This window comes from Vibrio harveyi NBRC 15634 = ATCC 14126 = KCTC 12724 (assembly GCF_001591145.1).
Lineage (GTDB): Bacteria > Pseudomonadota > Gammaproteobacteria > Enterobacterales > Vibrionaceae > Vibrio > Vibrio harveyi.
The window spans coordinates 1-54,284 of the sequence record NZ_BCUF01000040.1 but is presented as its reverse complement, the minus strand read 5'-3'; the positions used below and the strand labels follow the sequence as shown (position 1 = coordinate 54,284).

The window sequence follows — 54,284 nt, the reverse complement described above, 5'->3', positions numbered from 1 at the left end:
TAAGATGGTACCGGACAAGCTTAAAGAAGCGATGGGCGAGTTTGATGATCTTTTTGCTCGCATCTTAGGTAAGGGCGAGAAAACTTATCCAGCAAAAGTGAAACATAATACGGGTGAGTCTGCTCAGTCAGGAAAGAACTCTGCAAAGGCGAATGAGGACAAAAACAAAGCAGACTATGTATGTAATTTGTGCGGAAAAAATAAGAAAAGCAAACTTAACCCTTGCAAGGCAAGGCTCTAGGAAAAAATAATGACAGCGCTAATGGCAAAGCTTTTATCTGTAAAGCTATACGAAAAAGAAAACAAAAGTCAGATAATTAAGAACATTAAAATTGGTAGTCAAGGTGTCTTGGGACGAAAAGACTATTGGCCTATTGCTAATAAGGTTTTGAAGCCAAGTATCAAGTACCCAGATAAACATCCGTGGCACTCCAAAGCTTTATCAAGTCATATCACAGGGCATCACATCATATCAGTGGCAAGTCTAAAAACACTAAAAACACTAAAAACACTAAAAAGTGACTATAGAACATTATTGCTTCTTAGTAAGTACAATGTAAATCATCCGAGGAATATCGTTGGTTTGCCGACGTCTCCTCAAGTCGCTTGTCAATTGAATGTACCTCTTCATTATAGTAGTCATACTAGTGACGCAATACCGACTATTGAAGACTCGCCTTCTTATCATGTAATATCATCAATGCTGATAAAAAAATGATCTCATTTTTGTTAAGTAAGGGGCATGCCCAGGTGATTCCTTAGAAGAACAAAAGAAAGTATTACTTAATATCGATTACATATCAGCTATAAAATTGAAATATATAACCAATTTTAAGATCGTTTTACATAAAACAGGAGCTGATTATTTGAAAGGAAATATTGGCTGTGGTGGTGTGGAAAAAGAAAGTCTTAAGGAAGAGGGGAGTCAATGTGAAGCAAGATCGCACAGTTACCCATTTAATAAAAATGACTTAATGACAAGTGACCATTCTAGGTTGTTAACTATCTATGAAATAGAAAATTCAAAGGTTGTATATAATGCCAATTAGTGAAGAATATTATGTGTTATCAAATGACTACTCAAAGGTGAATTTTGTAGTAAACATGGAAAATGAACGTGGATTTAGTTTGTTAATGGATAAAGCGATATCTACAACCATGCATGTTAACTTTGAATCTATTAGCTTAAAGAGTTTTAGCGCTATCGATGCTCCGTTTGATGTTTCTGTCAACACTGAGATATTATTTGACCTGGATTTTCTTGCAGTATTATCAGAATTAATGCTATACAAAAACTCACTTGTTCCTGCTAAGATCAAAGAGAAAGAGTTTGTTTATCTTCATTGTTATAACATTATCGATATAGAGGATGAAGTTAAGGGGTTTAACTTTGATCTATTATCAGAAATACCCATCGAGGAAAGGTTGGTATTCAAGCCCTCTTATGGATCTATCATTGTTTTTTTTCATAAATCAATTATAGAGAAAATCAATTCTGTTAAGAGCTTTTCATATGCAAAGTATCAAAAGGCTTCCGATTGGTCAGTTGAATGGGAAATGTCATGAATTATGCGGAGCTTAAAATTGATTACCTAGTTAGCTTGGATAATTATAAAATCCGACTTGTTAAAGTTGAGCCGGATATATATATACCCCAAACATACGGATTAAGTATTTTTATAAATGATTATGTTAAAAGGAAAATATGTCATATTGATGCTCTTAATTTAACTGAGGGTGTTATATCAATTCGTTATTTTAAGCCAGATGGTTTTTTGTCTGGTTATTATAAGTCAGAACCAATATCACGATATGAAATTTCATTTTTTACAAATGAAGAAGGGAATGTTTTTTTCTAAAGACTTATATGAAGATCTATTTACAAATAAATTTGATGTTTTGATCGATTTTTAGTTTCTAACATAACTGATCGTATTTGTACTGGTTGTCAACCTAGTTTACGTTGCTCTATAAAGCCAGTGTCTTAGTGTCACATTTATTACTAAACTTCGTTTAGTTAACCACGTGATTGCTTCATACATCCTTTTTGCTGTTCGCTTTTTATACTGCCTGTAAATCAATCACAACGACTTACAGGTAGTTTTAGATTATGAGTACGAATGCAAAAGCACGGGTAGAAGAGATTGTTTTACCGACTTACCCGACGGGCAAAGTTGACTCGAATCCGTTATTTTTGGAAAACCGTGTTTATCAAGGCTCTTCTGGCTCCGTATACCCTTACGGCGTGATCGACAGTATATCTGATCATCAAATAGAACAGACATATCAAGCGGTATATATCGAAAATGATTATATAAAAATCATGCTATTGCCTGAGCTTGGTGGGCGCATTCATCGTGCGTACGACAAGATGAAAAAGCGTGATTTTATTTACTACAACGAAGTCGTTAAGCCGGCTTTAGTTGGACTACTTGGTCCTTGGATTTCTGGAGGTATCGAGTTTAACTGGCCTCAACATCATCGTCCGACAACGTTCATGCCTACAGATTTTAAGATTGAAGAGCATGAAGATGGAGCCGTTACCGTTTGGATTGGTGAAGTTGAACATATGTACGGTTTGCAAGTAACCGCTGGCTTCAAACTTTATCCGAACAAGGCGCTTGTCGAGATAACAGGCAAGGTATATAACGGCAACGATACTCCTCGACAGTTCCTATGGTGGTCTAACCCCGCGGTAAAAGGTGGTGATGATCATCAAAGTATCTTCCCACCAGACGTCACTGCGGTATATGACCATGGCAAACGAGATGTTTCGGATTTCCCAATAGCGACTGGGGAATATTACAAAGTCGACTATTCGCCGGGTACGGACATCTCTCGCTACAAGAATTTGCCGGTTCCTACTTCTTATATGGCAGATAAGTCCGCTTATGACTTTGTTGGCGCTTACAGTCATGATGAGAAAGGAGGGTTGTTGCATGTGGCTAATCACCATGTCTCTCCTGGCAAAAAGCAATGGACATGGGGAAACTGTGATTTTGGATTAGCCTGGGATCGCCAGTTGACCGACAGCAATGGACCTTACATCGAATTGATGACTGGGGTTTACACCGATAACCAACCGGATTTTACTTGGATTGATAGTCATGAAGAGAAAAAATTCACTCAACACTTCCTTCCATATAGCAATTTAGACAACGTTCATAATGCGAACACGGAAGTCGCGATTAAGTTGGATCGAAGCGGGAGTTTCGTTAAATGGGCAGTTTACGCTATTTCTGAGATTGCCAACTACGAGGTGGTTATTTCGGACAAAGCGAGTGTACTTGCTAAACACCAACTGACAATGACTCCAGGTGATGTGGTTGAAGAAAGCATAGAGCTTGCTGAGAGCACGCGCTTAACCATCACAATCTTGAATGAGGAGGGGAGAGTATGCCTGTCCTATCTAGAGCATATTGACGCTAAAGATGAACCAACGCCCGATCCTGCCTCCGCACCAGAAAAACCTGAAGATGTATCGAGCGTAGAAGAACTGTATTTCATTGGACAGCATTTACAGCAATATCACCATGCAACGAGTAATCCAGCGGACTACTACCAAGAAGCCCTCAAACGCGACCCAAATCATTATGCAACCAACGTCGCGATGGCTTCGCTTGCTTATGATCGCGCGGATTATCAAGGCACACTTAAATATTCTGATGCCGCTTTGGAGCGTGCTCACAAGCTCAACAAAAACCCTTTATGCGGCAGAGCAAGCTACCTTCGTGGCTGTGCAAATGAAAAACTGGGGCGCCTTGATTCTGCCTTTAGCGATGTATTTAAAGCAACGTGGAGTAGTAATTGTCGTGATACTGGCTTTTTCGCCGCTGCTCGCATTGCCACAAAGCAAGACCGTTTAAATGAAGCATTAGAATACGCGGAAAGAGCACTGGAACTAAATGGTACTCACTACCAAGCTGCAACATTGAAGGTGTTTTTGCTTAGTGCATTGAACCGACACGCTGAGGCTCTTCGTTTTATTGATGAACAAAGTGAGATGCAGCCTCTTGGTTATGGTATTTCATTCGAAAAGTATCAGTTAACTCGCTCTGATATTGACTTATCGGCGTTTAAGCAACTCATGAATCAAAGAGAAGCTAACACGATTCATCTTGTTAACTTTTATCTTTCGATTGATGCAAAAGAACGCGCTAAAGCGGTCTTAGCTCTGAACGAGAGCACAGGTTCAATGAGTTTGATTTATAAAGCGTATTTAGTCGATGAACCCGAACAGGCGGAAGCCTTATTAGATGTCGCTGCCGATCGATTTAACGACAATGTTTTATTTCCGAATACCTTAGCCGAAGTTGAAGTTTTAAGTGCTTTTTCAGGGCATTACTTTACCCAATATCTACTGGGTTGCTTCTTCTATGCGAAACGAAGCTATTCAAGAGCGGTATATCATTGGGAAACAGTACTAAGGCTCAACTCACACTATGCGCCCGTACTTCGAAATCTATCTGTCCATGCCTATAACAAGCGTCGAGAGCTGGATAAAGCGATTTCTTTGATGGGGTTAGCATTCGAATTGTCTCCGAGCGATGCCCGAGTTCTCTATGAACTGGATTACTTGAAAAAAGCGGCGGGTGATACGCCATTAGAACGACTTGCTTTCTTGAGGGCAAATCTAGAAGTGGTCAATCAGCGAGATGACTTAACTGCAGAGTTGCTTAATTTGTATAACATCTGTGGTGAGCTCGAACTTGCACAGACATGCTTATCTACAAGGCAGTTCCACCCTTGGGAGGGGGGAGAAGGTAAGGTGACAGGGCAGTTCATTGTCAATAAGCTGAGATACGCATTGCAGTTTATGCAACAACGAAGCTTCAATAACGCGCTTGAGTTATTGAATGACGCTCTGACTTATCCAACAAATTTGGGTGAAGGTCGCCTCGTTGGTCAAACTGACAATGATATCCACTATTTCTTAGGCCGTTGCTACCAAGAGTTAGGCGAAAGAGAGTGTGCCAATCAGCACTTTGCTCTTGCAACTCAAGGTAAACAAGAGATTAACCAAAGCCGTTACTATAACGATCAACCCGCTGATTACTTGTTCTATCAAGCGGCTGCAATGCACCAATTGGGAGATACCGCACAAGCAGTATCACTGTTTGAGGATATGGTGTCTTGGGCGGACTCAGAATGGAATGCGCCCGTAGAGGTCGACTTTTTTGCTGTATCACTCCCAGCGTTAATTGTCTTTGATAGCAATTTAACAACAGAACATCAGCAACACTGTTTATTTGTAAAAGCAATGGGTCAATTTGGCTTAGCTTTGATAGATGAACGTCATGGATTTGAAGATTTTGAACTTACATTGCAGGCACTGTTAGGACAAGCGCCTGCTCATACAAAAGCGAATCTATTAAAAGAAATCGCACAACATCGCTATGCGTTTGGCTGTAACAGTCAAAATTAATGGATAGGTCACTCCGGGTGACCTATCACCTGGGGTGACTCTAAAACAATAACTTTAATAGATATGTACCTCTACAAGGATTTACTATGCGTAAAACAAGCGATCAACTCAATATGAGAAACATATGGCTCATCAGTCTGGTGGCCGCCTGTGGTGGATTATTATTTGGTTATGATTGGGTCGTAATCGGTGGTGCCAAACCATTCTATGAGGCTTATTTCAACATTACGAATGCGTCATTGTCTGGATGGGCAATGAGCTCAGCGTTAATCGGCTGTATGGTTGGGGCATTTATTGCCGGCACCGTGTCTGACAAATATGGGCGTAAACGTCCGTTAATTTTAGCGGCACTGTTATTTGTTATTTCTGCATGGGGAACGGCCGCTGCCGATAGTTTTAATGCGTTTGTGGTGTTCCGAATTATAGGTGGTGTTGGTATTGGCTTAGCGTCAGCATTGTCACCGATGTACATTGCTGAAATTGCACCTGCTGATAAACGAGGAAAGTTTGTCGCGATAAACCAACTGACCATCGTTATTGGTGTGCTTGCTGCTCAAATCATTAACTTATTGATTGCGGAGCCTGTTGCTTCCAATGCAGCGCAAGCGGATATTTTGCAATCATGGAATGGTCAAATGGGTTGGCGTTACATGTTTGGCGCCGAACTTGTGCCTGCATTTGCGTTTTTACTGCTCATGTTTGTTGTGCCTGAATCTCCACGTTGGTTAGTAAAAATGGGCATGGTAGACAAAGCGAAAGCTACATTACTGCGTATTGGTAGCGAAAGTTATGCGTCTCGCACTGTGCAAGAGATCGAAAGTACCTTGTCTGCAGAAACTCGTTCACTTCCGTTTAGTGCGTTGTTTAAGCCAGATGTGAAGCCAATTTTGGTGATCGGTGTTGTTCTTGCTGCTTTCCAGCAGTGGTGTGGTATCAACGTCATCTTTAACTATGCACAGGAAATCTTTGCCTCTGCAGGCTTTGATATCAACGATACCTTGAAGTCGATCGTTGCAACAGGATTGATCAATCTCGTGTTCACCATTTTGGCGATTCCTTTTGTTGATAAAATTGGTCGACGTAAGTTGATGATTATCGGGTCGGCTGGCTTGACGGTGATTTATGGTTTGATGTCAGCCGCATATGCCTATGGAATGCTTGGTTTGCCGGTATTGATGCTCGTCCTTATCGCGATTTCTATCTATGCTTTGACGTTGGCACCAGTGACTTGGGTTCTTCTTTCTGAAATGTTCCCGAATAAGGTTCGTGGCACCGCGATGTCGGTCAGCACGTTGGCACTTTGGGTCGCGTGTTTCGCACTCACTTATACGTTCCCACTGCTTAATGCGGGGTTAGGTGCTTCAGGTTCCTTCCTACTTTACGGTGTTATTTGTGCCTGTGGTTTTGTGTTCATTTACAAACGCGTTCCAGAAACGAAAGGGCGCTCTTTGGAAGAACTGGAAAAAATCCTTGTTACTCGTGAAGCTGCGGTAGGTAAAGAGGTGAACGCATAACTCACTCAGTGCTTTCTATTGAGTGAAAATAACAGAGTAAGCTTCAAGAAGGTCGCTATTAAGGTGACCTTCTTTGCGCTTAAATTGGGAGTTACGTATAGAGGTTATCTAACTCTTGCTCAACCCATAGGTAGCTCATCCCGACTATTCGCTCAATTTGCGTTAAATGCCCGAACGAGACTACGGTGAGATCTTGTTTACGAGCATTCTCGTCTTCGAATGGATTAATGAGTGTTTGTTGCGTGATTGTCTTTAACCAACATTCACCTAGAGCACAAGTGTTTCCATACAAGATGATTTTGTTGATGTTGAGTGTGATAAGAAAGTTATAGAGAGATTGTCCAAGAATTGTGGCTGCGTGCATTGCAACTTCCTGTGCAATTGGGTCGTCGTTTTGATACAGCTTAACAAAATCATCGAATACAAAGTCATCGATATGCACAAGCTTGGATGCGTTTTCCTGACGGGAAAGGTATTGCTTACAAAGCGCTGTGGAACTGGCTTCCGTCTCTAAGCAACCTTCTCGACCACAGCCACAAATGATGCCGTTATTCGCGACTTTAATGTGACCAATCTGCCCACTGCCAAACATCTTTCCTCGGTATATGTCATTGTGGATCAAGAAAGAAGAACCGATACCGTAATCAACGTTGAGTACGCAAAAATCTTCACCGTGATGCCCGTCTAACCACTTTTCAGCTAAGGCTAGCATGACGCAATCATTGTCGACTAGGACCTCAACGAGCAAGCGTTGCTCAAGAAGATATTTTAGCTCGATAGGTTGTGTCCAAGGAGCTTGCGGCATTCGCATGGAAGATCCTACATGAGTATCCACTTGCCCGTGTACGGCAATAGAGAGTCGATAACTAGTATTTGGCTTGGACTGACGGCAAGCAACAATAGCCGTCACGATATCCTCAATTAGTTCATCAGGTGTTTGTGGGGTAATGGCTTGATCAATAAAGTCCGAAGAGGGCGTCATTTCATTATCGACCATTACCGCTTGGATACGGGTAGGGGAAACACTCATGCACACGGTGTAAGGGCGATCACTTGATACTTTGTACAAGCCGCCAAAGTTACCCTTTGTTGCTTTGGATACACTGAAGTTTTCTACTCGACCTTGCTCAACTAAAGCATCAACAATCTTACTAATAGCAGGAATGCTAAGTTGCGTTTCACGAGCTAACTCTGATTTGGTCATGCCTTTGCTTTTATACAGCAATGCCATCACAAGGCGACAGTTGTAGTGTCGAACTTTTTGATTATTCAACCCCTTATGGGCGCCAGATTGAAATGGTTTGTTAGGCATTGTTCGAACATGGCTCTTGGATGGTTTAACGTAGAAGGCGCTAACTAAATTCTGTTTAGTTATCTCTGTGACTTTGTTATCAGTTGTTGAATATCTAACTGCATAAAGTAGCTATAAACAAACATATCATAATGAAGTGAAGGTTTATCGATGGCTACTCACACTCTGAATAATGGCAAGTTGAAGTTGGTCGTGAATGAGGCTGGAGGGTGCGTTGATTCATTTCAGTATATTAACGGATTCACCTTTGATGTGTTGAGAGCCAGAGTCAATACTTCCAACGGCTTTGCCGGAGATTCAAGTATGTTTCCCATGCTGCCAATGGCGAATCGTATTCGCGGAAATCAATTTGTTTGGCGTGGGCATAAAGTCGTGCTGCCGGTTAGTCGTGCCATCGATGATATGTTTTTCTTGCATGGAAATGGATGGATTTCTGATTGGGGATTACTGACCAAAAACGCAGGTGATGACTTTTTGGAATTAGAGTTAACGTCAAGTATCGACGGCGTATGTGAATACCATGCCAAACAGTCTTATCAACTGTGTGATGACACCCTTATTGTTACCATGGTTCTGACCAACCTTGGGGATGATGCTTTTCCTTTCGGGGCTGGCTTCCATCCATTTTTCTCAGTTCAGCAAGATACACTTGTAGAGTTCCCGGCGATAGGTTTTTGGTTTGAAGATAAGCAGAATCTTCCTGATCGTTTCGTTAGGCAAATACCTTCAGATTACAACTTCAATAGCGAAAAAACAGTGCCCGATTTATGGATCAATAATGGATATCAGATGAGTGATAGCGGAGTTAGGGCGATGCTAAGGCACAAAAATGGCGTGTCGGTATTAGTGTCGAGCCCTTGTCGTTACCTGCAAGTTTATAAGCCCTCGGGTGAAAGCAACTTTCTTTGCCTTGAGCCTCAAAGTCATTATGTTGATGCGCATAACTTTGGTTGTGAAAGCCTGAGCGTTTTATCGCCGCAAGAAAGTATGCAAATCAGTATGTGTATACGAGTTGTGACATGAACTTGATGAGAAATGTGCCATAAAAAATCGGTATGAAAGCCCCTAGCGATAGGGGCTTATTCTGTGGAACCATTTATTCTACGGAACTATTTGATAGCGAGTGTTAGAAATAGTGGAATAGTGGAGGTTCGTGCATTAAGAAGTTTTGATGAGAGATGTTCCAAGCATAGGCGCCAGCAAGCGTGAACACGACATAATCTCCAATATCGAGGTGAGTAATGTTTTGATTTCTAGCAAGAACGTCTTTTGGCGTACAAAGTTGACCGACGAATGTCGCGTGTGAGTGCGTAATCGGCTGTGATATGACTTTGGGTTTATTACTCGCTAAAATCGCAAATGGATGATCGTGACTTTGTGCCGCAGGGGTGCGGAAGTGATGTGTACCACCACGCGCAATGACAAAGTTCTCGCCTAAGTTTTGCTTGATGTCTAACACTTCCATAACGTAATAGCCGCATGGTGCAGAGATGTAACGTCCGCATTCAAATCGCAGTTTCCAATCTTGAACTTGTTCTTTCGCGATCAAAAACTCTAACTTGTCGCAAAATTCAATCCAAGGGAAGTGCTGCTCATCATTTTGGTAGTTAATGCCCATACCTCCGCCAAGGTTGATCATTACTTCATCCAGCTCAAATTGTGTTTGCCAAGCTTTAACGACTTGGAAGTAACGTTGCATTAATGCTAGGTGACGATCTACCTCGAGTTGATGAGACATTAAATGGAAGTGGAAACCTTTTAGGTGCACGTTTGGAAAATCACGCAGCAGAGTGAGTGCGTTACTTAACTCGCTTTCATCCAATCCAAAAGGCGTGGGTTTCCCACCCATGGCGAGTTTGCTTAAGGTGATATCGCCAATATCGATGTTCATTCGTAGAAAAATCGAGGCAGAACGGTTCAGCTTTTCTGTTAATGCACCAATGCGATGCAATTCAGTGAGGCTTTCGACATGAATTGCATCTACGTTGAGCTCAATCGCTTGCTTAAGTTCGCTTGGCATTTTGCCCGGACCACCGAAGATCAAGGGCATATTGAGTTGCTGTTCGTGCAGATGAGCAAGCTCTCCGCCGGACGCAGCTTCGAAACCGTCGACATAAGGCGCGAGTGTTTTCAAGATTGGCTCTGATGGGTTGGCTTTCGCGGCATAAAACAGCTCAACATTTTTGGGTAGAACGTGTTTCATCTGTTTAATGTGTTGCTCCAGCGCCTTTAGGTCATAAAGGTAGGCACATAGTGGCTGCATGTGTTGCTCTGCCAATTGCAAAACTTCTTGTTGGACGTGCAACGGAAGCTGTGAAGAATTAAGCATGATTGGCTCCTTGGTGATTCGCCCATGGCACTGGAACTTGGGTGTAGTTGGATTCTTTATCCGCTCTTTGCATTAAGCGCGTAGTAAAGTTGTTTTTGCTCGGGAAACTGCCGCCGTTTATCAAGGATTCAAGCTCAGGTTGTTTGCCATTGACGGATTGCCAGCGAACAATTGCGCTTTTAACCGAGTTCCAAAGCGTTTTCTCAAGCGTTTGGTCTCCTTCCGCAATAAAGAAAATGGCTTCACTGATGTTGTTGATGAAGGTACAGTAACCAATACGATTCCAACCTTGCTCCCGGCTGTAATAAACCGATTGGCGAGCAAGTTCAGAAAGCTGGTTCAATGACTCCGGTGACCAGAATTCTGGAAGCAATTTGGTGCCTTCTAGATCGCGTATCCACACGCAGCAAGGCATGCCTTTTTCAAACCCAATGAGTGTGTTTTGCAAATGAGGCTCAAATGCGACGCCATGTTTAAAGTAGTAGTTGAATACGCCGGGAATTAAGCAGTGTAAGTAGCGCTCAAACCATAAAATCGCGATGTCGTGGTACGTTGTTTCTGATGCTTGTGCTTTGGTTTCTAATTGAGCAGCGATACAGCTGTCGCCATTGCGATCATAGGCAAATAGTGCTCCCGCTAACGTTGGTTCTAGTACATCAATTTCACACAAGGATAGGTTTTCTCGATATAGGATACCAAACGACTCTCGGGCTTTCGTCAGATCTTCTTTTTGCTCGGAATCAATCGATTCCAAGTTGATGGTGGTGGCAAAAGGTTCCGTCATCACTTTGAAAACCGGATTCTGTAACTGCTCACTTTCTTTTATCGGATGCAAAATCGAGCTCAATTGCACCGCACTATCGAGTTCATACCATGCGTTTTTACGTACACAGTTGGTCAAGCGGACGTTAATCGAGAACTTGGCGAACCATTCTGTTTCAGGGTGGTACATGGTACGCACCGATGATGTCGGCAGCATTTTTTCTCCGCCTAGCCCTAGTGGCGTCATTTTGCCTTGTTCAATCGCTCGTTGAACTAATGGGTTTTGCAAGATCGTGTAGCTCTCCCATGGATGGCAAGGGTAGAGGGTGGCGTCTCCAGAGTGCGGCTTTTCTGGTGCCAATTGCTCAATCATCGACTTAGGAGTATGACGTTCATCCGAGCGAAGCACATCGAGCAATGTATTATCCACTTCAAACCAATATAGCGGGACGCTGGCTCCCACTTCTGGTGAGCATGCTAATAGATCATCCATACTCACGCCGGAACGGCTTTTTGGCGTTGGGTGGAAGGAGTGCCCCCAAAGCAATGACTGCTCTGAAGCAATAAAAGCATTGTGCTGTTGAGGTCTTGTGTTTGCGTTTAGAAATTGCTCCGTTACCAACAGGCTGTTTTCCATTTGAGCCACAAGCTCGTTGTTGAATGGAATCGCTAACACTTGTTTTAGATAGTTCAGTAACAGTGTCAGTGTTTGGATTGCATCTAATTTATGCCATCCAGAGCCCGGCATTTTGCTCCAGGGCATATCAATCAGTTTGACTTTACCAAGCTGACTCACGTACTCAGCAGGCAACAACAAAACACCGTTTTGATGGGGAAGATGAATGCCCACGCGCTGTTGTTGTGAATAGTTACGCTTCAATGTTTGTGGTAAAGATGTTGAACGGTACTGCCATTCAACTTGCTTGTTAGGGATCGCGTATTCGCGTAGATAGCAGTTGACGACGCCCGTTATGGTGTTGAGCTGAGCTTTTCTATTGTTGAGTTGTGCTTGGCTTTTCGCAAGCGTTTCACTTGGAGACAATGGCGTTTGTAACATGTTGATGCCCAAATTTAGAATGGATGATCAGTGCGATAAGAGTCAAAGCACTGACCAACGCAGAAAGGAGAAAAGGAACGTCGAGCGAATAGAAGCGGATAATAGAAGATGCGCTAAGACCTGCGGCAACTCCGCCCCATTTAGACATTGCATCAAAGCGAGAAAACACTTTGCCGCATTGTTGCCTATTAAGTCGGGTTGCAAGCGCTTGATGTAAACCTTGGTAACAGCAAACCATGCCACAGCCAAACACGATGCGAGCTACGATCAATAAGACTTCATGTTGAACGAGGTGCATGACGCAACTGAGAGAGAGTAAGGCAAAACCCAACCAAAGTGTACGTTGCTGCTGGTGGCGGTTGATCTTCTCTGAAAGTGCATGAATCTTGGTTGCAAACACAAGATAAACACCATGCGGAAGCGCATACAAGAAGCCGATCCATGCCGGATTCACGTTGCCGTATTGCTCAACATAAGGCGAGAAGTACGGGAAGGTCACTACCATAGCGAAAGCAAAGCTAAACTGAGCGCCAAAAACCCAATATAGAGCACGTAACGAGCAGTCCGACATAACATCAGATTTGTCTACAAGAGCGTCCGATTGGGGGGAAGGCGTTTCGGTTTGATCGACGGGTAGGGTAAGCGTGATCGCAAATGCCACAAGTGGCAATATGGCTAACCACAGGTATGCATTCAGCGGGTTGGATTCCGATAACGTCCATCCTAGCCCAATGGGTGCCACTATCAGAGCCAAACGAGCAGATAGTTGGGTTTTATTGAGCGTTTTACTCAGCGCTTTCGCATCTTCTATTTGGCTTGAAAGGTAGCTATTAGACGCTGCCATTGTTCCGCCAAACGTTCCTTGAATAATGAGACCAAACACAAACATAGGTAGCGTTGTTGCTAAGCCACACAGCATAAACCCAGCGGCGAGACCAACTTGAGCGCGCAGTAGAGAACGGCGTCTGCCGTATTGGTCGGCAAACTGCCCCCAAAAACGAGCGGCCATAGCAGTGCAGAAGGTAGGGAGAATAAACAAAACACCTGCCCAGTCTGCATTTATGTGGGCTCCCAAAGTGGGTAACACCATCGGTAAGAACAACGGCATGCCTAACGCAGCAAATGCAGCGATAAAATGGCAAAGCAGTACGCTGTAGATGAGTTTGGTCATGATTAATTAGCTCACGCTCTGTTTAATGGCAGTGAGATAAGCATGTTGAGTGTCTTCGCTGGTTAACAACAAGAAGTTGGGCGCGGATAACCCATAATATTTGTTGATATCGCTTGCACCTGATGCTTCTTTGGAAAGTAGGCTCCCTGAGCTCAACAAATATTTGGCGTACAAATCTGGGGAATCAAATAAGAGTTCGCGTGCCAATTTTGTTTCGTGACCTTGTGCGCCTAAGTAGTCGATATAATAAGCGAGGCTTCGTGCGACTACTGCGTACAAAGAGGCGCTTGAAGCAATCCCTTTCGCTGCCATTGCCTCTACAATCGCGGCAATATCCAGTTGTAGCGTAATCGTGGTAAACATCTGACCCAACGCGAGTTCATTATCGACCTTAATTCGTTGATCCAGTAGTTGATCGCACTGAACAGGGGAATGCTGTTCAAACGCTTTGAAACGATTTGGCCAGATACGAGCGGCGTCATTGTCCTTCATAGCTAACGTCATTTTGCCTTCTTTATTGAACGCAATGATGGCGTTTTGCTGATTGGATTCCAAAGCAATGCCATAACGCAACCAAAGAGTCAGATGCACTTTACATAACAGATCAACGTAGTCGGTAAACCAAGCCAATGTATCTTGCTGGTAGTATTGTTCAGCGAGATGCTCAAGGAACAAGCGACCATCAGGCATTGGGCTGGCAAGGGCTGCAACAGGCACTAATGCTTGGTCTTCGCAGTGGTGAACAGGGTATTCGCGCACAATGTAAGCGAACGTTTTATCATCGCCAACGTGCCCACCATGCTTTTCGTTACAGTGGAAAAGCGTGCCACTTAGCTCATTATCACTTTGCTCTAAATGCGTTAACAAACGCTCAAACCAATGACCGTCATACAGTGTCGATGGTTTAATAAGACGAATGTTCTTAGTTCCTAACGAACGCATAATAAGTGGCACTTTTATATGAACATTCGGTGTTTGGTTCACTACCACAGTGCGCACCGATAAGGTTGGTGTCACCTCAAGAAAAGCGAGTGGCGCTTCAATCACGCCTTCAGGTAGTGACTCTAAACTGCGTAAAGTCAACGGGTGAGCAGGGAACAAGTCATGACTCAGTGAGAAGTCGGCAGGCAATCCAACTTGCTCCATTGTCGGCCAGCACTCAGGAGGCGCAGAGGTTAAGGTCACTAGTGATTTATCAATGGCTAACCAACGCAAAGTAAAACTCTTGGCAAACTCCGGTGCATATTGCGCTAAGTCATTATCACTCAGTCCAAATTTTGCTCGAGCTGTCGGATAGTATGGATGATCCAAATATGAAGCGATTTGGTCTGCTTGTAACAGTTTACGTTCCCAACCATTGAGTTCCGATATTGGCTGCATCAATGCTGCTGAGTTTTGCTCGAATGCTTTGTCACATAAGCCTTTATGCTTTTCCGCACATTCGAGTTCTTGTAGATATCCATCGAGTAACGAATGAGAGCTTTCGTGAGCACAAGCTTTTAATACTTCAATCCAATCGCGGTAATGTTGCTGTGATTCAACGGTTCCATTTTTCTCTACAAACCAGCAGGTTGGCGCATGGTGGTTAGTCACGCCGTAGACCCATCGCTGCATGTAATAAAAAGGCGTAACAGGTAAGTAAAGATTTAAATCTTGTGTTGAGAAGGCGAGCCAAGTTTGGTCTGCGCCATAAGCATTGATGTTCAATTTGTTGGGTAAAGCATTAATGAAAGCGCCTTGAGAAACTAAACCAAATAAATCTTCGCGTAGACACGTATCGATTAAACGCTGGGTGAGATATAAAACGTTGTCGTTCATGCCGTTACCTCTTCGACTGGCACAAGGTTGAAAGTGGCGAGAGCCTGTTTGAGTGAAGGCTGCAATGACTGTCCGGATGGTGAGCTAATGGAAATCCTGGCTAGGTAGTCTTTGTTTGAATAGCTTTGTTGGATGTGCTCTCCAGCGGGCTTAAGAACCTGTTGTTGCGTAACAATATCGCCTTCTTGATGAATGAAAGATGTTGATGTACCTGCTATGGTTCCGCTCGTGTCGGCGACAACATAGTGCACTTGAGCGCTACCTTGGATAGTGAAGTCCAGTTCAAGTTTGTCGCCAAGATGCAGTTTTAAAATGGTGCTAAACCACTGATGATGGCTCAGGTTATTAAGTAGAAACTCGCGTCCATCTCCGATACTGCGATAATTGACCTCCACCAACACGGGACCGGAATCGGTGATAATAAATTCGCTATGGCACACGCCGAATCCGACACCAAAAACTTTCAACTGGCGGAGGCATTCGTCACGAAATTGGACGCTGTGAGTACCATTCCAACACGCCGCCATCTCGATAAAGTGCGGTGGGGCAGACAGTTCGACATCAAACCCACCAACGGCGAGTAAGTTATCGCCATCCCCTAATGTTTCTATTGTGATAAGCGGGCCCTGCAAAAACTCTTCAACCAAGACAGGAGTGGTTGGGTGTTTTTGCCAGAATGCATCACAATAATCCCCAAGTGCGGCATCGGTGTCGCAGCGTTGAACATCCAAACTTGCAACGCCTTCCTTTGGCTTTGCGACGACAGGGAAATTGAGTATCTTGCGAGGCGATGAGTCACCTTGATGCAGCAAGATACTTGGTGTGCTTGGCAATGATTTGTCATTGAGGACTTGGCGAGTTAGGTGCTTGTTCTTAGCTTTTAACGTCACAGTCCAGTCTTTAGCGGGCAAGTTAAAGAATTGAGCACAGATAGCCGTTGAAGTTTGCAAATGATCGCTGTTACTAAAAATAGCGCTAGGGTGTAATTCGTGCTCCGTGATGACCTCGATGAGTTCAAGTGGATTGAAAACATCACATTCTAGAATGTCATCGGGGGTGAACTGGTTATCTTCACTGGCCAACTTGAGATGGTTGAGCTTGTGGTCAGTGATCAACACGACGTGAAGACCCATCGCTTTTGCTGCAGGTACGAAGCCGTGGGTGACTGCATCATTAACGACATGACTCACGATGATCATCGTTGATTTCATGGGACTTTCCTAATTTTTCTAACGTTGTTACTGCGTGCTCACAGCCGGCTTCCAATGCGTCTCTTTCGCGGCATTTTAGGGAAAGGTTTTATTATTATTCTGATTTTATTGATTATTTTGTTATTTCCCCAGTTACATGGGGCAAACAAATATAGATCATAATTTTTATATTGCAAACACAAATGATATTGGTTTACATTCGCACCTGTTGGCAATTTTATAAACTAACGGAATTAAAAAAATGGAAATGAAGTTGACCTTGTCCCCATTAGCATTAGCTATAGGTGGAACGTTAACTGCAGTGGCAGTCGTGCCGAGTGTATCGGCATCAGAAAACGTTGAAGCGAATGAAACCGTACAAGTTGTTGGTCATAGGTACGAAGGTTACGCCGAGCACATGCCACAGTCAGGCACCAAAACGGACGTTGAATGGTTAGACGTTCCGCAAGCGGTATCGGTTGTGACTAAGACTGAAATGCAAGATCGCGGAGCAGTGCGCTTAGTTGACGCGCTAGATGGTGTCGCTGGTGTGAACAATACCTTAGGCGAGGGTAGCCGAGATCAGTTTGTGATTCGTGGATTCGACGCCCTTAATGATATGTATCGTGATGGAATGAGAGATGACGGTACATTGCAGTCCTACCGTAGTCTGGCAAACATTGAACGTGTCGAGGTGGTAAAAGGACCTGCTGGTGCACTGTATGGCAGAGGCTCGGCGGGTGGCATCATTAATTTGGTGACCAAACGTGCTAATGGTGACAATTTCACGAATGTGAATGGCAGTGTTGGCAGTAACAATCAATTTGTTGGTCAGATTGATAGTTCTATGGCATTTAGCGACAAGGTCAATGGTCGTATTAACTTAGAGTATCGCCAAGCAGACTCTTACGTAAACCATGTCGATTCTAATGATTTCTTTATTGCACCGACGATTCGCGTATTGCCTGCTGATGGGCATACCATTGATTTTGATGTTGAATATGCTCATCAAGAGCTAGTTCCTTACCGAGGTGTGCCATCAAAAAACGGCAAGCCAGTTGACGTTTCAGAAAGCACGTTCTTTGGTGGAACCAATGACTACCAAGAATCGGACAGCCTTCGTATGGCAGTTAATTATGAATGGCGTTTAAACGATGAATGGGCTTGGACAAACCGTGCTTCATACAACCGCATTGAACTGGAACAAAAGGGCACTCGTCAAGGTGCTGTTGTGGGTGATGAAGTTTCTCAAACGGTGAACAATTTTGGCTACGACCCTCGCACAACAACGACTCTGCAATCTGAGTTAGTTTGGGAGACAGAATCCAACCAAATGATGATTGGCGCAGACTATAACCAGATCAATATTGATTTGACTTTAGCCAGTGACAAGACGCTACCTCCAAAAAATATTTACAACCCTACAGTAGGACCAACGCCAAACCCTGGCTTTAAACCTTTCCGTGATAACACGACCACAACAGCGGGCATCTACATTCAAGATGTTTACACGTTTGGTGATCTTTCTGTGATTGGTAACGTGCGTTATGACTCAATGGATCTTGAGCAGCAAAAAGCCGGGGCAGCGAAAGAAGATCTCGACGATAACAAAGTCAGCTACCGTGCTGGTTTGGTCTACCGAATTAACTATGACATGTCTGTGTACGCGAGTTTAGCGCGTTCATGGCAGTTACCTTACTCTGGTATTTACATCAATCCAAAACTGGCTGAATTTTTCCATACCGACCTGAAAGAAGTTGGCGCAAAAGCCTATCTATTAGACAACGCTCTAATGCTGAACGCTGCTGTGTTCCAAATCGACCAAGAACAACCGCAAACCAATATCGATGGTGATGTGATCAATAAGATTGAAGCTCGCCATCAGGGTATCGAATTGGAAGCGCGCGGTCAGATCACGCAGCAATGGGATATCTCAGTTGGTTATAGCTACCTTGATGCGGAAGACAAAGACACGGGTAAAAAACCAAATGACGTGTCTGACCATCTGTTCTCATTGTGGAGTACGTATCAGCTTGATGACAACTGGCGTTTAGGCGGTGGTGTTAAGTACGTAGGTGACCGCTACGCTGGTAACGATGAAGCGGTGGCACTTGGTGATTACACTACAGTGGATTTGATGGCTGCTTACACAACAGGTCGTCACAAAATCCAAGCAAACGCTTACAACGTGTTTGATGAGAAATACATCCTAGGTGCCACCAATGGCAAGTCTGGATTGAACCAGATTGGTTACGGTGCGCCAGCAGAATTCATGCTCAGCTATGGATACCGATTCTAATTATTTTCGAATTCTCGCTACTTGTTAGCGAGCTTTCTTACCTCGTTTTGAGGATTGTTAGCCCATAGGGTCAAAGCCACTTTTTTCTCTTTGACCCTTACTTCTCTTAAAGGAGACCCCCATGCTTTACCAAAATATGGATGGTAACCCCCAAGCTAAGCTGCGTTTAAGTGTGCTTGCGACCGCGATTGCTTCTGTCACCTCCATGAATGCATTTGCTGCCTCTGAACCTCAAACCACTACGATGGAGACGGTTGTTGTCACTGCGAGTGTTATCGGCAATTCAGCAATAGAAGATGTAAAAGAATACCCAGGAGCACGTACGGTCCTGACGAGTGAGCAAATTGAAAAGACGGCCGCTCATTCAATCGATTCAGCGCTGCAAAGTGTACCTGGTATTAAGGTGCAAGATGAAACTGGCACTGGTGTATTGCCTAACATTTCGGTACGAGGCTTAAAAGCAAGTCGCAGTGGTCATGCTCAGTTCTTGATGGATGGTGTCCCTCTTACGCTGGCGCCATATGGCCACACCGGACAATCCATTTTCCCAGCAACGTTATCCATGATTGATCGCATCGATATTGTACGTGGTGGTGCGGCTGTTCAATATGGTCCAAACAACGTGGGTGGCGTCATTAACTTGGTGACTAAACCGATTCCAAACACTTGGCAGACTGAAATAAGTAACCGCTTAACTGTGTTTGAAGGCGGCGATACGCCACTGAACGACTTCTATTTAAGAACGGGCGGGTGGTTAACGGATACGTTTGCAATTCAATTAGAAGGTAACTTTTTAAAAGGCGAAAGCTTCAGAGAACATTCTGATACAGACGTAAAAAACTTCCAAGTTAAAGCAAACTGGTTGTTGAGCGACACTCAAGAGTTGCAAGCATTCATTCAAAGGTATGATGCGGACACACAAATGCCCGGTGCCTTGTCGCCAGACGATTATAAAAAAGATCGCAACCAATCTAAGCGTCCTTACGATGAATATCAGGGGAAATCAACGCGTTGGAGTTTGAAATACATTCAAGACTTAAACATTGCGGACAGTGCAGAGCTGCAAGTTCAAGCCTTTGGTCATAACTCTGAGCGTTTCTTCCAGTGGGGCTTTAATGGCGCAGGTGGTCACTGGGCAGATCCAGCTTTGCCTTCAACTGATGTGCGTACTTCTCCACGAGAGTTCAAAGTATATGGAGTAGAACCTAAGCTCGCGATGCACTTTGGCGAAGGCAGTGCGGTGACGCAAAACTGGATCGTTGGTGCTCGCTATGTAAATGAAGACATCGACTACAAGCTGACTCAAACTCCAATTGCTGGCGGTGCGACGAAAGTACCTCGTGATTGGCATTTGGATACCGATGCGTTTGCTGGTTATATTAGCAATGAAGTAGGTCTGTTTAATGATACGTTAAAAGTAACTCCGGGCATTCGCTACGAGTCTGTCGACATGACGTTTGATGACTTAGGAAAAGCACAGAGTACAGATAACAAAGTGACGGAATGGCTACCGGGTCTAACGGTCGCGTATAATCTGACTGAGCGATGGGTTGGTTATGCGAACGCTCAGAAATCGTTGCGCGCACCTCAAATTGCATACATTCGAGGTTTAGGTAAAGAGGGCAGTGAGCTTGCGTGGAACTACGAGTTGGGTGCTCGTTATACACATGATTCAACCAGCTTTAACGCTGCTTTGTACCGTATTGACTTTAAAGACCAACTACAATGGCAAAGTGCAACCCAAACCTTTGAAAACATTGGTAAGACGCTTCACCAAGGTATTGAGCTATCGGCTCGTTACGTTCCTGAATCCGTACAAGCACTTAGCCTAGGTGCAAGCTACAACTACTTAGACGCAACGCTAGAAGAAGAGGGCGCCAACAAGGGCAATCAACTGCCTTATACGTCAAAACATCAGCTTAGCTGGGATGCTACCTACGCGTTCTCAAAAGTAGATACAACACTATCTGGCTACTACTTCAGTGACGCATATTCTGACAACGCAAATACGAGTGACGAAGACGCGACAGGTGCGAAGGGTAAAGTACCGGCTTACATGGTTTGGAACTTCAACCTTGGTACTGATCTGTACAAGGATGACAAGGGTAAGCTACGTATGAATGTTGCCGTGAACAACTTGTTTGATGAGGACTACTATTTCCGAGGTATTGATACCAGCCCTGTTGGTCGATACCCGGCGCCGGGACGTTCTTACACTTTGGATCTGAATTACCAGTTCTAACTCGTTATTGTTTGATGTTAACACAATTCAAAGTCGCCAATTTACGTTGGCGACTTTCACGATCTTAGTGTTGGGGATATAAAAACATGAAAAACGAATCTCGGTTTCTATCGATGAACTTACGACTTGCTGCATTTCTCTTATTGTTCATAAGCGTTATGTCTTTTCCAAGTTCAGCAAAAACTCGTGTCGTACAAGATGAACAGGGGACATTTAAATTAGAAAGCACACCCAAACGCGTTGTCGTTTTGGAGTTTTCTTTTGTGGATGCGTTAGCAGCAGTTGGTGTGTCACCCGTCGGTGTTGCAGATGACAACGATGCATCAAGAGTGATCACAGCAGTACGTGATTTAGTTCAGCCATGGCAATCTGTTGGTATGCGTTCTCAGCCGAGTTTAGAGGCTATCGCTGTGCTAAAACCGGATTTGATCATTGCGGATGCAGAGCGCCACCGCACGATCTATCAAGACCTCAATCGCATCGCACCCACGTTGCTGCTAAAAAGCCGTGGTGAAACGTATCATGAAAATCTAGAGTCTGCGCGTAAGATAGGAATCGCACTTAATAAGCAAAAAGCGATGAACAAGCGCATTCAATTGCATCAACAAACCATGGCTGAGTATAAGCGGCATTTTGCGCTTAAACAGACGGTACAGTTTGCGGTGGTGTCAGACAAAGGTATGTGGCTCCACAGCCCTAAATCCTATGCTGGTGGTGTTCTTAGCGAGCTAGGCATTACGAGCCCACTAGTGCAGGCTACGGAAAAGGCTTATCTGCCTGCGAGCTTTGAATTGCTATTAAAAACAAACCCGGATTGGTTGCTGATTGGTGCATACTCGCAACCAAACATCATTGATGAATGGAAAAAGAACCCGTTGTTCAAGTTGTTATCTTCAGCAAAAGCACAACATATTGTTGAAGTATCACCGGAGCTTTGGTCTCTTAATCGAGGCATGCTAGCAGCAGAGAAAATGGCGCAGAACTTAGAACAGATTTTGGGTTCGTCATGAACAAAGCAACGATATTGAAAGAAAGCCCTCATCAGCTTCAAGTGCCATGGAAAGCGATGTTTGTTGTCGCTATTGTTTTGGCTTTGGTTCTGACAGGGTACGTAGCTTCAATGCTTGGTTGGTCAAACTTTTCACTCACACTCAATGATTTAGTGGGGTATTGGTTTTCATTTGATGAAACCAACATGAGCCATCAAATCCTTGCTACGTTACGTGCTCCGAGAGCGTTTGCTGGGTTAACAATTGGAGCATGCCTCGCTGTTGCTGGTTTATTGATGCAGGGTTTGACGCGCAACGCGTTGGCATCGCCCTCAATTTTAGGTATTAACGCTGGTGCAGCGTGTTTTATGACGTTCGCTGCCATTGGCGTACCGATAGTCAGTGATATCAACCCAATTCTTAATGCTGTACTTGGCGCACTACTTAGTGGCGTTTCTGTAATGATGCTTGGTGGCTTTTTTTCTATTCGCTCGCATCCTCTGCGTTTGGTTTTAGCAGGTATAGCAGTTAGCGCTCTACTGCTTGGTCTTACCCGAGCTGCGCTTATTCTTGCGGATGACATGGCTTACAGTGTATTGCATTGGCTGACGGGGTCTTTAGCAAGTGTGGACGAGGAACAATGGAACCAACTGTGGCCGCCAGCATTGACTGGATTGGTTCTCGCAATGGGGTTGGCTCGCAATCTCAATTTACTGGCTCTTGGAGAAGAAGTCGCGGTTGGATTAGGTAGCAACATCCAGATGACTCGGCTCGTTACGGGCATCACTATTGTTTTATTGGCGGGAACGTGCGTTGCCATTGCGGGGCCTATTGGCTTTGTTGGTCTTCTTGTTCCTCACTTAGTAAGACCAATAGTCGGTCATAACTATCATTTACTGATCCCATGCTCGGCACTGATTGGGGCGGCTCTGGTTGCTTGGTCTGATGCATTATCACGTGCCATCGCGTTTCCCACTGAAACACCGGTTGGCGTGCTTACTGCGTTGATTGGCACACCTTGTTTTATCCTTGTTGCGATGAGGAGGCCGTAATGCTTCATCAAACAAAACTGGCATTGTTGTTTGGGCTTGTTGCTTTGGCTGCTGTTGCGAGCTTATTAGTTGGAGCCGCTTCGCTTTCTGCTTCTCAAGTCATGACGCTCCTTGTTTCTTTTTCAAACGACGACTTTGTTATTCATCAATACCGCTTTCCTCGCACTTTACTCGCAATTGGCGTTGGAGCTGGGCTCGGGTTATCAGGATTATTAGTTCAAGGTGTGATTAGAAATCCGCTAGCTTCTCCGGACTTGATGGGAATTAGTGCAGGAGCGGGGTTAGCGGCAACGGCAAGTTTGGTATGGTTTCCTAATACCTCACTCAGTTGGCTACCTTTGATTGCAATGGCAGGAGGTCTATTTGCAGCAGGTTTCATTGCGATGCTGGCTTGGCGTTCAAAACCTACACCTGCAAGATTAGCGTTAATTGGTATCGCCGTTAGTGCTTTTCTCGCCAGTGGTATCGACTTCTTGTTGGTCACGCATCCCATTGAAATCAACACTGCGATGGTTTGGTTAACAGGTAGCCTTTGGGGGCGAAACTGGCAGCAAGTGCCTTTCATTTGGAGGGCGCTCTTATTGCTGATACCGCTAGCGCTGTGGTTAGCATGGCGATTAGATGTCATGGGGTTGGGTGAAGAAAGCGCAACCACTTTAGGGGCGAAGCCAACGCAGATCCAAGTGGTTGCTTTGTTAGCGGCGGTGCTTCTAGCTAGTATCAGTGTATCTATTGCCGGTACGATTAGCTTCGTCGGACTATTAGCGCCACATTTGGCGCGTTTGTTGTTTGGGCATAACCATAAATTGTTGATTCCCGGATCTGCACTGGTTGGCGCATTACTGGTTACTTGTGCTGATGCCTTGGCTCGTGGGATTCAACCACCGATTGAATTACCTGCCGGTGTGCTTACGTCCGTTATCGGAGCGCCTTATTTTATTTTTCTTCTATATCGTTATCGAGGTTGGTAATCATGCTAAAGACGCAGAACCTTTCCGTCGCCTATGGCAAAAATACAATCATTCCGAATTTGTCAGTCTCAATACCAAAAGGGAAAATTACCGCGTTGATAGGACCAAACGGCTGCGGTAAATCGACGTTATTGAAGACATTAGTAAGGATTAACAAACCTTTATCTGGTGATGTCTTTTTTAATGAAAAAACGTTGTCGAGTTATGGAGATAAACGCCTAGCTCGCTCGTTATCACTGTTGCCCCAAATCTTAGTAAGCCCAGAAGGAATCACAGTAAGAAAGCTGGTTGAGTACGGCCGTTCTCCCTATTTGTCCCATTGGGGAAGGTTAGGGAAGGATGATAAAACGATTGTGGAACAAGCAATGCATGATACAGGCGTATTCGAATTTGCCGATAAACCGGTTGAATCATTATCCGGCGGGCAACGTCAAAGAGCATGGATTGCGATGGTCATGGCACAAGATACAGAGGTCGTGATGTTAGATGAACCTACCACCTACCTTGATATGTCGCATCAAGTCGAGTTGATGAATTTAATGCAACAAATGAATGCCAATGGAAAAACCGTGGTGGTTGTCTTGCATGATCTTAACCAAGCATGCCGTTACTGCGACCATCTCATTGTCCTTGAACAAGGTCAACTTATTGCAGAGGGGTCACCGGATGAAGTGTTTACTGAGTCATTACTTGATGAGGTTTTTGACCTGAAAGCGAAAGTATTCCGTGACCCGATTTCTGATACTCCGATGTGTGTTGCTGTCTAATAGACGCAAGATAACTTGCCCTTCAACAGTGACCAATTATTGGTTGCTGTTGATTGAAAACTGCTACAAGTTTAATCGTTTCGATAAAAATTACTCAGCGTAAAATAAGGTGGTTTAAAATGAACCGATAGGGTGCTAATGGTACACTGTACTCATATAGATACATTGTCATTTAGCGTTTGAACCACTCCCCCCGCTAATTAGCTAACCAAGCGTTCAAACGTTGAGAAATACCTTATGCGTTTGTCGTTCAGCTTCGTTTTTGCTTCTTCATTTGGCGTTGTTACGCCTGTGTTTGCCAACTATGACCTCGATTCTCTGTTGGAGATGCCTTTGTGCTCTCTAGCGGAAACCAAAGTGGTCTCAGCTACTCGTACCTCTCAGTCTTTGGCGGATACGCCAGCGTCCGTTTATGTTATCACCGCTAAAGAGATCAAGCGCTCAGGAGCTCGCTCTGTCGCTGATGCGTTATCTTTGGCACCCGGTCTTCATGTCGCTAAATATTCTAACTATGATTGGGGCGTGACGGTTCGAGGCAATAACGAAACGCTCAACAATAAAATGTTGGTGATGGTCGATGGACGTAGCGTGTTCAACCCGATGTCGTCTGGTGTGGATTGGGATCTCATTCCAGTCAGTATGGACAGCATTGCTCAAATCGAGATTGTACTCGGTCCTGTTGGGACGGTTTGGGGGGGAAATGCCGTCACTGGGGTAATTAACGTTATTACAAAAGAAGCAGAGGGCTCACCAAAAGGGCAGCTAGCCGCCAGTTTCGGCAACTACGACTATCGTGAGTATCAACTTCATCATGCTGGTGCAGTTGGTGAGTATGCCAATTACAGTCTGTATGGTGAATTTGTAGACCATATGCCTTGGACCAGTGAAGAGGCTAGGGTACAACCGTTTCAACATTTCAATGTATATACCGAGCGTTTTGGTGGGCGTTTGGATTACCAGAAGCGTGAACACACCCTAAGTGTCCAAGCCGGCGGTATTCGTTCTCGTGAAGATTACAACTGGGGTAATTATCAGCCGCATATGATCATGCCGGGCTCTGAACCCATGCGTACCTACGAAACAGAAATGACGATGCAGGAGTATTTCGTCGGCGGTCATCATATTTTCGATCGTGCCAATGGTGATAGCTGGGAAAACGAAGTCTGGTTTACGTACAGTTCCAATGATAGCACTCATGCCAACGCGCAGTTTTTTCGAACCGACTTAGATTCTCACTATACCTTTTCCGATCTTTGGGGAACGGAGTTTACCATTGGTGGAAACATTCGCCTTATTGACGAAAAGTTCGGTACGTTTTCAAAGTATGATGAACTCACCATGCCATATTTGCGCGTGGCAGGAGATCCTGATTTCTTAAATCAATCTTATGGTCTATACGCAAACTGGAGTGTGCCACTGACGGACAGAACCAAATTAACCCTTGGTAGTCGATGGCAATATAACAACCTTACTCATGATATCGACCCACAACCCCAAGTCCGCTTGAGCTATGAGCTTGCCGATAACCAAAGGATTTGGGCTGGCTGGGGTAAAGCAATCGTAACCCCATCGCGTTTGGAGCTGAGTACCTACATGCGTGAAAATCAGTACATGCAACATGTGCTATTTAGCAATAACCAATATTACGATTATTACTACAGTGTGCTTCTCGAAGGAAATGAAGATTTAGATGTAGAGTCAGTCTCGACTTATGAAGTGGGCTATCGTCTTTGGGATGACAATGCATTGCAATTTAGCGTGGGAGGTTTCTATACCCGCCATGAGAATATTCGAGTTTATAAGACAGAATCTGCTACTCAGAACATCATCACGGGTGGTTCTTCTCCAGGTACGGTTGGCACCGTTGTGGAGCAATATACCTCCACGCTGGTTGATCCTATTTGGAGTGAAAGCTTTGGTGGTGAAGTTGCGGTCAAATGGCAGCCCCGAGATGATGTACAGATCAATGCTAACTACAGTTACAAACGCATTGTTGGTCATTGTGAAGGTGATATTTGTGGTACAAACAATGCGGTAAAACGCAGTATCGAAAACGAGCCAAATCATTTTGTGAACGCGCAAGTGATGTGGGATATCACAGCTCAATGGTGGGTGAGTGTCAGTGGGCAATATGTGTCTGAATCCAAGTTGCATAAAGACTACGAGTCTGCACTAAACCCAATCAACGTGGCGAACAAAGATTATAACTGGCCCGAAGTCGTGTCTTTTGATGCATCCATTAGCTGGCAGTATAACGACTGCCTGCCAGAGATCACGGCATCAGTTGAGAATTTAGGCGCTGACCAGAGCAAAGAGTTTCCAACTAACTACAGTTCTTTTGCTAATGGTACTCAATATTGGCTAACGCTAGATTGGAATTACGCCAAATGGTAAAACGAACAGAAAAGGTTGTCGTCATTAAATGGCTGATAGCTTTTTGGGCGCTGCTTAGTGCAACATTTGCGTTTGCTCACTACGAAGATGCGGATTTAAAAGCCGTGTATTTGTATCGTTTTGCCCTGTTGGCGGATTGGGTGGCGACGGGCGAACCTGTTGCTCCTGTAGAATATTGCGTATCTGAAAATGACTCGGTCGCAGAGCACCTCCAACGGATCGTCGCACGCAAACCTCAATTGTCACGGTTTTATGATTTATCCAAAGGCGAGACGCCAAGTTCTTGCCATATTTTATATTTAACTCAGGCGGATAGTTCAAAAATAGCCACCAGACGAAAACAGTTTCCCCATTCACTCTTAATTGGTGGCGGAGATAAGTTTATTAAAAAAGGCGGTATGGTGGCATTTGTGAAAGAGAACAACCGCATCCGGCCCATGATATCTCGCAGCCACATTGCTCCAACAAAAGTCCAACTACGCGCGCAATTGTTGAGTATTTCTATCTTAGCTGAAGATGAGGTGGCTCCATGATCCGTTCTCGCCTTGCTCGGCTGCCTTTGCGTCACAAAATGATGCTTCCAACGTGGTTGATGATAACTTTGATCGTGATTGGTTTAGGCACCCTAGCCATACAATACTTGGTGATTGCGCAAGAGAGTGCTTTAGATCGCCGAATCAATATCCTTGGTCAAGGCGTGGCAAATACACTTCAAGCATCCTTGATGTTTGACGATGCGTATTCTGCAAAAGAGCAATTGATTAACTTAAGCTTTGACCCAGATATTATTTCTGCTGTGGTGATCAACCAACACGACCAAACCATCGCTTCTATTGAAGATTTACCAAAAGAGTGTGCTTGGCATGGTCGTGAATTGTTGTGCGCTAATCAAAGCGTAGTCATGCGCCACAATGATGTATTGTTAGGAGGGGAGAAGCTCGGTGCACTTGAGATTTGGGTTTCGCTTGAAAGCTTGCTAATTCATGAACGTAAAATGTGGTTATCCTTGGGTGTGATTGTCCTGTTACTCTCAATCTGTGCTTGGGCATTAGCCAAATTATTGCATTCATTAATTTCGCTTCCTTTGTTGTCTTTACATCGCTCAGTTGAACATATGGGGCGGGTCGGTGTTATTCGCAAAGCATTACCGGTTTATCATCAAGATGAAGTGGGGAAACTGACCGAGTGTTTTAACGAAATGACAATGAGCCTTGCTGAGCGAGAATCTCAAGTGGCTCAAGTATTGAAACGAGTTGAAGACAAAAACCGTTATATTCGAAGCGCGCTCGATGCGATGCAACGTTGCGTTCTTGTTGTATCGTCGAATGAGCAAGTAACCTATTTCAACCCAGTGGCAGAAAGCGAACTTCGTGGCATAGAAGTGAACGCCAATGCCCGCAATTTGTTGATGAACTACTTTGAGCCTCAGCTAAAAATCGAGCGCATTATGTTTGCTATTGACACGCATACCACGGTAGAAGGAATCGAGGTACGCAGTGTCGATAAAACTAAGCGCTACCTTATTTCTTGCAACCCGATGGATACTGAAAAGAGCAGTCTGATTCAGCTTCGAGATATCACGGAGCACGCGCTGTCAGAACAAAGACGCAAACTTTTGGATTTGATGTTTGACCAAAACCAAGACGCTATTTTAGTACTCGATCGTGCTTTGAATATTAAGACGCAGAACAACTCAGCGACGCAGTGGTTTGGTGAAGTGGATGCGCTTAAAACACTGGAATTGCTTTCTCCATTTGAAGCAACAAAAGCGATCAAGTTACGCTTATTAAAAACAGGACATTACAAAACGCATGTGGAGCTGAAAAACCAGCAAGGTCGGGTGATACCATGTGAGTTGAAAGTGCGAGTATTAAAAAGTGAAACGGGCAGAGCTGAAGCCTTTGTGGTTTCCTTTACTGATTTGACGATAGATATTGAACTCAAACGTCTCAATTATCAGGCAAACCATGATCCCCTGACCGGTCTTGCCAACCGCGCTAAAGCGGTTCGTCGACTCCAAGAGAAGCATGATGTTGGCGCATCACAACACATCTTATTTGTGGACTTGGATGGTTTTAAGGCCGTTAATGACCAATATGGACATGCAGTTGGAGACCAATTGTTAAAGGTCGTGGCGCAACGATTAATGAACTGTGTCGCACGACGCGATCTGGTTTCGCGCTTGGCAGGAGATGAGTTTTTGATTGGGGTCCGTGATGCGTCGAGCAGTGAGCCTATTGCTAGGAGGATCATCGAGAGCCTCGAAAAACCGTTTCTTCTGGGAGACGTGACGTGTGAAGTTTCTGCAAGCATAGGTATCAGTTATTGGTCTCGTGAAGACTCTGCGACGTTAGATGAAAAGATCAACGAAGCGGATGTTGCGATGTATTTAGCGAAAAAAGCGGGGAAAAACCGGTACCACAGCGGCGCTGAAACGGTTTGTTTACTTGATTGAAGGAAAACCATGTCTTTGGGCATGGTTTTTATATTACGCAATTTGTTGAACATGCGATAAACGTTGAGCTGTTTAGTTGTTGAACAGCACATTTCAGTTTAATGATGGGATATCCTACCCAAATATGTTGTAGTCCAAGGTGGATAATCTTGTCAGAATGTCCTGACTAAAATCAAAAAAATGCTTTTATAACAATGAAGTAAACACAATTCAAAAATTGTCGAAGTTTGACATTTATGCTGTGCAAATTAGTCTGATCTCCCAAGTTGTGGAAGTCGTTATGTTCAGCATTTTAAGAAAAACCGTCATACTTTTTGTCGCATTTATCGGCACAATCTCTCCGTCATATTCCTTTGCTAGCGATGAGTCTAGTGAAACCGTGCTTGTCGGTGTGATAGCGCTACGCTCAGAAGATCCAGAAATCGGCAACAAAATTGGCACTTATTATGGGATCAACCTCGATTACCTGACTAACATCGCCAAAGTGCTCAATCTTGAACTTGAGTTACGTTCATACAATACGATTCCAGAACTGTTCGCTGATATTGAGAATGGCACGATAGACGGTGCTGTTGGTTTTAGTAAGTCGCCGGACAGAGAATCTCGCTTTATCTTCTCGGATGCTTTTTTCTCTAGCACCATCGCGGTTTGGTATCGTGAAGGCAGCTATTACCAACGTGATCCACGAGAAATCCAATGGGTTTGTGTTATCGGCACCGTTTACTGTGAATACCTCGAAGATATGGGGGCGACGAAAGTCCGCACAGTGGAAAGTCGCCTTAAAGCCTTTGAAGAAGTCAGAGGCGGTCGCGCAAACGCTTTGATCTCAAGTTACGTTGCTATCAACCAATATTTAGACGAGAACGACATTGTCAATGGTGCGGTTGATATTCCCAGTTGGCTGAATGAAGAAGAATCGAGATTTATAGCTTCCAAATCAAACCAAGCGCTTGTTGACCGTATTAACAAAATTTTAAGCTGGGAACGCAATGGTAAAAACATTCGCTCGGTTGCGTCTACGAACCCATATCATGTCAACGACAAACTGCTGGTGGAATACCGAAGAGATTTAGAAAACAAGCAAATCATTACCTACAGCAGCAGTGAAGAAGCGTTTCCTTTCTTATTCAGAAACCCTCACACCGATGAGTTGGACGGATTTCTGCCTGATTTTATCGATTTGATCCAGTCTCGCACTGGCTTGAAGTTCGAATATCAAAAGCCTAGCAGCAGCTTAAACAGTGGATTGACGGCGTTCAATGCCGACTTAGTTCCTGTGGCTTATGTAGAGAATCCACCCTTATCAGATTGGTTAGTCACCAAGCCGTTCATGCACAACAACTTTGTTGCAATAGAAGCATTGGACCCGAAAGAGCATCCCGCACACGACGCGCGATCTGGCATTCTAATGAGTTTAAAAAAACAAGGTTTGGTCAATCTCGACTCATGGAAGGAAGAGCGCTTTACTCGCTATGAAGACCTTAGGCAACTGTTGACTGATCTCAAACAGGGCAAGATTGAAGTTGCGTATATCCCTGATGACATCGTGCATAGCATGATCGCGCAGGACAACATTGATGGGTTGCTGATCAGTGAAAAAGATACGCTGACCTTGTCGATTGCTTTTGCGGTAGCGGACCATAACACCAAGCTAAAGAAAATACTCGACAGCATCATTGATACCATTGATGCCAAAGAGATAGAAAAGCTTAATAGAACTTACAGAAACTTCAATCTCGTCTACGGTTACGATGAAGAACATATCTTCACCATGATACTGATTGTTGTGGTTGTGTTTGTGATCCTCTTGGCGGTTGCGTATTTCGTGTTGGCGCACCTTAAGCTCAAAGTCAATTTGGCAGAGCTAAACGCAACGAATGAGGAGAAAGAGAAGCAGTGGTTGATGGAGATTATTCAAGAAATCAACAGCATTGTTTTTATTCACGGCGAAGATAACCAAATTCAAATGAGCAATTGCTCTTTATATAAAAACCATCGTTGCAAAGGCTGCACGATTCAAAGTCGAAAAAGTGCCAAACCTTTGGTCGACAATGTGATCGAATTGCGTCAGGTGATTGCAGGTAAACGCATCGCAGATATAACAGCATCCAATGGCTGTAAGCTTGGTATTCAGCATGTTTACCGAGAACGTAAAGCCATTCTTTCTCCAAGTAGCAAAAAGAAATTTGTCCTGACCGTACTTCAAGATATCACTGAGCAAAAAGAGCGAGAGTTTGCGTTAATTGATGCGCAAGAAAAAGCGCAAACTGCGGTTCGTTCTCGAGAGAATTTCTTGGCAACCATGAGCCATGAGTTAAGAACACCACTTTCCGCTGCGCATGGTCTACTCGACTTGTTAGACCGTCAGACCAGCAGTGAGGGGAGTAAAGAGCTTATCACCCAAGCGATGCGCTCACTAAATCACTTGAACCTGCTGGTGGACGAAGTCCTTGATTATTCCAAGCTAGAAGCTGGTCAGTTGAAAGTGACGCCAGTAAAAACTCATGCTGTAAACACCTTGTGTGACGTGATTCGTAGCTTTGAACCAAAAGCGTCCAGTAAAGGGTTAGAGTATCGAGTGACCTTCAAACCCTTCTTAAATCCATGGTTGAAAGTGGACGCAGTACGCTTAGTCCAAATCGCGACCAATCTACTCTCCAATGCCGTTAAGTTTACCAACGAAGGAGAAATCAGCGTCAGCATTGCCGTTCATGAAGGGCGATTGATCTTAAAAATCGCGGATACAGGTATCGGTATGACGGAAACGCAACTCGAAGGTATTTTGCAGCCGTTTGTTCAAGCAGATGACACCATTACGCGCAAGTACGGAGGAACAGGGCTTGGCTTGAGTATTGTCGATCGCCTCGTGGACTGCATGGGAGGGGAGTTATGTATTAATTCCCAGTTCGGTCTTGGCACCACGATGGTTGTGAAGTTGCCTATTACCTTCTGTGAACCAGAGCCTCAAGCGGCACTGTCTTATACATTTTCACCGATGTTGCCTGCCAATGTCCGTGATTGGTGCCTTGCGTGGGGGATGGCGTCGACAGATGTGAAGCCAAATTTGGTGGGGCAGTTTTCACCGCAAGGGAAATACCAAGGACTAAACCTTGATTGTGGCAGTAAAGGAAGCTGCGAGTTAACACCGTCAGAAGCCAAGTATCCAGATACCTTACTGGCGTTGCTGCGTCAAGATTGCACCTTAAAGCCGACAGCTGAAACGGAAGACACGAATAGCAATCTTGATTGGAAGCACGGCACTGTTTTGGTCGCAGAAGATAACCCGATCAACCAAAGCGTGATCACGATGCAACTGCGAGAACTTGGCATTGAGCCTGTCATCGTAAGTAATGGTCTTGAAGCATGGCAATACGTGAATCGCGATCATCAGGTGGCGTTGGTTCTTACAGATTTTCACATGCCCGAAATGGACGGTTTTGAGTTGGTGAAGAAGCTCAAAGCAGCACCAGAGCTGGCTTCAATACCTGTTATTGGTGTCACCGCGGAAGACTCTCGCTTAGCAAACGAACGGGCTAAACACATTGGCATCGATGACATTCTTTATAAACCTTATGACCTTGAAAAGTTAAGGTCAAAACTGCTGCCGTTCTTAGGGCAAGAGAAAATGGCACAGTGGCCAGATTGGATTGAGAAATTTAGAAAGCAAGACGCTAAGGAGATAGCCAACGTTTTTAAAAGCTCAATGGCGCACGATGTGGCAAACCTAAAAGCTGCGAAAAGCAAACAAGATAAAAAACGCATTATTCACGGTATAAAAGGCGCGCTTGGCGCCATTGGAGTAACTATTTTAGCGGAGTTATGCATTGAAGCCGAGAGGGCCAATGATGGTGAGTTTGAAGCTCATGTCACCGACCTTATTGAGCGCATAGAACAAGAAATCAACCTTGCAGAACATTGGATTAAAGCACATGAATAAAGATCTTAAAGCGATGGTGATTGATGACCATCCACTGCAAATCACTTTGCTAAAGCAAATGTTATCTCGGCATGGGGTTGACGTCTCGACATTCGATAATGTTGATAGCGCGATTCAGCACGTCAAAACATCGGACGTGGACATTATTTTTTGTGATTTGCAGATGCCGAATAAAGATGGTGTCGACATGATGATGATGCTCAACCAAATCGGCTACCAGGGAAAGGTTGTGTTAGTGAGCGCAATGGAACTGATGATTGTCGCCACCGTTAGAGCGATGTGCGAATCGTTCAGTTTCGAGGTTCTCGGTAAACTTCTAAAACCTTACGATGAAGAGCAAGTGGTCGAAATGCTCAACAAGTCGGGTGTTCAACCAGCGAAATTCACTTCATTTCAGCAACAAGTTTGCGTGCAAGACCAAGAGTTTTTGTTTGCTTTGGCTGAGGGGCGAGTTAAAAACTACTACCAGCCACTAGCGGACGCAAACACGGGAGAGATCATAGGCTATGAAGCCTTAGCGCGTTGGTTTCATCCCATTTACGGCGTTTTAGCTCCGTACAACTTCCTTTCTATTGTGAAGCGCTGCCATTTATCTGCGGAGTTGTTTGATGCGGTGTTTAGTAATGCGTTATACGACATGAAGAACCGTGGGCTGAGGTTACATGTTTCACTGAATGTTGATCATGACAACTTAGAAGATCCGGAATTTGCGACTCGCTTTATCGAACGTTGCCGTGAGCATGGCATCAGTCCAGACCAGTTTACGATAGAAATTACTGAGCGAGACACGTTTGAGACCAATGCCGCACTTTACAAGAACCTACTTAAATTCCGAATGAGTGGAGTAACCGTCAGCATTGATGATTTTGGTACGGGATCATCATCGTTGGAAAAGCTCGCTCAACTGCCTTTTAACGAACTGAAAATAGACCGATCTTTCATTCAAGGTTTGGTCAATGACCCTAAAAAGAAAAACATAGTATTAGCCATCTGTGCACTCGCAAAAAGCTTAAACATTAGTGTTGTCGCAGAGGGGGTGGAAGACGAACCGACGCTAAACGCGATGCGCCAATACACGGTTGACGTATGTCAGGGTTATTACATCGATAAACCAATGCCATTAGAAGCAATAACGATACTGAAATAAAAGCATGATGAATAAACTGAACTATCTGATCTTTGATGATCACCCGCTGGTTTGCATTGCCATTAAATCTTTGGTCGAGAGCCTAGGCACTGCAAATGATGTTTTAACGGTAACCAATTCAAAAGACGCCTTAAAAATATTGAAAGAGCAACAAATTGGGCTGCTCATTTTGGATGTAAATCTCGCTGATTGCGATGGCTACGATTTCTACAAGCGCATTAAATCGCACGGTTTTGCAGGAAAAGTGATCTTCTTTTCTGCGGAGACAAGTCATATGTATAGCCAAATGGCATTTCGCTCTGGTGCTGATGGTTATATATGTAAATCAGAAAACCACGAAATCTTAAAAGACGCGATTGAGGCTGTTTCCAAAGGTTATTCGTTTTTCAAATTCAAGCAGAGCGTTGAAGAGCATCGTAATGTACCAGCGTTATCCAGCCGTGAGAGTGCAGTGATGAAGTTATTGCTGCAAGGGAAAACCAATCGAGACATCGCGGATGTACTCTCGATCAGTGATAAGACTGTAAGTACCTACAAGCGCCGAGTTTTGGATAAGTACAATGTGAAGAATATCGTTGAACTCTCTAAAGTGCTCGGTACGTAGTAGGAGAAAGAATGAACCTGAGAAACGTTTATTTGTCATTCTTCTTTGCTGTGCTTTTGTTTGTGACCTCAATGACCATGATTGGAGCCATGCTCATTTCTCATGAGGTGAAGCAATTTAAAATCTACACACAAGGCATTTCAAAAACCAAACAAAAAGTCATCATGCTAGGGCTCTTATTGGAGTCTGAGCTAGCGCGTTATGAAGGAACTTCGGCTAAGGAGATTACTGATGCGACCGAGTTCAGCTTTCAAGATGCGATTTACAAGCTTGATCCAAAGAGCGAGCTAGACTTTGTGGAAGCCGTTGCGCGTAAAGTGCTACATGAAGCTGAAGGTTATCTATCCAATGTCTACGAGCGGATTGATATCGTCCTTTATTTTCGTTCATACACAGGAAACAAGTTGATTCTTGAAAATGCTATTGATGGACTACAAGATTTGACGGAGCCTTTTGATATTGATTGGTGTAAAGAGACAAATTCTTGTTCGTTGGCGGCATGGAAAGATCAGTTGTCTGACCGTATTCTGATTTCTAAACCTTTTAAAACCACCTATTCGGATAGTCGAGCCTTTAGCATTATTAGCCCGGTCTACTTCAAAGGGGAGCTGGTTGGTGAATTTGGAGAGCAAATCTTTCTCGATTCGCTAAAGGCAGAAGGAAAGCAACTCAAAGTCGATATTAACAACGGAAATAAGCACATTGTGGTGTACTTTCCTCATTATCCTTGGCCTGAGTTTGCATACACTCAAACGTACGTAGCAGATAATAATAACCTGATTGTGTACAAATACCCGTTTAGCAAGATACTTATCGATTTTGGCTGTTTGTTCTTTGTCTTTTTTGTTGTGATCTTTGCGTATTATTCAAAAGCGCAAGAGTCAAAAGAGAGCAAAATTCAACTGGCTAACGCAATCAGTGACGCAACGAAAGACGAACTAACCGGGTTGTTTAATCGAAAAGTGTTCAAAGAGCAGGCTTTTAAGAACAAGATTAAGATGATACCGTTTACTGTGATTGCCATTGATGGCGATCGAGTTAAACGAATTAACGATAAATTTGGGCACCACGTTGGAGATGAAGTCATATCGATAATTGCTGACTCCATGAAAAAGGTCTTTCGGTCGACGGATTATCTTATTCGCACGGGAGGCGATGAGTTTATTGCGATATTACCCGATTGCAGTGAGAGCAAATCGTTAATTTTGGCGAAGAAACTACGCGCTGCAGTGAAAGAAAATCGCTTAAAAAGTATGGATGTAGAAGTGAGTGTCAGTACTGGTATTGCAATGAGCACTGAACATGAGACGCTGAACAACGTCATCATGCGCGCTGATGAGGACCTTTATGAATCTAAGCGTCACCGTAGCTAAGTAACTAACTTAAGACAGTGTCTTAAACCTGAAAATTGCTTTAACTGACTTTAATGTCATTAAGCAACGGTATAAGAGTTTGATAAACTTGACCAAAACGTGACTTTGGTCTTCTATAGTAAAGCAGCCTTACTCATTAGGCTGCTTTCTGTGTATTTGGCTGAAGGTAAATAAAGAACTCAATTTTCATCTCTGACCCTATTTGGTAGCTGTGCTGTGAATAAAGATCTCGACCTAAACCTACTTAAAATACTGGTGCTACTGGAGCGTCATCGTCAATTGAAACCCGTTGCGAAAGCATTGGGCAAGAGCGAAGCCTCTATCAGCAAATACCTAACTCGCCTGCGTACTCAATTGGAAGATGAACTCTTTATCCGCCATGCACATCACTTTGAACCAACGGATTATCTAAAGCGTAAATTACCAGAAATTACTGATGCGCTAGGGCAGTTAGAATCTTGTCTAGTTCGCCGTGAGTTCGACCCTCTCTCGTACGAGAAAAGCATCTCAATCTGCTTGCCTCAATCAGCACAACAGTCATTTGGTGATCTGCTTCTTATTGATTTAATGGAATTATTTCCTAATGCCTACATCAATGTAGAAAGCAGTACGGATAGCACAATAGACGATATCTTGGTTGATAAAGTAGATATGCAATTGCATTACTTTAACGAAGAGTATCCAAAAACCATCCATCAACAATTTATTGGTTATGCGCCAGCTGTCATCGTGGTACCCGAAGAGCTTGGGATCAACGATCTAGAAACCGCGTGTAAGCTCGATTTCATTTTGCTTGAGTTAGCCGGTTGGAAGGATAGGGAGCAGGTGACCAAGCGAGCGCTCGAACAAAGTGGGATTAATATAAACCGTGTTGCGACGATTGGTAATATCACTAGTCTACTCAAAGTCATAAGAAGCAAGGCTGCAGCGACAATATTACTTGAGTATCAAAAGCCAATTGAAGGTTATACCTTTATCCCTGTACCGGAGAGTTTTTACCCTCAAGGGAGACCAAAGGTCGTGATACAAATGAAGCAATCTCATCGCTACAACTCGATGCATCAGCTATTAACCGATGCTATCGCGAAGTACGTCATTTCTTAGCAGCACAAGCTGCCGCATTCATCTTGCGGAAGTGTATTAAGTAGCTCTACAACGGACTCGGCATGGTATTTCTTCAATATGCGAGTCTTATAAGTACTGATGGTCTTTGCACTTAATGACAGCTGTTCAGAAATCTTCTTATTTGAATAGCCTTGAGCCAAATAATGGAAGACCATTGCTTCACGGTTCGATAAAGCAACGTTACCGCTTGATTGATTGTGCGTTGCTTTAAACATGGAATAACCACGCGTCACGCTAACAATCGCATCCATAATGGTCTCTTTCGATTCATTCTTATTTAAAAATCCATGCGCACCCATTTCAAACGCGGCTTTGGACAAGCTGCTGTAATCGCGAGAGGAAATAAATAAGATTCTTCCTTGATAACCGGTTGCTAGAATGTTCTTTGCCAAACGCATACCGTCTCTGTCACCTAAAACTACATCTAAAATAACCAAGTCAACAGGCTGGTTGCGAATGAGCTCCATAACTTCGGCACTGTCAGTTGATTCTACAACGTTCACAGTTTGGAAAGCGTTTTGAACAAGAGAAGCGAGCGCTTCGCTATATAACGGTTGGTCGTCGATAATAAGAACGTTATTCATATTTTGTGCCTCACCTTATATTTCAATTTACTTGCCGCTTCCATTCAGCACTCATTTAACGAGAAGGGATTGTAGGAAAAATCCTTGCCGTGTGGGTGAAAATGACAATTTCATTATTTGAAAAAGTGTGTCTCATTTTTTAGAAAGTGTCGCGTGGTAGATAATGGAATCAAAGAGATACGGCACGAAAGAATCACTGACCTCAGTTGAAGTACCAATCTTTCTTTGCCGTCGGAAAAGGCTTACATATTCGAATAAATTCAATCATAACAACAAGATAGTGTTGTTTGTGTATTGGGGCGAGTTTGCGACTTATCCGTTAGGTTTTTAGTATTTCCACTTGCTGTTGTTATGGAGTATGCGGAATGCTTAATAGAATTAAAAAAATAAAACATAAATTTTATCTGATCTTGAGTGCCGTTATTTTGGTGCTGTCTACAGTGTCTGCTGTTGGCTTTTTTACGACCAAACAGGTCAATTCAAATTTTATTCACTTTCAATCAATCGATGAGGCGGCTTTTGAAGCGACAGACGTTGAAGCAAATCTGTTGAAGGCTCGAATCAATGCATTGACGTATCGTACAAACCGCGACCCTCAATTTTTTAATCGAGCAATTGAAAGCTTGAAATTAGCGCAACAAGAGGCACAAAAGCAGGCTTTGAAGTCGACAGATAATGAGCGGAAGGAGCGCTTTGAAAAAGTCACCTCGCAACTCGAAAGTTATATAACAAACTTAACTGAAGTTTCGCAATTAATGCGAGAACGTGACGCTTCTGTTCTTGAACTGGTTTCTTTTCAAAAGCAGATTGAAGCAAAAATATCGCGACGACTGAGTGAGTCAGAAGTGCTTAGTAAGCAACGTTCGGAAGTTTCTCGCGTAGCTATGGTATTTAAAGCGTTGACGCAAGAAGCTACGGAGTATCTGTTAACCAATAACGAGCAAGATTACGAACAGTTTCAAGATCAGCTATCGCAATGGAAAAGTGATTTGTCCAAGTTAAGCTTCGCAAGCCAAGAACAACTCATTGAACTGACAGAAGGCTTTGCTCACTCGTTGTCTCAAGTTGCCAGCACGATTCGGACTCGAAACGATCGTTGGGAAGTACTTAAAGAGATTGGTTTTGATATTGCTGAACAACTGAATGGCATCAGAGTCGATGCCGTTAATGATCAAAATGCATTGAAATATGAGATTCAACAATCCACTGAAGAGGCAATCATCAATGTGACGTTAGCCTTGTTGATTGGATTGCCAATCGTCACCTTCTTATCTCTGTATATTTCGCATGATATTACCGCGAATGTTCAGTTTGCTAAGCAAGTAGCTGAAAAGCTGAGTCGTGGTGAAATCGGGATGAGGCGTGATCAGGTGAAAGGGAATGATGAAATCGCTGAAATGCTTGATGCGTTGCACCATATGGAAGCGCAGCTGTATAAAACGGTGTCAGGTGTGGTGTCTTGTAGTGACTTGCTTGCTTCGGCATCAGAAGAGTTGTCGGCAGCAAACGGAGAAATTCTGACGAATGCGCAAGCCCAGCAATTAGAAACTGATCAAGTTGCCACCGCGGTGAACCAAATGACGGTAGCCATCACCGAAGTCGCCCAAAGTGCGAGTGGGGCATCACAAGAAGCTGCGTTGGCGACGAGTGTCTCTGAACAAGGGCAGACTGTCATGCAACGAGCCATGGAGCAGGTGGGCGGTTTAGCCACGCAAATGGGAACCATGAGCCAAGAGGTGGCTACCTTGTCTAATGGGACAGCAGAGGTTGCGGATATTACGGAAGTGATTCAAACCATTGCTGAACAGACAAACCTTCTGGCACTCAATGCAGCGATTGAGGCCGCGCGTGCTGGCGATCAAGGTCGTGGTTTTGCTGTTGTAGCGGATGAGGTGCGTCAACTGGCTCAAGAAACCCAGAAGGCGGTAGAAAAGATCGGTCATCGCATCAGTACGCTGCAACAGAATACGACTCAGGTGGTTGATTCCATTAATGCTGGGCAACGCATGCTAGAAGAAACGGTACAGCAATCAGCCTCAGCGAATGAAGCCTTTGTGAGTATTTCGGGGAATATTGAACAGACGAATGCGCTTAACACTCAAATCGCTACGGCGACGGAAGAACAAAGTGCCACGGCTGAAATGATCAATCAAAGCGTGGTATCGGTACGCGATCAAGTGGAGCAAACCGTTAATATGATTCAAGACTGCAATCAGGCAACAGATGAGCTAGCAAGAATGTCGGTTAACTTATCTGATCAAATTCGATTCTTTAAGCTGCAATAGAGAGATGTTAGGAGCGAAATTTTACCTGATGGTGTATTTATACTTGCAGCTAAGCAATGAATCAGTAAAGATCGCGCTTTTACCTAAGTTTTGAGTCCGTTATGAGCCAATCTTCTTTTGAATCTATTGTTCATTCACGTCGTTCCGTTAGAAAGTACGATGCGAATGCTGAATTTAACCATGATGATGTAGCCAAGGCGCTGGCGTTGACCACGCTTAGCCCAAACAGCAGTAATATGCAGATGTGGGAATTTCATCGAGTGATTTCAGCGGAGAAGCGAGCGAAATTAGCCGACTTCTGCATGGGACAAAATGCGGCAAAAACGGCGAATGAGTTAGTCGTTTTTGTGGCGACTACTCATAACTGGGAAGAGCGCGCAAAGCGCAACGCAGAGACTGTGCGCCAAGCTTTTGAAGGCCGTGACGACGCTGCGGCCAAGCGCGCTCTAAAGTATTACGAAAAACTTATCCCAATGGTTTATAACAATGATGCATTTGGCATACGCGGGGCGGTACGCAAGTTATACAGCTGGTGGCTAGGTCGAAACAAGCCGATGGTAAGAGAAGTGGCTAAAAGTGACGTACGTGTTTGTTTGCACAAGAGTGTTTCTTTGGCAGCGATGACTTTTATGTACGCGATGAGAGAAAAAGGCTATGACACTTGCCCAATGGAAGGCTTCGATTCAAAACGTGTCAAACAGTTGCTTAATCTAAGAGACAGTGATCAAATCACCATGATCATCAGTTGTGGTATCAGAACCGAAGAAGGGGTTTATGGCGAGCGTCATCGCGTAGATAACGAAGCGGTCATTAAAACTCACTGATTCTTTACTAATTATGGCTAAACTTTTTGTTTTCCCTGCCGTTAACTTAAGGAGCCCAGCTGCAATATTGAATACTTGAATGTGTTTTGTACAAAAATGAGACAAATTTTAAGCATTTGATATAGAAGTGTGCAGTCAGCATCCTTTTGATTATTTACAAATTCTGTCTCAACGACTACAAAAGGACTCTTGGATTTTTTCGCCTGTGAAGTGATTCTCTGTGGCATTGCATCAAGCCTTTTTCTTGGTGCGTATTTTGGATAATTGTGTTTATGAGTAACGTAACCAGCACTATATTGACTGAGAGTGGTACCAATGAGCTTGAAATCATTGAGTTCCACCTAGAAAAACAGATGCCAGATGGCAGCACAAAAACATGTTATTACGGTATTAACGTCGCTAAAGTTCGCGAAGTGATTCGCGTACCAGAGACTACCGATTATCCGAACGCACAACCGCATATGATTGGCGTGTTCTCTTCCCGTGAAGTGTTAACTCCGTTGGTGGACCTTGCTGGTTGGCTTGGCGTTCCGACTCGTCGCGACTTAGAGCGTAAGTTTGTGATTGTGACGGATTTCAACAAGATGACGAATGGCTTCTTGATTGACAGCATTTCACGCATCCACCGTATTTCTTGGAATGACGTAGAATCACCGAGCCAGTTCCTAGAAGCTGGTGAACAGGACTGTGTGGTTGCTGTTGTTCGCAAAGATGGCAATCTGATCATGATCCTCGACTTCGAGAAAATCATTGCAGACATCAACCCAGAGCTGAGTATGGAAAAATACGACGTAACGGGTGATAAATCGGTTGACCTTAACCAGCGTATGGTTGGTAAGCGTAATGCGAAAACCGTTATGGTTGTGGACGATTCAGCGTTTATTCGCTCACTTATTCAAGATACTTTAGCATCAGCAGGCTATAACGTGATCACATGTAAAGACGGCGGCGAAGCTTACGAGAAATTAATGAGTCTCATCGAAGTAGCGAAACAAGAACAACTGCCAGTGCGTGAGCTGCTTGATGCTGTTGTTACCGACGTTGAAATGCCGCGTATGGATGGTATGCACTTGGTAAAACGACTACGTGAAACGGAAGCCTACAATGAAATGCCAATCGTGATGTTTTCTTCTCTAATGAGTGAAGATAACCGTGCGAAAGCACTATCACTAGGGGCAAATGACACGATTACTAAGCCAGAGATTGGTCGTATGGTCAATATGATGGATAAATACGTGTTTAACTTTGCATAAGCAGAGAACAAGATGACAAAAGGCTGCCGATTGGCAGCCTTTTTTGTTATTTAGGACAAGGTAAAATTTCTAGTTTATAACTTTTGTTTTTACTCATCGGTGGTCCATATAAAATGCCACATTGAGTAAGGCTTGCACGAGGGTCGTCTCTTGGAGCGATAACCATCTCTCGAGTAAAAGAACCGGCCTCGTGATGAAATGTCTTCCAATCGGAATTGCTGCTCTCATTTATTCCTTGAATCAGTAGACCAATAGTGTGGTCATCTGCATCTGGGTAACCATATAGGAAAGTGCATTGCATCGAGTCACTTGTCTTACAGCCATCAAATGGCAGGTTAGTTGCAGGGTAAGCTGTCTTTTTATTAGAGACGTAAGGTACGCTTTCTAGTCCCGCAGTTGCCATTTTTCCATACCCAATGGCAAGAGCTGATGCAATTGCACCTTTCATTCCTTCCAAACGCGCTTCGCGAGCATCATCTTGAATGTTTAAGAAGCGGGGTGCGGCAGTGACAGCAAGGATGCCAAGAATTACGATTACAACAACAAGCTCAATTAAAGTAAAACCTGATTTTCTTTTCATAAACCATCTTTAAGTTAGGTTGATACGATAGTCTAATATTTATTTGTTATTTAGTGCCTTAGACTGTGAAATTCTACGTGTGGTGAATTTTGATAGTGCATTCACTCTATAAAAGCCGCTGATTATAATGTCGATTTTGTGTTCTGGATAGAGGAGTATTGATAAATTAAACATTGCATCTTTGTACAAAATTCGAAGTTGCAGAAAGTGAGCCTCTAAAGTTCGGTTATTGAAATATTTTGATTGTGTTTTAGATAGGTTTGATGAATCCTACGCAGGGCGAGAGTAGGTGAATAATAGATAATTTATATTTAACTAACTCTCTAATAAATAGATAAAATATAAGAACGCATCGATGGAATTCGATTCTACTAATTTGCTTGCAATGGGGCTGATTTTCCTCGGCTCTTATGTACAAACGGCTATTGGCTTTGGCTTGGCTATTGTCGCGGCTCCACTACTTATTCTATGGGCTCCGGAATACGTTCCTGCTCCCATCTGTTTAGTTGCATTGTTTATTTCATTAATGAATGCGATGAAGCACCGCAGTAATGTTGAACTCGGTGGTTTGAAGATGGCGTTGATCGGTCGTATTCCCGGATCGTTAGCGGGTGGGGCGCTGTTGTTTTATGTTTCGACAGAAGCGTTAACGCTTTGGATTGGTTTTCTCGTGCTTTTTGCTGTGGCTGTGAGTGTCTTACCTTTTCGCATTGAGCCAACACCAGGACGCATGACGTTTGCAGGTTTCTTTTCGGGGCTCTTTGGTACAAGCTCCGCGATCGGTGGACCGCCGATGGCGTTACTACTTCAGCATCAAGAAGCGAATCAGTTACGTGGTAACCTTTCTGCTTTCTTTGTGTTTAGCTCTATTATCTCGTTGGTGGTTCAAATTCCGGTGGGATTCTTCAATCTTCATCATTTGATCATTACTTTGCCTTTACTGCCTGTAGCCGCGTTCGGCTATTGGTTGGCAATAAAAACAACACAGTCCTTGCCTAAAGAAAAAGTGCGTTTCGGTGCGCTAGCGCTGTGTTTTATTAGTGGAATTACCGCGGTAATTCAAGGCCTAGCCTTATAGCGAATATTGGTCCTTTTGTTTCGCTTTACAAACCAAATTTGCTCTATAGAATCGCGTCACTTTTTTATTTGTCGAGTCAGTTATGAACAACAATCGTTACGGCAATTTTATGGCTGCACTTTCCTTTGTTATCTGGGGATTGTTGCCTGTTTACTATCGCTTTCTGCCAAATGCATCAATGGATGAACTGTTGGCGCTGCGCATCATCGGCTCTGTACCTGTGGGGTTTCTATTGGTACTGGTGATCACGCATCACATGCCGAAATGGGCTGCTATCTGGAAAGATAAAAAGTCCCTTTGGTATACCTTTGTTGCAAGTAGCCTAATGTGTATTTCTTGGGTTGCATTCACTTGGGCGTTAACCAATAACCGTGTTATTGATGCGAGCTTAGGCTTCTTTATTGGACCTTTGGTTTCTGTTGCGCTGGGTGTTTTTGTCCTTGGTGATAAGCTGTCAAGAGGTCAGTTCATCGCCATTCTTTTAGCAACCATCGGTGTAGTTTATCAGGTTATCCAATATGGTCAGTTACCATTAGTGGCACTGACAATGGGCTTATTCTTTTCTCTTTATGGCTTATTTAAGAAAAAGATTAACTTTGATTGGAGTACAACACTCTTTATTGAAGCGGTGGTGCTTACCCCAATCGCATTGGCATATCTGATGTTTAAGCAATGGACGATCGGTGAGTTATCTTCAACCGTCGATATGACCACGTTCATGCTTTATTTAGGAAGTGCGCCAGTAACTATTCTCCCACTGATTTTTTATTCGATTGCGATCCGAATTACTAACCTGTCTACAGTAGGGTTGATGCAATACATTGAACCGAGTCTTCAATTTGTATTGGCCGTCGTGTTCTTTGGTGAACTATTCGATAGTGTAAAAGCGGTGACATTTGCTTTTATTTGGGTGGGTCTGCTGTTCACGATCTGCGAAGGTATCGCCAAGCTTTCTAAGCGTAAAAAGCTCGCTAACCACTCTCTTTGATGATTTCTTTCTTTAGATTTATAGGGCTAATTTATACCCAAGCAACTTCGGGATGCCCGGTTCAGGTAGAATGCCTTGGTTTGTAGACGCGGCGGCGATTTAAAGATCTAGTCACTCTAAATCAAGAATGTATGTATTTTATAAATGTGTTTTTTATAGAATAATTAGCTCACAATAATATCTAAAGAAGGAAGTTTTATGGTTACCGCGCTTTACGCATCTATTCTCGCATTACTGCTCATCTGGCTCGCTTTTCAAGTCATCAAGCAACGCCGCAGCAACAAAATCGCTTACGCCGATGGTGGAGTTGAGGCGCTTCAAATCGCTCGCAGCGCACAAAGCAATGCAAGTGAATACGTTCCTATCACTCTCATTTTAATGGCGTTATTAGAATACAACGGCGCTTCGCTACTGTGGATACACCTTGCTGGTATTGTATTTGTGATTGGGCGTGTGATTCACGCAAAGGGAATTCTCGGTGAGGATTTAAAAGGTCGAATTACAGGGATGAAGTTAACCTTCTTTACTATGATTGGTTTAGTAGCCCTTAACTTGATCTATTTACCTTACGGGAGCTTATGGTAAAAAAATCGACATACTTACCGCCTGCATGGCTATTGGTGTTTGTTGGACTGGTTCTTAATATTGCTGCGATTATCTTAACCAGTGTTGTGTTAGATAAACTCGGTAAAGAGATCAGTTTACTGGCTGAACAAAAAGCCGATAACCTCTATTCGATACAACTCGCTTGGAATAGTGTCGAAACATTGGAGCGAAAGCGGGAAGTATTGTTGTTGCATTTGCACCTTGCTCAGAGTGAACCTGTTTCAGAAGAAATGAACCAAGTGTTGAGAGGGCATTTGTCAGCATGGACAGGGCAGGAAGTCAGTCCAATCCAAATTGAACAGTTACCTAATCTGATGTCTGAGATCAATCAGGCGCAAAATAACTACCGTAATCGTATAGACAGCTATTACCTTGCCAACTTGGAAACCACGGAAGTGATGACAGGTTTGGAAGAAAAGATGGCTTGGTATAAAAGTATTGGTTTGTTTCTTCAAGTCTTCGGTTTGGCATTAATTTTAGCGAGAGATCTCGCCCGTAAGCCATAAATGAATTGAAGATTGCATTTGCATATTGCAAGGTCTTGTTCGCAATATGCAATGAGTGGAAAGTGGTTAATGTGATTATTCGTTCAATTTGACTGCAAATGATTAAATAACAATCGGTTTTACTGCATCGAAAAGTTGGCATGTCTAATGCTTTAGTTTATATGACCCTTTTAAGCCGAGGGTCACCTAGCCAACTGACGTTGTTAGTGAACCAGATTGTTCACAGAAATATATAGCCAATCACCCAATTGTGATTGGCTTTTTTTATTCCCGTCAGCTAGGGAAAACAGGTCCTGAAGTCTGCTGACCCTAACGAATGTTGATAGTGTTGTCGCGCCTGTCGTACATGTCTGGGGTGGTGTGCAGACCGCCAGCATATCCAGCCGCTTCCAATGTTTCTCTCACTTCTCGCACATCTGCCGCCGTCACTTCCTGCTGTTGATCCCCTAGATGCCTACGTACAAAGGTAATGAGCTCGGCTAAACGTGCGTCAGAGAGGATATCCTCAAAACTTGCCATCGGCATGAAGTTACGCTCCGGATCAATATAGGTAGGCTGCAAGCCACGCACCGTTACCGCAATAGTGTTGAATGGGTCACTGTGCATGATGATGCCATTGTTCAAGAGCGTTGGTGCAATAGGGTCTCGACCTTTACCATCGTTCCCATGACACGCGCCACACGTTTGTTTGTAAGTAGCATAGATCGGATCTTGATAGGCAGCTTCATCGAACCCTTTCGGCTCTAAAGGCACCGCATCGGCAGCAATGAAGTTGTTTACGTCACCGCTGAGTAGGTAATAGGACATGGACTCGATGTCTTCGCGCGTCATCAAACTCAAGCTGTTTTTGACCACGTCAGCCATCCCGGCAAAAGCGGTACCTTTGTCTGAGTGACCGGTGTGCAAGAAGTCGGTTAGTGTTTTCTCATCCCAACCGCCCACATACAGCTCTGTAGACGTAATGTCAGGTGCGTTCCAACCATCTATCAAGTTGCCTTGGAAGATGCGTTCAGGGATTAGCGCTTGAGCAATGTTACGCGGCGTATGGCACTCTGAACAGTGCCCTAAACCTGCCACCCAATATTTACCTTTCTGCCACTTCTCGACGTCCACCACCACGCCCTCAAGCTCTGAAGGTAGGTTGTAGTCGATAGGATCGGTGTCCATAAAGACAATGTTCCAACCAAGGAGACCAAGACGAATGTTCGATGGGAACATCATGTGGTTTTCATCGTTACGACGCGCCACGGCAGGGATAGACTGCATGTACTCCCACAAATCCGTCATATCTTGTTCAGTCAGATATTGATATGAGGTGTAAGGCATAGCAGGGTAGAGATAACCATGTTTGCCTTTACCTTTTACGAGTGCATCACGAAAGTCATCATAGTTATACTCACCAATACCTTCACTGGCATGAGGCGTGATGTTAGTGGAGTAGATGGTACCAAAAGGCGTAACAAACGGCAGACCGCCCGCAAAAGGTTCGCCACCTTCCGCACTATGACAAGCGACACAATCACCGGCGTGTGCCAAGTACTCGCCACGTTCGACAGACTCGGCATTAAGCGCTGAGAGTTTTTGCTCTTCCTCTTCGCCTGCTTTATGGATGTAAGCGCCAATGGCGAGGATCTCGTTTTCGGAAAGCTGGTTTTCAAACGCTGGCATCAGATTATTCAAACCGTAATTGATGGTGTGTTGAATCTCTTCGATGCTGCCGCCATGAAGCCAAACGCTGTCTGACAAATCAGGCACACCGGTTTGTTGGTTTGCGATGGAGCCATCTCCATGGCATGAAGCGCAGTATTCCACAAACAGACGTTTACCAAGTTCAACTTTTACCTCTGGCACGTCACTGTGGCGTTGATTGAGAGAGGCGAGGTAATAGGCGACTTTATTTACTTCGTCTTTTCTCATTACCTCTACCCATCCCGGCATAGCACCGTTACGCCCTTTTGCGATGGAGTGAATAATGGCATCGTCATCTCCACCATACATCCATTCTTTATCGATAAGGTTAGGAAAGTGTTTTTGCCCTTGCGCGTTATCTCTATGACAAGCGGCGCAATGGGTCTGAAACAGCATGCGTCCAGTGCGTACGATGTCGGTATTTTGTGCAAGTACCGCCAAAGAGGTGTTTGTTACTTGGCTAAACTGCTGATCGAGTGTGGTCGAAGGTGAGCTGAGTTTGTCATTTCCTTGGTCATAATTCACCAATCCTTTCCATTCACCTAGCCCTGGATACAACACTAAATAGCCTGCAGAGAGTAAAAACGCGACAGCGTAACTTATAAACAGCAGCTTAGGTGGTGGGGCATCTTTCTCATCTATACCATCAAAAGAAGCAATGGTGTGGTCTTGATCTGCTTTGTGGTTGCTTCGCCAATACTTGACGATAACACTTACCATAAGGGCAAAAAATATTATGGTGCAGGCAACTGCCCACCAGTTCCAGAATGTGCTCATGGTGCCACCTCCTGTGCTGTGTCTTGACCAAGGCTTTGAAGGTAACGAATCAAAGCTTCACCCTTGGTTTTACCTCGAATTTGTAGACGTGCGTCTGATATCTCTTGGTCGGTATAGGGTACGCCTAACGTACGCAGTGTTTCCATCTTGTTGCCAATGGCATTACCAGACAGAGTTTGCTCAAACAACCAAGGGTAAGCAGGCATGATGGATGTTGGTACAACTTGGCGTGGATCGATAAGGTGCAATACATGCCATTGGTCCGAATATTTCCGGCCTAGGTTGGTTAAGTCTGGTCCAGTACGTTTAGACCCCCACAAGTTTGGGAACTCGTAAATATCATCAGACTCTTGGTTAGCGCGACCATTGCGCTTGATTTCTGGTTCCAATGGGCGAACCATTTGTGTGTGGCACACATGGCAACCTTCGCTGATGTAGATATCGCGACCCGCAAGCTCAATTGCGGTTAGGGGCTTAGCTAAACTGCCTTTGGCGATGTCATCCGTGCGAAGAATATTCGGCACAACCCAAACTGCGAGTGAAAAAGAAGCTACAACCACCGTGGTGATGATTAAGATGATAACTGAGTGAGTAAAGTCTTTGCTCATCTTATGCCTCCTTTGCCACTAGTACGGATGGAGAACGCACGGTCTTATACAAGTTAAACGCCATCAGGAACAAACCAAGTACAAAGAGTGCGCCACCGAAGAAACGTAAGAACAACCATGGCGCTTTAAAGTTCATGGCTTCAATAAAGCTGTAAACCAGTTCGCCATTCTCGTTTTGGGTTAGCCACATGTAGCCTTCGCCAATGCCTGCTACCCAAAGTGCGATAGCGTAGATGGCGACACCAGCATGGGCGAGCCAGAAGTGCCACTTGATCAAACGCTGCGACCAAAGTTCGGTTTTGTTCCACAGACGCGGGATGAAGTAATAGAACACCGCAATGCCGGACATGCCCACCCAACCTAATGCGCCAGAGTGAACGTGCCCGATCACCCATTCGGTGTTATGCGCTAGCATATTGAACCAGCGAATCGCCAATAGAGGCCCTTCAAATGTGGCCAAGCAGTAGTAAAGAATTGCCGAGAAGAAGAACAGGCAAATGTAGTCAGATTTGAGCTTCTCTTTGTTTTGTAGAAGTGTCATCGCACTGTTGAAAGCGCCTGCCCAAGAAGGAAGCCAAAGGATGAGAGACATGATGATGCCAATGTTTTGCACCCAAACCGGTACTGATGAATAAACCAAATGATGAGTACCTGCCCAAGTGTAAAAACCAACCAACCCCCAAAAGTGGATCACAGACAAACGGTAAGAGTAGATAGGGCGGTCAGCGGCTTTAGGTATGAAATAATAGTTCATACCAATCACACCGGCAGTCAGCAAAAAGCCCACCGCGTTGTGCCCCCACCACCATTGCACGATAGCGTCTTGTGCTCCGGCAAACACAGAATAGGACTTCATCAAAGAGACGGGCATGGCAAGGTTGTTCACGATGAAGATCATCGCAATAACAATGATAAAGGCGGCGAAGAACCAGTTTGCAACGAAGATATGGTCAACTTTCCGCTTCGCAATCGTGCCGAAAAACAGCACAGCGTAGAGCACCCAGACCAAGACGATCAGTACGTCGATTGGCCACTCTAATTCTGCATACTCCTTAGATGTCGTGTAGCCAGCCGGTAACGTAACGAGTGCTAAGAACAGTACCAATTGCCATCCCCAGAAAACCATCCAAGATAAACTTTGATTGAAGAGATTATAGCGTCCGGTGCGTTGAGCGATGTAAAGAGAAGTACCCATCAAAATGTTGACGACAAAACCGTATATCACGCCGGAAGTATGTAATGGTCTCAGGCGACCGAATTGGAAGTATTGAGAATCAAAGTTGAGCACGGGCCAATATAACTGCGCGGCAAGAATGACACCGATGATCATCCCTGCAATAGCCCACACTAACGATGCCAACACAAAATACTTCACAACTTGAGTGTTGTATTGAGTTGCTGCTTGTTCCATAAGAACGCTCCTCGTTTAAGGCTGCGGCTCGTTACCTAACTGTGAGTAGTAATGGGCGATGTCTTCGATATCTTGATCAGAAAGTGCATCAGCTTGCTGCTGCATTAATACCGCCAGACCACTTGTGCGCTCACGCGCTTTGTAATCCTTCAAAGACGAAATTAGATAGCTCTTTTTCTGACCGCGCAAATTCGGGTAGGCGTCGATAGTAGAAATTCCGTCGGTACCATGACACGTCATACATACTTTCGCCTTTTCCTTACCAACCTCAAATTGAGCATCGGTATTGGTGTCGGATGCGAAGGTGATCGGAGAGAAGCACATAGTGACGACGAGAGCCGTCTTCAGCACTGTGCTCATGCATTGTGTGTTCTTTAATCTCATCACTGATTCCCTAGTAATTTGAATGCGTTTTCACTAACTTGGGCGTTTTACAAACAGGTTCTTCGCTCTTATTCGTGAGGTGAATGAACGGGTTTGTTTTTTATTGTTGTAGGTTAAAGAGTAAGCAGGTACTGGCGATATCGCTATGTACAAGCCGATTTAGTTGTGGTTTTCATTACTAATACGCGCCAACTCGATGGATTGGACAAAATCATTACCAATAAAACTAAAGTGAAAAGAGGTGCTTAGCTTTTGCCTTTTGAAAAATGGTGAGTTTTGTTTGATTTGAGTGGGCTCAGTATTGTTTTAAGAGGTGAAGGAAATTGAAAACCGCCCTGATTTATACCCACTAGACTTTTAGATCGCCGCCGCGTCTACAAACTAAGTTATTCTCGCTGAACCTAGCATCTCGAGGCTACTTGGGTATAAGCAAGAGCGGTTAGAGAATAGGAGATCTTTCAAAACACATTATCGACCGCGGTAGATCATCATATCGTAGATATGTGTGATGGATATTGGATCGGCTTCGATAGTACTCACGCGAAAAGAGGAGATAAGACTAAACAGCGAGCCGAGCGCAATTGGAGCAATGATAAGCAAGGCGATCAGAATGAAAAAGAGTACGGTTGAATGTCTCATAAAGCACCTCCTGACGTCTGTTTTGTTTCGTTGCTATTGTAACATTTTGCCCCGAATTTAGACTTAGGTTATTCCGTACTGTATTTGAGTTTTTACCTAAAGGATTCTTGTTATTCTGATGGCTTCAAATAACAAAATAATGACAGGGTTTCACAGTAATTTTCTCGATGATGAATTAGTCACAATGTATACTGTGAACGCTTCGCAAACGTTAACACTCCTCAGTCTAAGTACACATTTAGTCCAGCATTTGCGATGTAAATATAACTAGCAATCACGCATTAAAATCAATGATATATGAACCCCTAACGAATCCTTCGTAGGGTCTTTTTTGTGAGTAATTATGTTTAACTCAGAACGCAAAGCTGCATTCGTGCTCGTCGCTACTACGATGATAGCGGCATTAGGGTGGATCTTCTCTAAAGAAACCATTCAAGGTCTCCCTCCATTCGGATTTATCGGTCTGCGATTCACTATCGCTTCACTGTGTTTGTTGCCTCTGTGTATCAAACCGCTTCGTGCTGCCAATAAGAAAGATATTTTTGCCGCGGCAGGCGTTGGTGTGCTTTTGGGAGGCGCGCTGATGTGTTGGATCTACGCGATTTCAATTAGTGATACGTTAGGTGAGGGCGCATTCATCATGAGCCTATCAATGCTGTTCGTACCCATTGTCGCGTGGATTATGTTTCGTCAAAGACCTCAACGAATTTTTTGGGTGTCACTACCAATCGCGATTCTTGGCTTAGGGTGTTTGTCTTTAGCTGGTGGTTGGCAACAATCTAGCAGTCAACTTTGGTTCTTAGGCGCTGCTTTGATGCTCGCTCTGCACTTCAACGTAAACAGCAAGTATTCGCAAAAATTGCCTGTGTTGTTACTGACGTGCATCCAATTGTTTGTCACGGGTTTGATTGGTTTGTTGATTTCATCTTTGGTGGAAACGGTGCCAACTGAAGTATCGACGTCTATTTGGATTTGGTTTGCGCTGAGTACGCTTTTGGCAACCAGCTTGCGTTATGTGATGCAAACCATGGGACAAAAGTTTGTCCAAGCGGGTAACGCTGCACTGATTATGATCCTTGAACCTGTCTGGACAGTGATCTTGAGTGTGATTTGGTACGGCGAAGTGCTGACCTCTAATAAACTCGTCGGTTGTGCGCTTATCTTATTCTCTTTGGTGATCTACCGAACTGGCGGTAGACTCCGCTCTCCAAAATCTCGTTACCGTCTGCAGTAGCGTAAACAACAATGCCAGCACTCATTTGTAACATATTTTGTTTTTAGATGGCATGCGCAGAATCGTAAAGAAAACGACCTGAGAAATTTATCAATAAGAATTACGGTCTAGAATTAACTGGTGTTTCAACTGGGTCAGAATATGTTTATACATGAGTTAAGCGATGTTAAGAGCAATGCTATTGGAGAGGATACGAGAGTTTGGCAGTTTTCGATTATATTTGCGAATGCTGTTATAGGCTCCAACTGCAACATATGTGCTCATACTTTAATCGAGAATGATGTCGTTATAGGTGATGACGTAACGATAAAATCAGGTGTTTATGTTTGGGATGGCATCACTATTGAGGATGGGGCGTTTATTGGTCCTTCAGTGGTGTTTAGTAATGATAAATATCCACGTTCAAAAGTATATCCAGAGAAATTTATGAGGACATTGGTTCAACGAGGAGCATCAATAGGAGCCAATGCAACAATTTTACCAGGGATTACAATTGGAGAGCGTTCAATGGTTGGTGCTGGTGCCGTTGTTACAAAAGACGTTCCTTCAAAAGCTATAGTAATGGGAAACCCTGCTAAGGTAGTAGGTTACGTAGCGTAATCGCTATTAAATGTTAGATTTAACGGTGATTGCATGTGGTTGATCACCGCTCTAGATTTATACTGCTTCGGGATGTTTCTTTGATCAGTACGGCGACTCTTGATACCTCATTCTTTTTGATTCCTGTGTAGACCCAACTGTATACCCAAGTAAACTCGAGATGCTAGGTTCAGCGAGAATGACTTGGTTTGTAAACGCGGCGGTGATTTAAAAGTCTAGTGGGTCTAAATCAGGAGTCGCTAACAAAGTATACAAACCAAGACCCTTACTATTTGCAAAGAGTGCCCTTTGGAAGCGTGTCATTG

The 54,284-nt window shown here is 44.0% G+C and carries 43 protein-coding genes and 1 pseudogene; 31 read left to right on the top strand and 13 right to left on the bottom strand.

The features are described 5' to 3' along the window. The 7 genes and pseudogenes from VHA02S_RS18705 to VHA02S_RS18680 all read left to right on the top strand — a co-directional run. Window positions 1–241: pseudogene (locus tag VHA02S_RS18705) on the top strand (hypothetical protein); the annotation flags it as partial. A 9-nt stretch (window positions 242–250) separates the two neighbouring features. Next, the gene (locus VHA02S_RS26380) at window positions 251–718 is read left to right on the top strand and encodes an AHH domain-containing protein (RefSeq protein ID WP_227740463.1); all 468 of its coding nucleotides are present in this window, start codon (window positions 251–253) and stop codon (window positions 716–718) included. Window positions 719–866: 148 nt separating this feature from the next. Further along, window positions 867–1,049: a hypothetical protein gene (locus tag VHA02S_RS26375; protein WP_227740462.1), complete on the top strand. Its 183-nt coding sequence runs from the start codon at window positions 867–869 to the stop codon at window positions 1,047–1,049. Then, complete coding sequence (locus VHA02S_RS18695; protein ID WP_038898752.1) at window positions 1,039–1,566, top strand: hypothetical protein; 528 nt, start codon at window positions 1,039–1,041, stop codon at window positions 1,564–1,566. Before VHA02S_RS26375 ends, VHA02S_RS18695 begins: the two co-directional genes overlap by 11 nt. Then, entirely contained in the window at window positions 1,563–1,859 is a 297-nt protein-coding gene (locus tag VHA02S_RS18690; protein ID WP_038898751.1) for a hypothetical protein, read from the top strand. The genes VHA02S_RS18695 and VHA02S_RS18690 overlap by 4 nt, the downstream gene beginning before the upstream one ends. 251 nt (window positions 1,860–2,110) lie before the next feature. Further along, window positions 2,111–5,425: a DUF5107 domain-containing protein gene (locus VHA02S_RS18685; RefSeq protein ID WP_038898750.1), complete on the top strand. Its 3,315-nt coding sequence runs from the start codon at window positions 2,111–2,113 to the stop codon at window positions 5,423–5,425. A gap of 86 nt (window positions 5,426–5,511) precedes the next feature. Continuing rightward, window positions 5,512–6,939 carry a sugar porter family MFS transporter gene (locus VHA02S_RS18680; protein ID WP_005449432.1) on the top strand — a complete coding sequence of 476 codons (1,428 nt, stop codon included), beginning with the start codon at window positions 5,512–5,514 and terminating at the stop codon, window positions 6,937–6,939. A gap of 91 nt (window positions 6,940–7,030) precedes the next feature. Here VHA02S_RS18680 and VHA02S_RS18675 read toward each other — a convergent pair whose 3' ends face one another. After that, a complete protein-coding gene (locus VHA02S_RS18675; protein ID WP_045487629.1) occupies window positions 7,031–8,251 on the bottom strand; it encodes an ROK family transcriptional regulator in 1,221 nt (406 codons plus the stop codon). A gap of 150 nt (window positions 8,252–8,401) precedes the next feature. Here VHA02S_RS18675 and VHA02S_RS18670 point away from each other — a divergent pair, with 150 nt between their 5' ends. Beyond that, entirely contained in the window at window positions 8,402–9,274 is an 873-nt protein-coding gene (locus VHA02S_RS18670; protein ID WP_038898749.1) for an aldose 1-epimerase, read from the top strand. A gap of 103 nt (window positions 9,275–9,377) precedes the next feature. On the opposite strand, the gene VHA02S_RS18665 is transcribed toward VHA02S_RS18670, so the two are convergent. From VHA02S_RS18665 to VHA02S_RS18645, 5 genes are read right to left on the bottom strand one after another with little or no spacing between them, the layout of a single operon-like run. After that, complete coding sequence (locus VHA02S_RS18665) at window positions 9,378–10,580, bottom strand: type III PLP-dependent enzyme (RefSeq protein WP_005449429.1); 1,203 nt, start codon at window positions 10,578–10,580, stop codon at window positions 9,378–9,380. Beyond that, window positions 10,573–12,399 (bottom strand): IucA/IucC family protein, encoded by a 1,827-nt coding sequence (locus VHA02S_RS18660; RefSeq protein ID WP_038898748.1) that lies wholly within the window; start codon window positions 12,397–12,399, stop codon window positions 10,573–10,575. Before VHA02S_RS18660 ends, VHA02S_RS18665 begins: the two co-directional genes overlap by 8 nt. Beyond that, the gene (locus tag VHA02S_RS18655; RefSeq protein ID WP_038898747.1) at window positions 12,371–13,570 is read right to left on the bottom strand and encodes an MFS transporter; all 1,200 of its coding nucleotides are present in this window, start codon (window positions 13,568–13,570) and stop codon (window positions 12,371–12,373) included. Before VHA02S_RS18655 ends, VHA02S_RS18660 begins: the two co-directional genes overlap by 29 nt. A 6-nt stretch (window positions 13,571–13,576) precedes the next feature. Beyond that, complete coding sequence (locus tag VHA02S_RS18650) at window positions 13,577–15,388, bottom strand: IucA/IucC family protein (protein ID WP_038898746.1); 1,812 nt, start codon at window positions 15,386–15,388, stop codon at window positions 13,577–13,579. Continuing rightward, entirely contained in the window at window positions 15,385–16,599 is a 1,215-nt protein-coding gene (locus tag VHA02S_RS18645; protein WP_038898745.1) for an ATP-grasp domain-containing protein, read from the bottom strand. Before VHA02S_RS18645 ends, VHA02S_RS18650 begins: the two co-directional genes overlap by 4 nt. A 241-nt stretch (window positions 16,600–16,840) precedes the next feature. Here VHA02S_RS18645 and VHA02S_RS18640 point away from each other — a divergent pair, with 241 nt between their 5' ends. From VHA02S_RS18640 to VHA02S_RS18575, 14 genes are all read left to right on the top strand, one after another. Further along, window positions 16,841–18,877 carry a TonB-dependent receptor gene (locus VHA02S_RS18640; protein WP_029789870.1) on the top strand — a complete coding sequence of 679 codons (2,037 nt, stop codon included), beginning with the start codon at window positions 16,841–16,843 and terminating at the stop codon, window positions 18,875–18,877. Window positions 18,878–18,998: 121 nt separating this feature from the next. Further along, the gene (locus VHA02S_RS18635) at window positions 18,999–21,119 is read left to right on the top strand and encodes a TonB-dependent receptor family protein (RefSeq protein WP_038898744.1); all 2,121 of its coding nucleotides are present in this window, start codon (window positions 18,999–19,001) and stop codon (window positions 21,117–21,119) included. An 86-nt stretch (window positions 21,120–21,205) separates the two neighbouring features. Beyond that, window positions 21,206–22,129, top strand: a complete 924-nt coding sequence (locus VHA02S_RS18630) for a Fe(3+) dicitrate ABC transporter substrate-binding protein (RefSeq protein WP_050567818.1) — start codon at window positions 21,206–21,208, stop codon at window positions 22,127–22,129. Window positions 22,130–22,185: 56 nt separating this feature from the next. Further along, window positions 22,186–23,160, top strand: coding sequence for a FecCD family ABC transporter permease (locus VHA02S_RS18625; RefSeq protein WP_050567820.1), 975 nt, complete (start codon window positions 22,186–22,188; stop codon window positions 23,158–23,160). Continuing rightward, the gene (locus VHA02S_RS18620; protein WP_038898741.1) at window positions 23,160–24,131 is read left to right on the top strand and encodes an iron chelate uptake ABC transporter family permease subunit; all 972 of its coding nucleotides are present in this window, start codon (window positions 23,160–23,162) and stop codon (window positions 24,129–24,131) included. Before VHA02S_RS18625 ends, VHA02S_RS18620 begins: the two co-directional genes overlap by 1 nt. Before the next feature lie 2 nt (window positions 24,132–24,133). Continuing rightward, entirely contained in the window at window positions 24,134–24,898 is a 765-nt protein-coding gene (gene fecE / locus VHA02S_RS18615) for a Fe(3+) dicitrate ABC transporter ATP-binding protein FecE (RefSeq protein WP_038898740.1), read from the top strand. Window positions 24,899–25,135: 237 nt separating this feature from the next. Beyond that, entirely contained in the window at window positions 25,136–27,292 is a 2,157-nt protein-coding gene (locus VHA02S_RS18610) for a TonB-dependent receptor plug domain-containing protein (protein WP_038898739.1), read from the top strand. Next, entirely contained in the window at window positions 27,286–27,825 is a 540-nt protein-coding gene (locus VHA02S_RS18605; protein WP_038898738.1) for a YfiR family protein, read from the top strand. The genes VHA02S_RS18610 and VHA02S_RS18605 overlap by 7 nt, the downstream gene beginning before the upstream one ends. Further along, on the top strand, window positions 27,822–29,747 hold the full coding sequence (locus VHA02S_RS18600; RefSeq protein ID WP_038898737.1) for a diguanylate cyclase domain-containing protein: 1,926 nt from the start codon (window positions 27,822–27,824) through the stop codon (window positions 29,745–29,747). The genes VHA02S_RS18605 and VHA02S_RS18600 overlap by 4 nt, the downstream gene beginning before the upstream one ends. Window positions 29,748–30,027: 280 nt before the next feature. Then, window positions 30,028–33,684 carry an ATP-binding protein gene (locus VHA02S_RS18595; RefSeq protein WP_038898736.1) on the top strand — a complete coding sequence of 1,219 codons (3,657 nt, stop codon included), beginning with the start codon at window positions 30,028–30,030 and terminating at the stop codon, window positions 33,682–33,684. Beyond that, window positions 33,677–34,831, top strand: coding sequence for an EAL domain-containing response regulator (locus VHA02S_RS18590; protein ID WP_009696149.1), 1,155 nt, complete (start codon window positions 33,677–33,679; stop codon window positions 34,829–34,831). The genes VHA02S_RS18595 and VHA02S_RS18590 overlap by 8 nt, the downstream gene beginning before the upstream one ends. A 4-nt stretch (window positions 34,832–34,835) precedes the next feature. Then, entirely contained in the window at window positions 34,836–35,435 is a 600-nt protein-coding gene (locus VHA02S_RS18585; protein ID WP_038898735.1) for a response regulator transcription factor, read from the top strand. 11 nt (window positions 35,436–35,446) lie between these two features. Continuing rightward, entirely contained in the window at window positions 35,447–36,808 is a 1,362-nt protein-coding gene (locus VHA02S_RS18580; protein ID WP_038898733.1) for a GGDEF domain-containing protein, read from the top strand. Between the two features lie 216 nt (window positions 36,809–37,024). Further along, the gene (locus VHA02S_RS18575; protein WP_005449401.1) at window positions 37,025–37,912 is read left to right on the top strand and encodes a LysR family transcriptional regulator; all 888 of its coding nucleotides are present in this window, start codon (window positions 37,025–37,027) and stop codon (window positions 37,910–37,912) included. Here the strand turns inward: VHA02S_RS18575 and VHA02S_RS18570 are convergent. After that, window positions 37,909–38,517, bottom strand: a complete 609-nt coding sequence (locus VHA02S_RS18570; protein ID WP_005449400.1) for a response regulator transcription factor — start codon at window positions 38,515–38,517, stop codon at window positions 37,909–37,911. The genes VHA02S_RS18575 and VHA02S_RS18570 overlap by 4 nt on opposite strands. Before the next feature lie 365 nt (window positions 38,518–38,882). Between VHA02S_RS18570 and VHA02S_RS18565 the strand changes: the two genes are divergently transcribed. From VHA02S_RS18565 to VHA02S_RS18555, 3 genes are all read left to right on the top strand, one after another. Next, window positions 38,883–40,802 carry a HAMP domain-containing methyl-accepting chemotaxis protein gene (locus tag VHA02S_RS18565; protein ID WP_038898732.1) on the top strand — a complete coding sequence of 640 codons (1,920 nt, stop codon included), beginning with the start codon at window positions 38,883–38,885 and terminating at the stop codon, window positions 40,800–40,802. Between the two features lie 101 nt (window positions 40,803–40,903). Then, window positions 40,904–41,626 carry a nitroreductase family protein gene (locus VHA02S_RS18560; protein ID WP_038898731.1) on the top strand — a complete coding sequence of 241 codons (723 nt, stop codon included), beginning with the start codon at window positions 40,904–40,906 and terminating at the stop codon, window positions 41,624–41,626. A gap of 272 nt (window positions 41,627–41,898) precedes the next feature. After that, a complete protein-coding gene (locus tag VHA02S_RS18555; RefSeq protein ID WP_005449396.1) occupies window positions 41,899–42,879 on the top strand; it encodes a chemotaxis protein in 981 nt (326 codons plus the stop codon). A 46-nt stretch (window positions 42,880–42,925) separates the two neighbouring features. Here VHA02S_RS18555 and VHA02S_RS18550 read toward each other — a convergent pair whose 3' ends face one another. After that, window positions 42,926–43,459: a prepilin-type N-terminal cleavage/methylation domain-containing protein gene (locus VHA02S_RS18550; protein ID WP_017819534.1), complete on the bottom strand. Its 534-nt coding sequence runs from the start codon at window positions 43,457–43,459 to the stop codon at window positions 42,926–42,928. Between the two features lie 355 nt (window positions 43,460–43,814). Between VHA02S_RS18550 and VHA02S_RS18545 the strand changes: the two genes are divergently transcribed. The 4 genes from VHA02S_RS18545 (at window position 43,815) to VHA02S_RS18530 (ending at window position 46,637) form a co-directional block, all read left to right on the top strand. Continuing rightward, window positions 43,815–44,537 carry a sulfite exporter TauE/SafE family protein gene (locus VHA02S_RS18545; RefSeq protein ID WP_038898730.1) on the top strand — a complete coding sequence of 241 codons (723 nt, stop codon included), beginning with the start codon at window positions 43,815–43,817 and terminating at the stop codon, window positions 44,535–44,537. 82 nt (window positions 44,538–44,619) lie between these two features. Then, window positions 44,620–45,525 carry an EamA family transporter RarD gene (rarD, locus tag VHA02S_RS18540; RefSeq protein ID WP_038898729.1) on the top strand — a complete coding sequence of 302 codons (906 nt, stop codon included), beginning with the start codon at window positions 44,620–44,622 and terminating at the stop codon, window positions 45,523–45,525. Between the two features lie 198 nt (window positions 45,526–45,723). After that, window positions 45,724–46,110, top strand: a complete 387-nt coding sequence (locus tag VHA02S_RS18535; RefSeq protein WP_005449392.1) for an MAPEG family protein — start codon at window positions 45,724–45,726, stop codon at window positions 46,108–46,110. After that, window positions 46,104–46,637, top strand: coding sequence for a hypothetical protein (locus VHA02S_RS18530; RefSeq protein WP_038898728.1), 534 nt, complete (start codon window positions 46,104–46,106; stop codon window positions 46,635–46,637). Before VHA02S_RS18535 ends, VHA02S_RS18530 begins: the two co-directional genes overlap by 7 nt. A gap of 309 nt (window positions 46,638–46,946) precedes the next feature. Here VHA02S_RS18530 and VHA02S_RS18525 read toward each other — a convergent pair whose 3' ends face one another. The 5 genes from VHA02S_RS18525 to VHA02S_RS26205 all read right to left on the bottom strand — a co-directional run bounded on the left by VHA02S_RS18525 (window position 46,947) and on the right by VHA02S_RS26205 (window position 52,145). Next, the gene (locus VHA02S_RS18525) at window positions 46,947–49,103 is read right to left on the bottom strand and encodes a cytochrome c (RefSeq protein WP_038898727.1); all 2,157 of its coding nucleotides are present in this window, start codon (window positions 49,101–49,103) and stop codon (window positions 46,947–46,949) included. Further along, on the bottom strand, window positions 49,100–49,711 hold the full coding sequence (locus VHA02S_RS18520) for a cbb3-type cytochrome c oxidase subunit II (RefSeq protein WP_005451574.1): 612 nt from the start codon (window positions 49,709–49,711) through the stop codon (window positions 49,100–49,102). The genes VHA02S_RS18525 and VHA02S_RS18520 overlap by 4 nt, the downstream gene beginning before the upstream one ends. Window position 49,712: 1 nt before the next feature. Further along, the gene (gene ccoN, locus VHA02S_RS18515) at window positions 49,713–51,122 is read right to left on the bottom strand and encodes a cytochrome-c oxidase, cbb3-type subunit I (RefSeq protein ID WP_038898726.1); all 1,410 of its coding nucleotides are present in this window, start codon (window positions 51,120–51,122) and stop codon (window positions 49,713–49,715) included. Between the two features lie 15 nt (window positions 51,123–51,137). Next, the gene (locus tag VHA02S_RS18510) at window positions 51,138–51,506 is read right to left on the bottom strand and encodes a c-type cytochrome (protein WP_017819538.1); all 369 of its coding nucleotides are present in this window, start codon (window positions 51,504–51,506) and stop codon (window positions 51,138–51,140) included. A gap of 468 nt (window positions 51,507–51,974) precedes the next feature. After that, window positions 51,975–52,145 carry a hypothetical protein gene (locus tag VHA02S_RS26205; RefSeq protein WP_009696160.1) on the bottom strand — a complete coding sequence of 57 codons (171 nt, stop codon included), beginning with the start codon at window positions 52,143–52,145 and terminating at the stop codon, window positions 51,975–51,977. A gap of 343 nt (window positions 52,146–52,488) precedes the next feature. On the opposite strand from VHA02S_RS26205, the gene VHA02S_RS18505 reads away from it, so the two are divergent. Both VHA02S_RS18505 and VHA02S_RS18500 read left to right on the top strand, forming a co-directional pair. Continuing rightward, window positions 52,489–53,379, top strand: a complete 891-nt coding sequence (locus VHA02S_RS18505; protein ID WP_038898725.1) for a DMT family transporter — start codon at window positions 52,489–52,491, stop codon at window positions 53,377–53,379. 141 nt (window positions 53,380–53,520) lie between these two features. After that, window positions 53,521–53,979, top strand: a complete 459-nt coding sequence (locus VHA02S_RS18500) for an acyltransferase (RefSeq protein WP_026000198.1) — start codon at window positions 53,521–53,523, stop codon at window positions 53,977–53,979. The last annotated feature ends 305 nt before the right edge of the window (window positions 53,980–54,284 follow it).

Coding starts and splice junctions, on each gene's coding strand:
- VHA02S_RS26380 (WP_227740463.1), top strand. CDS start 251: ATGACAGCGCTAATGGCAAAGCTTTTATCTGTAAAGCTATACGAAAAA.
- VHA02S_RS18695 (WP_038898752.1), top strand. CDS start 1,039: ATGCCAATTAGTGAAGAATATTATGTGTTATCAAATGACTACTCAAAG.
- VHA02S_RS18690 (WP_038898751.1), top strand. CDS start 1,563: ATGAATTATGCGGAGCTTAAAATTGATTACCTAGTTAGCTTGGATAAT.
- VHA02S_RS18685 (WP_038898750.1), top strand. CDS start 2,111: ATGAGTACGAATGCAAAAGCACGGGTAGAAGAGATTGTTTTACCGACT.
- VHA02S_RS18680 (WP_005449432.1), top strand. CDS start 5,512: ATGCGTAAAACAAGCGATCAACTCAATATGAGAAACATATGGCTCATC.
- VHA02S_RS18675 (WP_045487629.1), bottom strand. CDS start 8,251: ATGCCTAACAAACCATTTCAATCTGGCGCCCATAAGGGGTTGAATAAT.
- VHA02S_RS18670 (WP_038898749.1), top strand. CDS start 8,402: ATGGCTACTCACACTCTGAATAATGGCAAGTTGAAGTTGGTCGTGAAT.
- VHA02S_RS18665 (WP_005449429.1), bottom strand. CDS start 10,580: ATGCTTAATTCTTCACAGCTTCCGTTGCACGTCCAACAAGAAGTTTTG.
- VHA02S_RS18660 (WP_038898748.1), bottom strand. CDS start 12,399: ATGTTACAAACGCCATTGTCTCCAAGTGAAACGCTTGCGAAAAGCCAA.
- VHA02S_RS18655 (WP_038898747.1), bottom strand. CDS start 13,570: ATGACCAAACTCATCTACAGCGTACTGCTTTGCCATTTTATCGCTGCA.
- VHA02S_RS18650 (WP_038898746.1), bottom strand. CDS start 15,388: ATGAACGACAACGTTTTATATCTCACCCAGCGTTTAATCGATACGTGT.
- VHA02S_RS18645 (WP_038898745.1), bottom strand. CDS start 16,599: ATGAAATCAACGATGATCATCGTGAGTCATGTCGTTAATGATGCAGTC.
- VHA02S_RS18640 (WP_029789870.1), top strand. CDS start 16,841: ATGGAAATGAAGTTGACCTTGTCCCCATTAGCATTAGCTATAGGTGGA.
- VHA02S_RS18635 (WP_038898744.1), top strand. CDS start 18,999: ATGCTTTACCAAAATATGGATGGTAACCCCCAAGCTAAGCTGCGTTTA.
- VHA02S_RS18630 (WP_050567818.1), top strand. CDS start 21,206: ATGAAAAACGAATCTCGGTTTCTATCGATGAACTTACGACTTGCTGCA.
- VHA02S_RS18625 (WP_050567820.1), top strand. CDS start 22,186: ATGTTTGTTGTCGCTATTGTTTTGGCTTTGGTTCTGACAGGGTACGTA.
- VHA02S_RS18620 (WP_038898741.1), top strand. CDS start 23,160: ATGCTTCATCAAACAAAACTGGCATTGTTGTTTGGGCTTGTTGCTTTG.
- fecE (WP_038898740.1), top strand. CDS start 24,134: ATGCTAAAGACGCAGAACCTTTCCGTCGCCTATGGCAAAAATACAATC.
- VHA02S_RS18610 (WP_038898739.1), top strand. CDS start 25,136: ATGCGTTTGTCGTTCAGCTTCGTTTTTGCTTCTTCATTTGGCGTTGTT.
- VHA02S_RS18605 (WP_038898738.1), top strand. CDS start 27,286: ATGGTAAAACGAACAGAAAAGGTTGTCGTCATTAAATGGCTGATAGCT.
- VHA02S_RS18600 (WP_038898737.1), top strand. CDS start 27,822: ATGATCCGTTCTCGCCTTGCTCGGCTGCCTTTGCGTCACAAAATGATG.
- VHA02S_RS18595 (WP_038898736.1), top strand. CDS start 30,028: ATGTTCAGCATTTTAAGAAAAACCGTCATACTTTTTGTCGCATTTATC.
- VHA02S_RS18590 (WP_009696149.1), top strand. CDS start 33,677: ATGAATAAAGATCTTAAAGCGATGGTGATTGATGACCATCCACTGCAA.
- VHA02S_RS18585 (WP_038898735.1), top strand. CDS start 34,836: ATGATGAATAAACTGAACTATCTGATCTTTGATGATCACCCGCTGGTT.
- VHA02S_RS18580 (WP_038898733.1), top strand. CDS start 35,447: ATGAACCTGAGAAACGTTTATTTGTCATTCTTCTTTGCTGTGCTTTTG.
- VHA02S_RS18570 (WP_005449400.1), bottom strand. CDS start 38,517: ATGAATAACGTTCTTATTATCGACGACCAACCGTTATATAGCGAAGCG.
- VHA02S_RS18565 (WP_038898732.1), top strand. CDS start 38,883: ATGCTTAATAGAATTAAAAAAATAAAACATAAATTTTATCTGATCTTG.
- VHA02S_RS18560 (WP_038898731.1), top strand. CDS start 40,904: ATGAGCCAATCTTCTTTTGAATCTATTGTTCATTCACGTCGTTCCGTT.
- VHA02S_RS18555 (WP_005449396.1), top strand. CDS start 41,899: ATGAGTAACGTAACCAGCACTATATTGACTGAGAGTGGTACCAATGAG.
- VHA02S_RS18550 (WP_017819534.1), bottom strand. CDS start 43,459: ATGAAAAGAAAATCAGGTTTTACTTTAATTGAGCTTGTTGTTGTAATC.
- VHA02S_RS18545 (WP_038898730.1), top strand. CDS start 43,815: ATGGAATTCGATTCTACTAATTTGCTTGCAATGGGGCTGATTTTCCTC.
- rarD (WP_038898729.1), top strand. CDS start 44,620: ATGAACAACAATCGTTACGGCAATTTTATGGCTGCACTTTCCTTTGTT.
- VHA02S_RS18535 (WP_005449392.1), top strand. CDS start 45,724: ATGGTTACCGCGCTTTACGCATCTATTCTCGCATTACTGCTCATCTGG.
- VHA02S_RS18530 (WP_038898728.1), top strand. CDS start 46,104: ATGGTAAAAAAATCGACATACTTACCGCCTGCATGGCTATTGGTGTTT.
- VHA02S_RS18525 (WP_038898727.1), bottom strand. CDS start 49,103: ATGAGCACATTCTGGAACTGGTGGGCAGTTGCCTGCACCATAATATTT.
- VHA02S_RS18520 (WP_005451574.1), bottom strand. CDS start 49,711: ATGAGCAAAGACTTTACTCACTCAGTTATCATCTTAATCATCACCACG.
- ccoN (WP_038898726.1), bottom strand. CDS start 51,122: ATGGAACAAGCAGCAACTCAATACAACACTCAAGTTGTGAAGTATTTT.
- VHA02S_RS18510 (WP_017819538.1), bottom strand. CDS start 51,506: ATGAGATTAAAGAACACACAATGCATGAGCACAGTGCTGAAGACGGCT.
- VHA02S_RS26205 (WP_009696160.1), bottom strand. CDS start 52,145: ATGAGACATTCAACCGTACTCTTTTTCATTCTGATCGCCTTGCTTATC.
- VHA02S_RS18505 (WP_038898725.1), top strand. CDS start 52,489: ATGTTTAACTCAGAACGCAAAGCTGCATTCGTGCTCGTCGCTACTACG.
- VHA02S_RS18500 (WP_026000198.1), top strand. CDS start 53,521: ATGTTTATACATGAGTTAAGCGATGTTAAGAGCAATGCTATTGGAGAG.